This window comes from Uliginosibacterium silvisoli (genome assembly GCF_036017035.1).
Classification (GTDB): Bacteria; Pseudomonadota; Gammaproteobacteria; order Burkholderiales; family Rhodocyclaceae; genus Viridibacterium; species Viridibacterium silvisoli.
Genome location: NZ_JAYXHS010000002.1, coordinates 920838 through 978508, shown reverse-complemented (window position 1 = coordinate 978508; position 57671 = coordinate 920838). Strand labels below are relative to the sequence as shown.

Below are 57671 nucleotides of genomic sequence, written 5' to 3'. Positions count from 1 at the left end.
CAAGGCATGGCGCTGGAAAGCAGCTTCCTGCAAGCCCTGTCACGTGTTGCGAGCTGGCGTGTCACGGGCGAACAGATGGAGTTGCTCGACGCCAGCGGCGTGTCGCTGGCAAGGTTCGAGTCGCGATACATGCAGTAGCCGTCGAACACCAGGAGCCATACCGTCGCCACTTGGTTATTTGTCCACACTCTGGTATCTAGCTCAGCTTTCCGCGATTTCGATCCGGCACCCCGAAAGCCCAAGCAATGCACCCGATTCACGATTCAGACATCCAGCTCCTGCTGGCAACAACCGTCGCCGCCAAGCGCAAACCCGCGCGGATTGCCGAGATCATCTCCGCGCTCGACCTGCTGCACGGCTCCATTCCCTCGGCCGCAAAACTCTCCGAGGCATTTGCCCGCCTCGGCACGAATGGCCTGCTGCAAGCCATCGAGGACGGCTTCACCTTGACGGCCGAAGCGCAAAAGATGCTGGCCAGCCAGCCTCGACGCGCAGCACTGGCCGAACACACCTTCAGCCTCAAGGAACAGCTGGCGGCCTACAAGCCGACACCGGTTGCCGCCAATGCGATCGCCATCATTCCTGCCGAGATCGAAGCTGCCATCCGCGCGCATCGCGCGCCGGTACAGGGCGTTGGCAAGAATCTGCTGATGCCGATCCGCTCCAAGGAAACCGACAACAAGCGCGCTGGATCGGGCCGCAGGCCAGCATCACGCAAACGCTAGACGCCCGTCGGGTACGCCGATTGCTGTAGCTCCCATAAGCGCATCAGTTGATGCGTTGAAGACCGTGGCCCGCTTTGTGGCCGCCTCGCGGCCTATGCCATACGGTTTTAACTATCTCTATATCCTTTTGGGAGACAGCAAAATGCAATCGAATATTCTGAAATCAGTACTTCTCGCCGGCCTGCTCGGCACCTCATTCATTGCCTCTGCCGCAACCGATACTTCGAAGACCACCGTCTCCGAGGATGTCAGCTCGGCAGCGCACAAGGCCGGCACCAAGATCAACAACGCTGCAGGCGTGACCAAGGACGTCGCCGTTGATACGGGCGAAGCCGTCAAGGATGGCGCCGTGGCTGCTGGCCACAAGGCCAAGAACGCAGCCGAGACGGTTGGCCACGAAACCAAGAAAGGTGCCGCTGCGGTCGGTCACAAGACCAAGGAAGTAACAGTCGACACCAAGAAGAAAGTCGAAAAGGCGGTGAAGAACAACACCGCGACAGAGGGTGAAGCACACGGCAGCCCTTCCAACTAAGTCGTCGTGGCGAGCCTCTATAGGCTTGCCCGCCACGGAGATCTGGAATATTTGCCATGGCGTCGGCTCAGGAGCGGATAATCGCGCATGACCGACGCCAGCCCCTTCTCCGCAATACCTGAAACGAACGCCGCCGCTGGCGCTTCGTTCAACACCCTGCCACTCGCCCCTGCCATGCAGGCCAACCTGCAGCAGCTCGGCTATCTGCAGATGACGCCCATCCAGGCCGCCAGCCTGCCCATCACCCTGGCAGGCCATGACCTGATTGCACAGGCCAAGACGGGTAGCGGCAAGACCGCTGCCTTTGCGCTGACCCTGCTGACCAATCTCAACCCGCGCCGCTTTGCCGTACAAGCACTCGTGCTGTGTCCCACGCGCGAACTGGCCGAACAGGTCACGCAGGAAATCCGCCGTCTCGCGCGCGGTGAAGACAACATCAAGATCCTGTCCCTGTGCGGCGGCTCCACCATGCGCCCGCAGATCAACAGCCTCGAACATGGTGCGCATATTGTCGTCGGCACGCCCGGCCGCATCATGGATCACCTTGAGCGTGGCAGCTTGCAGCTCGACGCGCTGAACACCTTGGTGCTCGACGAGGCCGACCGCATGCTTGACATGGGTTTCTTCGACGACATTTCCTACGTCGCCAAGCAGTGTCCGCCACGCAGGCAGACACTGCTGTTCTCTGCCACCTACCCTGATGGCATTGGCCGGCTGGCGCAGCGCTTCCTGAGCAATCCACAAGAGGTGAAACTGCTGGAGCAACATGAAGACAGCAAGATCCGTCAGCGTTTCTACGAGGTAAAGCATGAGGAACGCCTGCAGGCCGTGGCGCTCCTGCTCAAGCACTACCGGCCAGTGAGCACACTGGCGTTCTGCAACACCAAACAACAATGCCGCGATCTGGTTGATGTGCTGCATGCCGCGGGCTTCCACGCCTTGACCCTGAATGGCGACATGGAGCAACGCGATCGCGACCAGGTCCTGATCCAGTTCGCCAATCGCAGCTGCTCGGTGCTGGTGGCGACCGACGTCGCCGCGCGCGGCCTGGACATCGATCAGCTCGAAGCGGTGATCAATGTCGATGTCACGCCGGACCCGGAAGTGCACGTCCACCGCATTGGCCGCACCGGCCGTGCCGATCAGGATGGTTGGGCGTTGAGTCTGTGCAGCCCTGCCGACAAGCGTCGCGTTGCGATCATTGAGCAAGCCACCGGCATCGTCCCCGAATGGCATGGCCTTGCCGGCCTGCAGGTGGACGACGAGACACCACTGCAGCCGCCCATGGTCACGCTGCAGATTCTCGGTGGCCGCAAGGAGAAGATCCGCGCCGGCGACGTGCTGGGCGCGCTGACCGGCGACGCCGGCTTCACGCGCGAACAGGTCGGCAAGATCAACGTGACAGAGCAATCCACCTACGTCGCCGTCGCGCGCGGCATCGCCAGAGAGGCGTTACGCAAGCTGTCGACCGGCAAGGTGAAAGGCAAGAGCGTCAAGGTCAGAGCCTTGCAGGACTGAAACCGTCCATCGGGACGTCGGCGGGCACATGCCTTGCGAAACTCGGATGCTCCCCGGTCGGCGAAGAGAAGGAGGCAGATGCATGATCGAAGTCCACCACCTGAACAACTCGCGCTCGCACCGTGTGCTGTGGTTGCTTGAAGAGCTTCTCGTACCTTACGAGGTGATCCGCTACCAGCGCGATCCGCAGACCATGCTGGCGCCGCCTGAGCTCAAGAAGATCCACCCGCTCGGCAAGTCGCCCGTCATCCGCGACGGTGAAGTGGTACTGGCAGAATCCGGAGCCATTCTCGAATACCTGCTGCATACCTATAGCGGCCACAAGCTGGTACCGCCGCAGGACACGCAAGCGCATCTGCGCTACACGTACTGGTTCCATTTCGCTGAAGGCAGCGCCATGCCCCCGCTTCTGCTCAAGCTTTACCTGGCGCGACTCGGCGAGTCGGCAATGCCGATGCTGACGCGTATCGACGCGCAACTTGCCGGCCTGCTGGACTTCATTGAGTCGCAGCTAAGCGGTCCCTATTTCGCAGGCGAGGATTTCTCTGCTGCCGACATCCAGATGAGCTTTCCGCTGGAAGCCGCGGTCGCCCGCGCGGGCCTCAGCGAATCGCGCCCGAAGCTGTGGCACCTGCTAGGTCGCTTGCGTCAGCGCGACGCCTGGCAACGGGCCGAAGCGCGCGGCGGGGCACTGAAGCTTGGCGCTTGATGCCCATACCCTCCCGAAATGCCGATAGCATTTCCCGGGATGTCGCAACGACACGGACAGGACGCTCACGAAAGTCATCATCTGAGGACTTGCGGCTGCTTGTATGATTCGCCGCAGCCCAACCAGCATCCCCTATGCCCCAATGAAGCCAGACAGCGAATTCATCATTGCCGAAACGCGTGCCTGGATTGACCGCGCGGTCATCGGTCTCAACCTATGCCCCTTCGCCAAGGCGGTGCAGGTCAAGGGACTGGTGCGCTACGTTGTCAGCACGGCAACGGAGAGTGAAGCGCTGCTGGAAGACCTGCGCGAAGAGTTGCAACTCCTGGCTGCCACAGCCCCCGCGAAGCTCGACACGACGGTGCTGATCCATCCGCAGGTGCTGACTGACTTTGTCGACTACAGCCTCTTCCTGCCAACCGCCGACAAGGCCTTGAAGTCACTGGGACTGCGTGGCGAAATCCAGATCGCCAGCTTCCACCCTGACTACACATTCGGTGACAGCGAGCCCGACGACATCAGTAACGCGACGAACCGGTCACCGTACCCGGTCCTCCACCTGTTGCGCGAGCGCAGTATCGATCGCGCAGTCGCAGCCTTTCCGGACCCCGAAGCAATCTATGCGAACAATATGCGCACCCTGGCGACCCTGGGCCAGGAAGGCTGGGAGAGCCTGCGCAAGCAATGCCGGCATGACGCCGAGCGGAGTACCGGCAAGAAGAGCGTCGGTTAGCGACTGGCGTAGCGGAACGGTTGAAGACACCAGCCCGCGCTGATCGTCAGGGCTCGGGGCCGAACGCCCCGCCTCAGCCAAGCATGCAAACGAGGCGATGCAGGCTCTGCCCGGAATCGCGGTATTTCTTCTCGAACGGCGTAAGGGGCTCCTCCGCTTCGAAGCGCTCGACACCCGGCGTAGTGCCTGTCAGCAAGCCGATGGCCTGGGCCAGTTCTTCGACGTAGATAGCCCAGTTGCTGCGACATTCGAGGCGACCACCAAGCGCCAGCAGCGCCGGAAACGCCGGGCTGCCGTGCCAGCGCCGTGACAGATGGCCGATTTTCGGCCAGGGATTCGGATACAACAGGTAGTGCCGATCGAGACGGATATCCGCTTGTAGCAACAGGCGCCAGAAGTCGACCAGATCAGCGCGCGCAAAGAAGGCGTTGGCGGGCGTGACGCCGGGCTTGCCGCGCGACAGGCGATCTTCGGACTGGTCCACGCCAAGCACGAAATGCGCGGGATGCGCCTCCGCCAGCTTGAGCGTGCTCCAACCGACGCCGCAACCGGCATCCAGCAGGATGGGGGCTCGCCCGTCCCACTCGCGCATCACGCTGTCGAACGACGCCTGGCTGGCGGGTGAAATCGGTTTGCGGAAAAGCGCATCACGATGCCGCAGCACCAGCTCGGCAAGCTTGTCGTGCGGCCCGCTCTGCGCACTGTCAATGCTGCGTGAGTTCGCGTACATCGGCGGGCCCCAGTGTGGAGTCGAGAATGATCTGGATGTCATGCGGCTCACGCAGCGGCCTCACCGCCTGATAGAGCAACTCGGCCTGCGGGTAATTACGTCGCAAGAGATTGAGCCACTGCTTGAGGCGGCCCGGCGCATGACGCGCCTCGACCTTGCGTTGTACGCGCAACCAGAAATCGTGAATGAAGGGGCGCAGCGCCAGCCAGTCATCGTCCATGCTGCGCACCTCTGCGCCCTGCAGATGTTTGCGGATACGCCCGGCAAGGAACGGATCCGCAACACCACTGCGCCCCAGCATCACATCGTGCAAACCGCTTTCTGAACGGCAGCGCAGGTAGTCATCGACCGTCCAGATTTCGCCATTGGCGATCACCGGAATCTTCACCGCTTCCGCGATGCGCGCAATCCACGGCCAGTGCGCTGGCGGTCGATAGCCCTCTTCCTTGGTGCGAGCATGCACCACCAGCATCTCTACACCGCCTTCGGCGAGCGCCTGTGCCGCCTCAACGGCGCGGGACTTGTCATAAACGCCAAGACGCATCTTCGCCGTAAACGGTACGCGACCGCGAATCGCCCGGCTGACCTGGCCCGCGATATCGCACAGCAACTCCGGTTCGTCGAGCAGCACCGCGCCACCCCGATGGCGATTCACCGTCGGCGCGGGGCAACCGAAATTCAGATCGATGCCTGCGGGCGCAAGCTCGGCGAGGCGGTCTGCGTTCTCGGCCATGCAGGCAGGCTCCGAGCCCAGCAACTGGACGCGCACCAAAGTACCCGCTGCAGTGCGCGAAGATTCACGCAACTCCGGCGCGATGCGCGTGAAGAAACGCGCGGGCAGCAAGCTGCCCGAAACACGCGCAAATTCGGTGACACACCAGTCGTAAGTCGTGGCGCGCGTCAGCACGTCGCGCATGATTTCGTCGACCATGCCTTCCATGGGTGCGAGCAGCAGGCGCGGAGATTCTGGAGATGAGGGTGCGAGCGACACAACAGCGGGGTCAGGAACAGTGGCAGGTCGGGACAGCATAGGCGCGCCATGTTATCTTTGCGCCCCTTCAATAGCAAAGTCGTCGGGACAAGGCTTGCACGTCAGGACACACTGCGTGACAAGACAAACCCTGCCAGAAATATCCGGGAAAAATCGTGATTGTTGTCGACCTGATCTGTGAGCACGAGCACCGTTTCGAAGGCTGGTTCGCCTGCAGCGAGGATATTGAATCGCAACAGCAGCGTGGCCTGCTGACCTGCGCAATCTGCGGTTCGCACAATATGCGTCGCTTGCCCTCGGCACCTCACGTGCAAGGCAGCAGCGACAAGGCAGAAGTGACGCAGCACGAAGCGGCAACGGAAACCACGACGACGAGCGTGGCCGCCCAGCAACCCGAAGCACAGCAGTTACTGCAAGTTCTGGTGAAGAAGCTGCAGGAAAGCGCGGCGCAATCAGAAGACGTCGGCGAAGACTTCCCGCAGGAAGCACGCCGCATTCACTTCGGCGATGCCGAAGAACGCGCCATTCGCGGCAAGGCGACGAACAGCGAAGTGGCTTCACTTCTCGACGAAGGCATCAGCGTGCTGCCAATGCCCATCGCCAAGGAAGACCTGCACTGAGCAGGTCTTTTGCCGAGACTCAGGCCGACGTACGTCGCGCGCTGGACGACTCAGGCACGAAACACATCGGAAAGAAGTTGTCGAAAGACGCTGCAGCGCGTTTTGCACGCTTGCGCGCCAGGCTGGCACGCCAGTTCCATTTGTTCCAGCTTGCAGGCTTGAATTTCATCGCTCTCTCCTCTTGCGAGTTTGAAGGAGACTAGCGAGCCGAGGTGACAGGCCGCTGACAGCTACGTGTCAGTCCTGTTACAAACGCGCTGGCGACAGGATCAGCGGCACATGCATCTCCGCCGCACTCAGACCACCATGCACGCCCAGCATGGCGTGGCTTTTTTCGCCATCGACGCGGTCGAGCACGGTCCAGTCATCGCGCGGAATCAGCAACCAGTCACCACCGCGCAGCAAGGCCTCCGAGCCGAAGCCAGGGCCGAACAAACCAGCATCGAATGCCAGTGCAGCAGGCATGGCATGCACACGGTCGCCAAAACGTTCAGCGACGCGCAAACCGAATACGGTCTGGTACTCCGCCTTCACATGGCAATACGCGGCACGGCGCTCACCGGTAAGCGGCGCACGCAACATCGCATAGAGATCCGCGTGGTCAGACAGCACGATCTGGTTCTCTGGCGGATTGTCGGTAAAGCCATGATCGGATGACACGACGAACTGGGCATCCGGCAAGAGGCTGCGCATCTGCGCATACACTTCGTCCAGCCGCGCGAGCACGTCACGCGCTTGCCGCGACTCCATGCCGAAGTCATGACCTGCCGCATCCAGCAACGGCGTGTAGGCGTATATGAATTTCTGCTGGCTGGTGGCCGTGCGCATTTCGCGCTCGGCGCGGAAAACGCTCCACGCCAGGCTGTCCAGTGTTGCGTACTCATGCACCGAGGCATCACGGCGATGGTGACGACTGTAAGGACCTTCGGCGAGATCGGCCAGCGTCACAACGCGCGACATGCGCTTGGCCGTTTCAAGCATCGGAGCGGTATGCAGCAAGCGCGCCAACAAGGCCACATCGTCAATGGCAGCACCGCTGCGATGGCGCATTGGCAAAGGTGCGACGATGGAGTCGGTTTCTTCATCACGCACATACCAGCCGATCAGACCATGCACGGCCGCAGGCTGTGCGGTCATCAGGGTGGTGATCGCGGTGGCGGTTGTCGATGGAAAAACGGAGGTGAGCGACTGCACGCGCTCGCGCCACAGATTTGGCGCGATATCGCGATTGCGCGACAGGAAATTGTCGCCAAGACCATCAATGAGAAAGAACACCAAGGTATCGCTGCCAGCCCAACGTGACGAAGCAGCCACGTCACCGCCCAGCATCAGATCACGATAGTCGGCAGGCACATCAGCACCACATGCGCGAGCCAGCGAGACGGCCAGATTGAACAAGCCGCCACCTGCGTAGTCAGGCCACACAAGTCCGTCTGCATACCAGTCTGTGGGCAGACCAGTGCGTTGGGCCAACTCTGAAGTCTTTGCTGTACTCAACATGCTGCTACCGGGCTAGGAACCTGCGCGCCTCATCAATGTTTACCGACCGTCACGTACGCATGCGAAAGCACATTGCGCGATGACCCACCGACCCTAACCGCAAGGCGCGCGCAACTCAAGCCGCCGTGCACAAGAAACACGACATTGCTGGAAGCGCACTGCAAACCGGAAATAAAAAAGGAAGGTCAAGTCATGAACTTGAACCTTCCTTTTTTTGAATCTGGAGCGGGAAAAGAGTCTCGAACTCTCGACCTCAACCTTGGCAAGGTTGCGCTCTACCAACTGAGCTATTCCCGCAAATTTCTACTTCTGCCGTGCTTCAAACAAGCTGTTCGTCAGAAGAAGAGCCGCAATTCTACACGCCCCGAAAAATTTCACAAGTAGTTTTTCACTCTGCTGCGTGCGCACGCATCACGCGGTCCATTTGTCGCTCACCAGAATACGAGCGCGATGACCGCACGACACGCATATGACATATCCGGACCAGCGCATCGGCGCTGGCGGTCAGCGCCCGAAGCAGCTGGCGTAATCGGGCAAGGGCGAAGTAACCGGCATGCGCAACTGGCGGTGCGCTGCCCGCTGTGTCAGTTCCTGCAGCAGAAAATCCTTCCAGGGCATATCGCAGCGATTACGCGCAGAGAGGGTCGTGAAGAAATCGTGCAGGAGATCCTGCAGCACAGCCGCCGAGGCGAGGTTCATGTCACGCCACAACGCCTCCTCGCCGAGACAGCTCGTGGCGACGGCATGCGCCAACCAGGTGCCGTCCTCGTCCACAACCGTGCGATTCTGGTCGAGCAGATCGACCAGATCACTCAAGGCGAAGGCTTCTTCGAAAATGCGTGGCAACAGCAAGTCGCCCCATGCCACACCCATCATCCTGCCGATGCCCGGGAAATGACTGGACAGGAGACGATAGGTTGTTTCGGCATCGAGCCCGAACAGGGGTAGATAACGCACGCCGCGTGTGTGCCAGCTATGCGAGATGGTGCCCGCCAGCGCCAGTGTCACGCCATACGCGGGGCGCGCTGCAAGCGCCATCAAGCCCTTGTAAACACTGCCTTCCGGCGTCTTGATCAAACCGCCGGATGGGGCGATCGGCTGTGCCGGGCGCGAGCGGAGCGCGTGGCGGGATGAAGGCTGCCCGGTAGTCTGCGATGGATTCTGACCGATGGATGGCATTGCGACCCCTCCTTCCAAAGCGCGATATCATTGGGCGACTGCAGTCAAGCGCCCTGCAAGCACACTCGCTGCAGACACTCTGGAACGAGCAAGCATCATTCCAGTTCAATGAACGCCGGCACACACCGTGCACGCAGGATTCACGAGCGGACGCCCGAGCAGCCGGATCAGCCCCACCCAATCGCCACAACCATCAGACGGCGCACGCAAAAGGTTTTCTGCCGTGACACCTCCAGCTCCCTCCGAATCCATCATCGCCAGCGAGGCATGGGTACCGCAGCTGAACTTCGACAACAGCTTCGGACGCTTGCCCGCGAGCTTTTACACCCGGCTTGCGCCCACGCCCCTTCCCGCGCCCTACCTCGTTTGTGCCAGCCCGGAGACCGCTGCGCTATTGGGCATCGACATCGAAGCGCTGGCAGACACTGAAACAGCGCGAAGTTTTGCCGAGTATTTTGCCGGCAATCGCCCCCTGCCCGGCAGCGACTCGCTCGCAGCGGTTTATTCGGGCCACCAGTTCGGCGTGTGGGCGGGCCAACTGGGCGACGGGCGCGCACATCTGCTGGGTGGCGTGCGCATGCCGGACGGCATCTTCGAGCTGCAGCTCAAAGGTGCAGGTGAAACGCCCTACTCGCGGCGCGCAGATGGCCGTGCGGTATTGCGCTCGTCGATTCGTGAATTCCTGTGCTCCGAAGCCATGGCTGCGCTGGGCATACCGACCACGCGTGCGCTATGCGTCGTCGGCTCCAATTACCCGGTGCGCCGCGAGACAATGGAGACTGCAGCGGTCGTGACACGGGTCGCCCCCAGCTTCGTGCGCTTCGGTTCGTTCGAACACTGGAACTCCCTGGACCGCGATGCGGAAGTCAAACAGCTCGCCGACTATGTGATCGACAATTTCCGCCCCGCATTACGCGACTCGGACAAGCCGTATGAGGCGCTGCTGACCGACGTGGCACAGCGCACCGGCATCATGATTGCGCACTGGCAGGCCGTCGGTTTCATGCATGGCGTGATGAACACCGACAATATGTCCATCCTCGGCCTGACGCTGGACTACGGCCCCTTCGGCTTCATGGAAGCCTTCGACGCAGCGCACATCTGCAATCACTCGGATGATCGCGGTCGCTACGCCTTTCACCAGCAGCCGCGCATCGGCCACTGGAATCTGCTGGCACTCACCCACGCCATGCGCTCGCTCGTGGGCCCGCTCGAAGAAGCGCGCGACATCATCGACAAGGCCTACGTCGGCGCTTTCGAATCGCATTTCATGCAACTGATACGCGCCAAGCTGGGATTCAACACGGAGCAACCCGGGGACGAAGAGTTCTTCAGCGAGACCTTCAATCTGCTGCAAGCCCAACATCTCGACTACACGAGTTTTTTCCGCGCGCTGAGCCATCTCTCAGGCAATGCCCGCGATGCGAGGCTTGATGCGGGTCTGCGTGATCAGTTCCTCGATCGCGAGAGCGGCGACGCCTGGCTGCAGCAATGGCGCGAACGCCTCGCACTGGAAGCCAGCGACGATGGGGCGCGGCAAGCGCGCATGCTTGCGACCAACCCCAAGTACATCCTGCGCAACTGGCTTGCCGAAGTAGCCATACGTGAAGCGCGCGGAGGCGATTTCAGCGAGGTCGCGCGCTTGCTCGACTGCCTGCGCAAGCCTTTCGATGAACAGCCTCACTACCAGTCTTATGCCGCCCTGCCACCCGATTGGGCTGCAGGTCTGGAAGTCAGCTGCTCCAGTTAGTTATTCCTCTCCCCCAAACCGCAAAGCGAGATCGCCATGGCCAGCATCGAAATCACCGAAGACAATTTCAACGACACTGTCGAACAGAATTCCATCGTCATTCTCGACTTCTGGGCCGAATGGTGCGGGCCTTGCAAGAGCTTCGCACCGACCTTCGAGGCCGCCTCAGAGCGCCACCAGGACATCGTGTTCGGCAAGATCGACACCGAAGCACAGGGCGGTCTGGGCGGCGCTTTCAACATCCGCTCCATCCCGACGCTGATGATCCTGCGCGACCAGATCATGGTCTTCCGTGAATCAGGCGCCCTGCCCGCCAGCGCGCTGGAGCAACTCATCGACCAGGTCCGCAAGCTCGACATGGACACCGTGCGTGCCAGTCTCGAGGCCGAGAACGACGAAGCCAAAGAGTAATGGTGCGAGATGAGCACGCCTGAGCCGGATGACAGCCCTGACCCCAGCCTGACCTGCGACACCTGTCGGGCCTGTTGCTGCCAGCTGGAAGTCATCCTCATGGGGGACGACGACGTGCCGCGCCACCTCACACGCCAGGACAGATGGGGGGGTGAGGTCATGCGCCGTCTCGACGATGGCTGGTGCGTCGCCCTGGATCGCGACACGCAGCTGTGCACGATCTACGAGCGCCGCCCCGGTGTCTGCCGCGACTTTCTCATGGGCGGTGTCGAATGTGCCGAGGAGCGCGCCCATCTCGACGCCAGCGGGCGCGTCATCCACCTCCTGCGTGGTCCGCTGTGAGCAGCGGGCCGGACACGCACGGCCTCATTCCTTAAGCATTCCCACGGACACCACTTCCCGGCCACAATAGCTGCATGTCCTTGTCGCTAGACACGCCGACCATCATCGAAGTAACGCACGTGCTGATCGTCATCACGATCGCGCTGCGCGTCATCATGCGTCGCCCGGCGCGCGGCATTGCCATGGCGTGGCTGCTGCTCGTCGCCCTCTTCCCCTTCGCCGGCGCCATCATGTATCTGCTCATCGGCGAACGGCGCATTACGCGGCGACGCGCGCGCCGCCTGGACAAGCTGCGCCTCGAATACCGGAACATCGCCAGCGCCGCGCTGCAAGGTGGCATCACCCATGTGGATTGGTCGCGCCACGCGCCGGCAGTGCGCGCCATGGACCGGCTCGGGCGCAAGCTGCTCGGCAGCCCGACGGTGCGCGGCAGCCGCCTGCAACTCTTTCACGATACCCACGCCATCCTGCTGGCCATTGCCCGTGACATCGATGCGGCGCAAAGCAGCGTATTGATGGTGTTCTATATCTGGGCTCCCGGCGGCGCCGCCGACGACGTGCTCGAAGCCGTTATTCGCGCTGCGCAACGCGGCCTGCACTGCCGCGTCCTCATTGATGATCTTGGTGCCCGCCAGTGGTGGAACAGCGATCAGCCCCGCCGCTTGCGTGCAGCCGGCGTCGAACTCCGCGCCGCCCTGCCTGCAGGGATATTCCATACGGTTATCGGCCGCACTGACCTGCGCATGCATCGCAAGGTTGCCATCATCGATGCAAAGCTGGCGTGGACCGGCAGCATGAATCTCGTTGACCCGCGCTACTTCAAACTTGAAGCCGGTGTCGGTGAATGGATTGACGCCATGGTTCGCGTCGAGGGCGCGGCTGTCGTGCCACTCAGCGCGACACTGATCGGCGACTGGTTACTCGAGAGCGGCGCGTCGACACAGGAGCTCGTCGATAGCATCAAGGAGCCCCGTGAGCCGCCCGAGGGGCCCGCCGACATCCAGGTCATTCCATCCGGCCCCGGCCTGTCTGAAGACGGCCTGCTGCAGATGCTGATCGCCTTGATCAATGCCGCGCAGGACGAACTCATCCTCACCACGCCCTACCTCGTCCCCGACGATGCCATGATCCTCGCCCTGCGCGGTGCAGCGGCTCGTGGCGTCAAGGTCATCATCATCGTGCCGGAGAAGGTCGACTCACTCCTCACCCGCTACGCCAGCCGCTCCTACTACGACGACCTGCTCGACATCGGCGTGGAGATCCACCTGTTCTACGGCGGGCTGCTGCACACCAAGAGCATCTTCGTCGACGGCAGCTTGTCGATGTTCGGCACCGTCAATCTCGACATGCGCAGCTTGTGGCTGAACTACGAAATCGCGTTGTTCATCTACGACCCGGAGTTTGCACAGACGTTACGCGCGCTGCTGCAAAGCTACCTCGAACAATCACGGCGCCTCGACGCGACCACCTGGGCGGCGCGCTCGTTCCGGGGACGTTTGCTCGAGAATGCCTTGCGCATGGCCAGCCCCCTGCTGTAGTCGCAACCAGGCGCGCGATGACCATCGGTCTGCTGCCCGCATGCAAGATTGTCGCTGCCACGAAAAGTAGCTACTCTGTCACGACCCCCACCCCGGAGACATACCCATGCTGCGTTTCGCTGTTATTGCCACGACATTGCTGTTTGCTGCCGGGGCTACCCAGGCGCAGGCCCTGGACGGCCGCCTGAAGAAGATCGCGGCAGACAAGGTCATCACCATCGCTTACCGCACGGACGCAGTGCCATTTGCATTCTCGGCCCCGGACAAGTCACCCGACGGTTATTCGGTCGACATCTGCAAGCGCGTGGTGGGCTCGATCCAGCAGCAACTGAAACTCTCGGCACTCAACATCAAGTGGGTGCCCGTGACGACAGACAACCGCTTCGACACAGTGGCCAATGGTGGTGCTGACATGGAGTGCGGTGCCAGCAGCGTCACGCAGTCGCGGCTGAAGGTCGTCGACTTCTCCAACTACATCTTCGTCGAGACGACCGGGCTGCTGATCAAGCGCACGACCAATCTGAAGAACCTGTCGGACCTCGCCGGCAAGAAGGTCGTGGTGATTGCCGGCACATCCAACGAACGTGCCGTCAATGAATTGATGAAGCGCCGCCAGATCGCTGCAACAGTCCTCCCCGTCAAGACGCGTGATGAAGCCTTCGCCTTGTTCGATGCTGACAAGGCTGATGCCTTCGCCAGCGACAAGCTGCTGCTGCTCGGTGCCGCCAACAAGGCCAAGGACCCGGGCTCACTGGTCCTGCTGGGCGATGAACTCTCGCTCGAACCCTATGCCATCGTACTCCCGCGCGGCGACACTTCGCTGCGACTGGCCGTCAACACCGGTCTGGCCCAGCTCTATCGCAGCGAAGAAATCATCTCGCTGTACAAGAACTGGTTTGCCACCATCGGCCCGATGGATCCCTTGAACCAAGTGAGCTACGTACTCGGCGCAATCCCCGAGTAAGTCGCACGCCGCCCGGCCAAGATGCCAGGGCAAGAAACAAAACGCCCATCACCCCGGCGCCGGGATGATGGGCGTTTTTGTATCGCCAGGCATGGCCAACCAAGGCTTACGGCGTTACCAGCCCCACCGGTTTGACCTTCGGTGCGAGCGTGCCGCCCTTGCGCGCACGTTTGCCGCGACAGGCTTCAAGCGCAACCCCCTTCACGACCAACTCGATTTCCTTGCCACCACGGCCAGCACCGATCACCTTCACGGCATCGGTCGGTGGGCAGCAGACGGCAACAAGCTCCTCCTTCTCGTCGAGCCCCATCACCACCATGCCGCGCCCACGTGCCATGACCTTCATTTCGGCGCGCGGGAAGTACAGCAAGCGCCCGTTGCCGGAGACGGCAGCAAGCCATTCGCCGAAGACGCGCGTTGGAACCAGCACGGTTTCCTTGTCCTCCAGCGTCATGAAGGCCTTGCCGGCACGTTGGCGGCTGACGAGTTCTTCAAGCTTGGTGATGAAGCCGTAGCTGCCCGAGTTGGCGAAGAAGTATTCGGCAATCGGATCGTCGGTGAGCGCTTGCGCGATACGCGCGCCTGACTGCAATTCGATCAGCGAAGTGATCGGCACACCGTCGCCACGCCCGCCCGGCAGGTCAGCGATACGCACGGAATAGGCACGCCCCATCGAGTCCAGCAACAGCAATGGCCAGGTCGTACGCGCCTCGGCGACGAGGAAGGCACTGTCACCGCTCTTGTATGTGAGCGTTTGCGGATCGATACCGTGGCCCTGGCGCGTCCGCACCCAACCGTTCTTCGACAGGATGACGGTGACAGGCTCGTCGAGCACCGGCGCTTCGATGTTGGAGACTGAAGCCGCGGCCTCGATCAACGTACGGCGGTCGTCACCGTATTTTTTCGCGTCCTCGGTGATTTCCTTGAGGATCAGCTTCGTCATCGCATTTCGGTTCTCGAGCAGCTCGATCAGGCCCGTGCGCTCTTCACGCAGATTGGTCAGTTCCTTCTCGATGGCGATGTATTCGAGCTTGGCCAACTGACGCAGGCGGATTTCGAGAATGTCCTCAGCCTGCAGCTCGGACAGGCCGAACTTCGCAATCAGCTCGGCCTTGGGCTCATCCGAACCACGGATGACCTTGATGATCTCATCGATGTGCAGCCAGGCAATCTGGCGGCCTTCGAGGATGTGGATGCGACGTTCAACCTGACCAAGACGATGACGCGTGCGGCGCTCGACGGTGGCAAAGCGGAAACCGATCCATTCGCACAGCAGCGCCTTGATGCCCTTCTGCCCCGGCCGGCCATCGAGGCCAATCGCCGTGAAATTCATCGGCACCGAAGCTTCGAGCGAGGTGTGTGCAAGCAGCACGCGCATCAGCTCGTCCGGCTCCTGCGTGCGCGTCTTGGGCTCGAGGACGAGGCGCACAGCGGCTTTGTCCGAGCTTTCGTCACGCGCCGCGTCGAGCACGCCGAGCAACAAGGCCTTATTGTTCTTCTCGTCCTGACTGATCTCCTTCTTGCCCGCCTTCGGCTGCGGATTGGTCACCGCCTCGATCTCGGACAATACCTTGGCCGTCGACACGCCATGCGGCAGCTCGTCGACGATGATGCGCCAGGCACCACGTGCCAGTTGTTCGACACGCCAGCGCGCACGCATGCGGATCGAGCCGCGGCCACTTTCGTAGGCGTCGCGAATGGTGCTATCCGGCGAGATGATCTGACCACCGCCAGGGAAGTCCGGGCCGGGCATGACACTGCGGATTTCATCGATCGTCGCAGCCGGCTTCTTGATCAGCATCTGCGCAGCCGCCGCGACTTCACGCAGGTTGTGTGGCTGGCACTCCGTTGCCATCCCTACCGCAATACCTGACGAGCCATTCAGCAGCAGCATCGGCAGGCGCGCCGGCAGCAGCCTGGGCTCCTCGTCACCGCCGTCGTAGTTCGGCACGAAATCTACCGTGCCCATTTCGATCTCGGAGAGCAGCAGCTCGGCGATGGGCGTCAGGCGCATTTCCGTGTAGCGCATGGCCGCAGCGCCGTCACCGTCGCGCGAACCGAAGTTGCCCTGGCCGTCGATCAGCGGGTAGCGCAGCGAGAAGTCCTGCGCGAGCCGCACGGAGGCGTCGTAGATCGACGAGTCGCCATGCGGGTGCAGCTTGCCCATCACGTCACCGACCACGCGCGCCGACTTGACCGGCTTGGCCAACGGGGCCAGGCGCATGCGGTGCATGGTGTAGAGGATGCGGCGCTGAACCGGCTTCATGCCGTCTTCAACCTGCGGCAAGGCGCGGCCGCGCACCACACTCATGGCGTAAGCCAGGTAGGCACGCTCGGCAAAGGCGGCGATCGGCAGATGATCATCGGGCAGCTCTGCCAGGCCTGGAGGCAATTCGGGTGGCGGTGGCGGCGCAACGGGCGCAGTCACTTGCGGAGGCGCTGCGACGTCTTCGTCGCCAAACAGATCGGGTTCTTGCTCGTTGTGCATGTGCGGCGGATATCAGGCGGAATCAGATTGAAATCAAAGTAGAATTTGGGCTTCGTGGAACAGGGCAAGCACTGCGGCAGGTTTCAGATCCTGTAGCAGATGGTCGATAGTGCTGGAGGAAACATTGCAGCACGCAGGGGCGCATGGGTCGTAGCAAAACCGGCCGCAATTATGGCAGCTCCCTTGCCGGGTGTGGCGCTCGGGGAGGCATCAGCAAGACACCTTGCCATATGCTCCCGCTACAGCACCCGCTGTCCGCAAAGCGCTTGACCTTGCTTCAGTGCAAAAGTTACCGTCAGAACGTTGTACGCCGGAGCTGACGTACCGAATACAAGCTCGGACTTGCCTGTTCTACTTAGTGCCATGACCGCTTACAGGAGTCGTCGCAGTTTGAATACCTCACCATTTTCGTTCAGCTCCGCATCGTCCCTGCGCTCGCGGGCCTTCCTCGTCAGCGCCCTCCTCGCCTTGAGCGCGACGTGCTTGCTGCTCCTCAATACAGCGCATGCTGCGGCGCTGGAAAGCGGGCGCTTTGTCGAAGTCGATGGCTGGAAAGCACGCATCACGATCGACTGCCTGCTCAAGGACAAATTGTGCGGAAGCTTCCGTTATGAGACGCAGGGCTGCGAAGGCGATCTCATATATTCAGGTGAGTCAGCCGGCGGTTTTGAATTCCGTGCCGAACTGAAAGCCGGACGCTGCCTGCCAGGCTGCACGGTGCAGGTGTCGAGCGACTTCAAGCGCTATGCGGAGATCTGCAAGAACAGCCGGCATGAAGGCACATTGATCCCGGCAGACGGCAACGCCACCCAGACAGCACCAGCATCAGGCGGCGTCAGCGCACCTGCGACAGTTGTCATTGCGCCGCCGGCCATTGCCAGCGCCCGCAACGAAGAGCCCCCCGCCGCGACCGCCCCGCCACCTGCCGGACAAGCGCCGGCCGGCACTGCCGCAACCGCGGAATCGGGCAGCAAGGGCTATGCCGCAAGCGGTGAAGTGCACATCAAATGGGACGATGGCAACTCCTACGATGGCAACATGGCAAACGGCAAGCGCAACGGCAAGGGCTTGTTCAAGTGGGCCAACGGCCAGTCCTACAACGGCGACTGGCGCGACGATTCACCGGAAGGCGAAGGCAGCATGGTCTTCGCCAACGGCGATCGCTACCAGGGGCAAGTGAAGAGCGGCGTGCCGGATGGCCGTGGCAAGAAGCAATTCTCCAACGGCGACAGCTACGAAGGACAGATCAGCAAGGGTCTCCCCGACGGCGAAGGCACCTACACGGAGAAAAGCGGCAACAGCTACAGCGGTCAGTGGAAGGCTGGCATCAAGACCGGACAAGGCAAGTACGCCTGGGTCGGCGGCCAGAGCTACGCCGGAGACTGGGTAGCGGACAAACCAGAGGGCCGCGGCAGTATCCGCTTTGCCAACGGCGATCAATATGACGGACAGATCAGCAATGGCCTGCCGCAGGGTAAAGGCGTGAAGACCTATGCCTCCTCCCAGGATCGCTACGAGGGCGAGTTCGTCAAAGGCGAAGCACAAGGCGAAGGCCTGTATCGCTGGAAAAACGGCGATCTGTATGCAGGCAGCTGGAAAAGCGGCAAGAAATCCGGTCAGGGCCGTTACACTTGGACCAACGGTGACTATTGGGAAGGCGATTTCGCTGACGACAAGCAAACCGACTCGGGGCGCCTGTTCTTCACGCCCACCATTGCAGCCTCAAGCGCCGAGGTGGAGAAGGTCGCAAAGCAGACCACTGCGGTAGCGGAAGCCAACGCCGGCAAGGTACAAGCAGGTCGGGCCGGCGACAAATCGATAGATCACGCCAAACTGCTGGCGATCCCGATGGTGGCCAAGGAGCTGCGTGATTGCACGCGCAAGGAAGGCACCGACTGCGCGACAACGGTGGTCAACGGCGTCCTCAACGACACCTTGTTCCCCCACAAATGGCAGACCATGGCGACGGAGAAAGACGCCAAGGGCAAGGGATCGGTTTTCGAGGTCGATGCAAACTCCCAGCTGGAAGCAGGCAATGTGTATTCCTGGCTACGCTCGGGCGACGGTGCGCTGGCGAGGAATATCGGCGTGAAGTACGGCTGTCGCGCCCAGACCCTGGAAATACAACTGGTCTACAACTGCCAGCAACAGGGTTGCGCGCTTGACGTAAATATCGACAAGTACGCAGGCAAGGTCATCCCGGCAACGGACATCAAGAACTGGTTCAAGGGCGCTTGCGAGCGCTGACGCCGCAGCGACAGACCTGGCCAGCACACCTTCCGGCCAGCCTGTCGGCGCCGGCCTGTGCCCTGTTGCACGCTTGATGAAAAGCCTCCCGAGCGTCTACAGTCCGGTATGACAGGATATGGGCTCTGCACAATAACAATGACCTCCAGAATGGAACCACACGGTGGCTGAAGAACGCGACGCCAATAGCACCGTAATTCTCGGCGCTGCCACTCCCCAGCCAGCACAGTCAGCGATTCATCAGAACGCGCTGCCGATCGGCGCCAAGCTGGGCGAATTCGAAATCATCGACCTGGTCGGCGAAGGCGGTTTCGGCATCGTCTATCTTGCGCAGGATCACTCCCTGCACCGCAAGGTGGCACTCAAGGAATACATGCCGGCCTCGCTGGCCTCGCGTGGTCACGACGCATCGGTTTCAGTGCGCTCGGAACGCCATCGGGAAACTTTCGGCATCGGCCTGCGCAGCTTCGTCAATGAGGCGCGCATCCTCGCCCAGTTCGATCACGCTGCGCTGGTCAAGGTCTACCGCTTCTGGGAAGCCAACGGCACGGCCTACATGGTCATGCCCTTCTACAGCGGTCAGACGTTGCAGGACGCACTGCGGGCGCGCGACGACGCGCCCGAGGAAGCCTGGATCCGCAAGATCCTGTCGCCGGTCATGGATGCACTGGCGATCATTCACGAAGAACAGATCTATCACCGCGACATCGCACCGGACAACATCATGTTGCTCGCGGGTGACCGTCCTGTGCTGCTCGACTTCGGCGCAGCACGGCGCGTCATCAGCGACATGACACAGGCATTGACGGTGATTTTGAAGCCGGGTTACGCGCCGATCGAACAGTACGCGGAAATGCCGGGCATGAAGCAAGGCCCATGGACCGACGTCTACGCGCTGGCTGCCGTGGTCTACTTCATGATCCTCAACCGCAAGCCGCCACCTGCGGTCGGCCGCATGATGCAGGACAGCTATGAGCCGCTGATGCTCAGCGAAATGGCGGGCCGCTATAGCGACCAATTCCTGCAAGGCATCGACCGCTGCCTTAACGTCAAGGCAGAAGATCGCCCGCAAAGTATCGCCGCCATGCGGGAAGCCATCGGCTTCACCACGACATCAGCAGCCCCCGCTCATCACGCACCGGCCAGGCCAGTAGCCCCGCCACCAGTCGCAGCGCCTAGCGCCGCCCCCAGTGCTGCGCCCAAACCGGCACCAAAGCCGGCGCCGAAGGCGGTCGCCAAACCGGTCCCCGCCACTGCAACCGATCACGCGGACGAACCCAAAGCCAGCAAGCTGCCTCTGATCATTGGCGCTGCGGTCGTTGTGGCTGCCGTAGCGGGTGGTGCGGCCTACTACGCCACACAGAAAAAAGCGGCGTCACCCAGCCCGGCAACGATCGCTGCGCCACAAGTCACGCCAGCGGTAAAGGCGCCGCCGCCTCCGGTCGCGACCCCGGCGCCCGTGCCGCGCTTCACGAGTCTGACGGCGGCCATCGACGGCGCACTTGCCGCGGCTGATCCGCGCTTCACGACGACACTGGACACCCCTGCCACGATCACCGTGGGTAGCGACCTGAAGCTGACGGCTTACAGCAAGGCCGATAGCCTGCTCTACCTGTTCCTGTGGGATCAGGCGACGGACAAGATCTATCGTCTGACGCCCAGCGAAAAGGATGCCGACAACGCGATCAAGGCCAATGGCAGCTTCGCGATCCCGCGCAAGGACAGCGCGAAATTCGCAGCGCGCGAGCCTTTGGGTACCTGGCGCGTCATAGCGATGACGTCCGAAAAGCCACGCGACTTTTCGAAAACGCCTTTTGCACGTGACGGCGACTTCCTGCAAGTCGAACGCGGCGTGCTCGAGGCCAAGCTCGCCACGGATGGCCTGGCAAGCCTGTTCGGCACGCCACAATGCGCCGCCGCCAGCTGTGCTGATCACTTCGCCTTGAGCGTGGCAAACATCACCAAGGAAGCGGCGCCAGCGCCCGTCGTCAAACCGACGGTGCCTGCCCCAAAGCCAGCTACGCCGCAAGCCACGCCAAGCCCAAGCAAGAAAGCGCCGGACTCCGAGCGCGAATACATGAAACGTCTCAACAAGGATCTCGACAACTTGCTCGGCAAGTAGGCTGGTCCCGCCGCAGACGGAACCAAGAGGCATCTGCGGCCACTTCAGCCACTCGCACGACAACCATCGCGACTACTTCGACTACGGAGAACACGAGTGTTGCTGCGCATTACCGTCCTTCAATACAAAGGCGCACCGCCCCCGGCGGCGCTCGCCTACATGTTTGATGAAAACGGTGGCAGCATCGGCCGCGAAAGCTGCAACCTGACCTTGCCCGATGACACGCGCGTGCTGTCACGTGTGCAGGCGCAGATCATATTTGCTGACGGTGAATTCAGCCTCGTGGATCAGGGCGGAAACCCCTCTGTCGTCAATAGCCTGCGTGTCGGCAAGGGTTTGTCGCGCGTCCTGTACGACGGCGACATCATCGAACTCTGCGACTACAAGCTACGCGTCAAAGCCATCGGTACTGCGGCGAAGAATGGCGGCGACACCTTGCCCATGCGCGCCGTTGACCCCATGCCGTCTCAGGACCTCGTGCCGCCGATCCTGCTGGACCCGGACGAACTCACCGGTGCATCGCTCGGCGAAATACTTGCGGCGGCCAAAATTGCACCCGCAGATGCCGAACCGGACACGAGCTTCGACATGGACGTCGACTTCGACAATCTCGACGATCCGGAAGAGCAGACCGCAACACCACACGATCCGGCAGCGACTGCCGGGCTCTACGAGCCGCTCCACACCCCGCAGCCGGAGGTCGACACGGCTGAAGCTGCAACGCCGGCCATACTCCTTGATGCACGTGAGCTGACGCCGGAGAAGCCCACGGAGAACTACGCCGCGCTGCTGTCGGCGCTGTGTCTGGGCATGGGTATTCCTGCGCCGGAAACCACGGGCGCCATGCGGCCGCATCACATGGGCATTATCATGCGCCGCGCGATGCAGCGGGCGCTCGCCTCCGTGCTGGCCGGCCTGACACCACAAGATATTGAAAAGCGCCTGACAGATCATGCCTTGCCTGAAATGACTTCCGCGCTGGAGCGCAAGAGCAAGCTCTGGGAGCTCTTCGAACAGGGCCATGCCGACATTTCACGCGAAGCTGAAGACCTTTTTCATGCCCGATTCGGCGAGGAACTCCTCAACGCCTGCAAGGCGCAAGTTCGCAATCTGCAACAGCACAACTGAGACGTTACGAGACGCACATGCTGGCACTTCAAACCACCTACACATCGCAAACAGGTCAACGCAAGCGCAACGAAGACACATGCGGTTACTGGACCTCTGACACTGCGTGTTGCTGGGTCGTATCAGACGGCGCGGGCGGTCATGGCAGCGGAGATGTCGCTTCGCAACTGGTCGTCAATACCACCTTGACGCAGTTCGAAGCAAAGCCCGAAGTCAGCGAACAAGTGGTCACCGATCTGACCACAGGTGCACATTCCGCCGTCATGGAGCACAAACACCGCAATCCGGAAGGTGACGACATGCACGCGACGGTTGCCGTGTTGCTGATCGACGCCGGTACCCGCCAGGCTGTCTGGGCGCATGTTGGCGACACGCGTATCTACCTGTTCCGTCGCCGCAAGATTGCCTTGCAAACGCGAGACCACAGCCTCGTGCAACAACTCATCGATGCAGGCTACGGCAACGAGGAAATCATCCGCACCCACCCGCAGCGCAATATGCTGACCTCAGCCATTGGCAGCAACGACGAGATGACGATCAGTGTCTCCGGCACTCCCATCCTCGTCGAAGAAGGCGATCTGTTCCTGATGTGCACCGATGGCTGGTGGGAGTACCTCGAAGAGCACGTCATGGAAGAAATGCTCGAAGACGCGACGTCCGCCAAAGAATGGCTGGAAGTCATGGCCCAGCGCGTCGAATCGAGCGCCAAGGAAAACGCGGACAACTATACGGCGGTAGCCATACAGGTCGGGGAACTGGAAGAGGTCACAACTGTTATCCGCTGAAGCTCATGACCGCGCAGAGGTGCGGTCTATTTCCGGGCCAGCGAAGCGCACGCATTGTGTGCGATCCGGCTTCAGCGATTGTACCAGTCAGGCACGATGACCCTGACGCCATCTGCGGGTACATAGCGGCCATATTCGGCACCAAGCCGGTTGGGCTTCCCCGCGACGACATCCTGCGCCCATGCGTTCGACAAGGTCACGTAAATGCCGTCCTGATCACAGGCCGCGATGAACACCTTGAAGTCTTCTATTGTTTCGAGGCCGAAATGCGTGCCCGCGGGGTTGAACGCAATCACAGGCAGGTCCACATCGGTCAGATACGGTCTGGCGGCTTCGTCGCTATGCCATAGCACCGTACTCCCCACAATGGAGTTAACCGACTGGCATAGCGTGTAGATACGATTGGTGATGTTGCCCAGCTTCGTACCCTGACCACCGCGTGTGAAATTGCGCTCCAGGTAGTCCACGTTCCTCCCCTCTGCACCGGGGCGCCCTTTCACGGTTCCCAGGGGACGATGATCCGCTGCGCCGACGCGGGCATCGTAGTCCTCGACATAAGGCCATACCGCAAACAGATCGTAGTCGCCCGTAATCGCTCGCAGGTGCGGCATCACTTCCAGCACCACAGAGGAGATACCGCTATGCCCCGGCGGATTGGTCATTGCGAGCATTGGCTCCAGAGGTTGGTACTTGCCCGCAGGAAGACCCGTCTCCTGAACCCACTTTGGCCCGCCTTGCGTGTGATCGAAGCACACACCATAGAGACCACCGGGCTTTCGCACCAAGGCGTAGTCGAAGGTCACGCCAGCGCGACTTGCGCGACCGCGATAGCCATATCCCATCACACGCAGATTGGGCACGTGACCGTTCTTACGTAGCCAGTCGATACGCTGCTCGGAGATGATCAGCGGCGTGGTCGCTGCCTTCCAGCCCTGCCCTTCATGGTCATCGTAGAGCGCTTCCTTGTGCTTTTCGCGGTTGAACTCAGCCTTGCCAAGACCGTACTTGTTCAGACGCGGATCGCGCATCACAAAGCCGGCCATCGGCCCCCAATCGCAAGACTTTCCGTGAATGCGGTAACCCTTGGTGTCGTAGCCTTCAGCCAGCAGACCATGACAGGTAGGTCCGGTCGCGCGTACCAAGATCACGCATTTCTGCGAACGCGCCACGTTCAGGAAAGCGTTCATGTGCGTAATCGGCATGCCGATCGTGTGTTCCAGAAAACCAGCGTCGTTGTAGCGCATCGTCAGAACCTTACGAATTTTCTGTGTAGAACAGTCATTGATCTGCAGTGACGAGCTAGCGAGCGGCCCGTTTGGGCTACCTCGGAGCTACTCGGCCACACTGAGAACACTACCAAGGTGTCACCAAACCATCCGCGACGGGAGCTCGACGTCAAAAAAACAAACACGGTCCGGGTGACCGACATAACCTACATCCGCCCCCACCAAGACTGGTTGTTTCTGGCAGTCGTTCTGGATTTATTTTTGCGACAGATTGTTGTGATCAATGAATGCCCAGATGACTCATGCAGCGCTGGGCTGTCTAGAGATCCGAGCACGACTCAGCAACGTTGTTACCTGAAAGCTCCGACAGGACAGTAGCCGAGGCCGCTTGCGAATTTCAATAATCCGCAGAGAGGATCAAGCTCCGTTCTGACTTTTTTGTCCGCACTCAGAGAAAGAACTTTCGGCGAGTGTGTTTGGCTCCAAGCTCTTCCATGAACAAGCGCGCGAATTTCTGGCAGTTGTTGTGCAGGAGCTTGTAGTCGGGACCACACTTGCGCCGGGTAGCGAGGAAAGCCTCCAGAAATTTCTGCGGGGTTACGGTTACCGGATTTGGCGCGTAGGTTGTGCTGTCTTTGTAGTACTTAACTTGTATGTCTTGCTCGAACATGATTTTCGAAGTGTCATCAGTCCACAAGCCAAAGTTAAACAATACGTCACCACCAGTGTTCTCAACGAAAATCTGACTGTGGTGAACGTCTGTCAGCCCCGGCCTGGCTGTGAAGTGTCGATACTTGTGACGAATTTTGACGGACGCACCAGCCTTAAGAAGTTTGCTGATCTCAGCGACGATCTCACTATCGATATTTCCCGTCGCCCTCCCCTCCCCGCTATAGCCCTTTACAGTATTGGAGTTGGATTGCTGGATACTTTCGTTGGGTGTGTTGCTTCGTGACCCGATCAGGGCAGAAAAGAAATTCGGCATGGCAATAGCACTCGCTTGTTGTGGAATGAAAAAATACTCTCCCATCACGCGAAAACAGGATCGGAGAATCAGTCCCGGATTCCGCTGCCACCTGATCCGGCCTACTTGCTCAGGCGTGCAGCGGGAAGAAGGCCGGCCATGGCACAGCGGCCAGCTCATGCCCGTAGCGCCCACCGCCAATCTCGACCGTGTAAACCGGGTGATCGACCAGCAAGCCCTTGGCCATCAATGACGCACGGATTCCGTTGCGGTTCGCCATGGCACGGAACAATACGGGATCAACATTTTTCAGAGGCGCCTCGCCGCTGCCGGTACTCTCGAAAATGGTCTGATAGGCGCCCGGGAATGCAGCCGCAAAACAGGCGCGATGGTGTTCATTTACCCAATAGCTTTCCTTGCCGCCGCGCGTATAGGTGTCCATCTTCGAATGCTTGGCAAAGTCACGACGGCGCAAGCCCATGCCGATGATGCGGTTCTTGAGCCCTGAAGTCTGGTACTTCGCATGTTCGGACAAGGACAAGACCAGTCGCCCGTAAGCCTCGCACATGTCTTGCGGTGTGCTCAGGTGGTTGTAAGGCGTACCCGTCAGTGGCGTTCCCCAGGCACGCAAGCAGCCGGCCGCCAGATTGCGGGTGATATGCGCAGCATCGACCGGCGTACCTGCAATGACCTGTGCAGCATGCACGCCGGGCATCGGCAACAACACAGCCGTCGTGACCTCAGGATCCATCGCCATGCGGCTCCAGTCCTGCGGCTTGAAGGTCTTGCGCATCTCATGCATGGCCAGCACGGCGACATAGCGGCGAACGTTGGGCTGCAATATGCGAGTGTCCTCCATGGTCAAACCGGCATCCTTGCCGGCAACCGGATCAACACCAAAGATATTGCATTCGATGGACGTGCCAAAAACCTCGTGCATCAAGTGCGCGATGCGAATGCAGGTCACTGCACCCCGGCTCCAGCCGACCAGGTTCACACGGTCGATGTCCTGGCCTTTCTCGAATTTCAGGTCCTGGATGATGTTGACCGTGCGCAGCACATTCTCGTCCCAACCCTGACCATCGACATTACCCTTCATGTTCGCCATGAACTTCGTCTTGCCCCCAGTGTTGCCACGGGCATGATCAGCAAATGAAGGGGAAGAGAATGGATTCGCGCGCTGGCCTAGCGTGCGCGACGTCTTCTCGTTGCCCGTCATGGGGTTGATCTGCTGTGGCAGAGCGATGCCGCCCTTGCCACCGTGACCCGGCCCTTCGTTGATCATGTAGCTGCCGGCTTTCACCAGCGAGCCAGAGAAGCTCACACAGTTACCCGCCGTGTGGTCGTGGAACCAGGCAACGAGTTCATCTTTCTCGCGCCCTTTGACGCTGTTGAAGCCGGTGCCATGGCAGTAAACGGTAAAAGTGGTCATTGAAAAGTCCGTCGATATTTCACCTCCCCCTGTTGAGAGGTTTTTCGGGAGAGAAGCTCGCTCACGTAGTGAGTAGTAACCGCGCCGTACCCGTCAGACCGATCGTTCGGAAACTCCACGGAAAGTCATGACAGAGGTATCTGTGTGATAGCCGCAAATAGTCATGCGGCAAACCAGGCCCGATTAGTCGTCATCGAATCCCAGAGCACGTCGCCGGCCATGGGCGGCCGCTACCATCAGTTGCCTGACCTCCTCCACATCGGTTGGGCCAGTTCTGCGCAAAATCTTGATTTCGGTTGGCGCCTTCATGATCTGTCTGCAATGACGCGCAACAAAGCTGAAGTGGCGATCATGGATCCGTCCTGAGGATCCCGGATTGTTCATGATGCTGTTGGTCGTGTAGCCAGCCTGGCTGTACATCGCAGCATCATGGATGACTTGACCGAACCCTTGCAGCGACACCGTGTTGTATTCATCCGGGCAACCGATCATGTGGCCGAACTCATGGATACAGGCTTCGCGATTGCCGAACGTCCAGTCACGCATATTGTCGCGGTCGTGCAGCTTATGCACATCGACGATGTACTTCGGTTGCGGCGATCCGGGATCCACCCATTCCAGGTCAAACATCAGATCGTAGTAACGCGTGCGATTGGGTGCTTCCTCGACGATCACGGTCGCGACGTTCCAGGCCGTGAGGATGTGCGTGCGGAAGGCCGATTTTTCTTCCTCGGGGAAATACGTCCCGTCGCTCATGCTCCCCCCAATGCTGACTTTCACTTCGACGACGGTGCCTCGCTTGATGATCTTGAATACGACAGGCCACTCGAATTCCACGCCGGCAAAATCAGGATCGTTGTTGCCGAACTTCTGTTTCACGACCTGATTGACCTGAACACCCGCGTTGTTCTGTCTCGCCTGTGCCAGGCGGGCAGCCAGAGCCGCTTGGTTGAAAGTCGCGGCGTTACCGTTGATGAGCTTGTCCAACTCTTCGACGGCACCATCATGGTTGCGGCTGCTGTTGCGCCACATTGGCCCTTGCGACTTCTTCCAGTTGTCGAGAGCCTTGCGCAAGGCCGTCAACTCCGAGATGTCCTTGATCGTCTGAATCTTCTTGAATTCGGCATCGACTGCTTGCAGCTCGTGGCTGCGAGGCTTGAATATTCCGCGGTTGGTGCGGTCCTTCCACTCCTGATAGTTCATCCTTTATCCCCTCAGGCTATTTGACGCTGGCGACCAAGCTCGATCATCAAGCAAAGGTGTAGGAGAACTCGGCGTTGTTGACGCCTACCGTCACACCACCTATTTCCTTGCCTTCCATCATGCGATTGAGGAACTCGCGTGAGATGTCCGGCAGCATCGTGTTGGTGAGGATCGCATCGATCATGCGGCCGCCCGACTCGCCCTCCGTGCAACGCGATACGACGAGTTTGACCACGTCTTCGCCATACTGGAATGGAATCTTGTAACGCGTCTCGACACGCTTCTTGATGCGGTTCAGCTGCAGCTTGACGATCTCGCCCAGCATTGCATCCGACAGCGGATAGTAGGGAATCGCCACGAGGCGACCGAGCAACGCAGGCGGGAAGATTTTCAGCAGCGGCTCGCGCAACGCCTTGGCCATGCCTTCCGGATCAGGCATCAGGTCAGGATCCTTGCACATGCCCGCGATCAGATCGGTACCCGCATTGGTTGTCAGCAGGATCAGGGTGTTCTTGAAGTCGATGAAGCGGCCTTCGCCATCTTCCATGAAGCCCTTGTCGAACACCTGGAAGAACATCTCGTGCACATCCGGGTGCGCCTTCTCCACTTCGTCGAGCAGCACCACGGAATAAGGCTTGCGGCGCACGGCCTCGGTCAGCACACCACCTTCGCCATAACCGACATATCCGGGAGGCGCACCCTTGAGCGTCGAAACAGTATGTGCTTCCTGGTACTCGCTCATGTTGATGGTGATGACGTTCTGCTCGCCGCCGTAAAGCGCTTCTGCCAAGGCCAATGCCGTCTCTGTCTTGCCCACACCGGAAGTGCCGGCCAGCATGAACACGCCGATCGGCTTGCTTGGATTGTCTAGGCCAGCACGCGAGGTCTGGATGCGCTTGGCGATCATCTCCATCGCATGGTCCTGACCGATCACGCGCTTGCCCAGATGCTCGGCAACCTTGAGGATGGTCTCGATTTCGTTGCGTGCCATGCGGCCGACCGGAATGCCGGTCCAGTCACCCACAACGGCGGCCACGGCTTGATAGTCGACGGTCGGCAGGATCAGCGGAGACTCGCCCTGCAGCGCATGCAGCTTGTCCTGCACAGCGCGCAGCTGGGTCTGCAGCTCGGTGCGCTCGGCATCGCTCATGGCAGGTGCGGCGGGCGCAACTGCAGGCGCGGCTTCCGCTGCGGCCGCTTCGAGATTGCTACCCGTACCTTCGACAGGCTGGATGCCGGCACGCAGTTTTTCGCGCAAGGCCAGCAATTCGTCGACCAGGCCCTTCTCTTCAGCCCAGCGCGCATCCAGCGCAGCGAGTCGTTCCTTCTCTGCTGCCAGCAGCGAAGTGGTGTCCACTTCGCGGTTGCCGATATCGACGCCAATGGCTTTCTCACGGCCGATGATGCCCAGCTCCGTTTCGAGCGCTTCGATGCGCTTGCGGCTGTCGTCGACTTCGGCCGGCGTGGCGTGCAGGCTCACAGCAACGCGCGCGCAGGCGGTATCGAGCAGGCTCACGGATTTGTCTGGCAGCTGGCGTGCGGGAATATAGCGGTGCGACAGCTTGACGGCGGCTTCGAGCGCTTCATCGAGGATCTGCACCTTGTGGTGCTTCTCCATCGTCGACGCGACCCCGCGCATCATCAAGATCGCCTTCGGCTCATCAGGCTCGTCGACCTGCACGGTCTGGAAGCGACGGGTCAGTGCCGGATCCTTCTCGATATGCTTCTTGTATTCGGCAAAAGTCGTCGCGCCGATGGTGCGCAGCTGCCCGCGCGCCAGCGCAGGCTTGAGCAGGTTGGCTGCATCACCGGTACCGGCAGCACCGCCAGCGCCGACGAGGGTGTGCGTTTCGTCGATGAACAGGATGATGGGCTTGGTACTGGCCTGCACTTCATCGATGACAGAGCGCAGGCGCTGCTCGAATTCGCCCTTCATGGAAGCCCCGGCCTGCAGCAGGCCGACGTCGAGCACCAGCAGCGACACCTCCTTCAGCGAAGGCGGCACGTCGCCACGCGCGATGCGTTGGGCAAAGCCTTCGACCACAGCCGTCTTGCCGACGCCCGCCTCGCCGACGAGGATGGGGTTGTTCTGGCGACGACGCATGAGGATGTCGACGACCTGGCGGATTTCGTCGTCGCGACCCACGATGGGGTCCATCTTGCCGCTGCGCGCTTGCTCGGTGAGGTCGGTGGTGAACTTCTTCAGCGCTTCCTGCTTGCCCATCTGCGCTGGCGCCATGGCGTCGCTGACCTCACCCGGCGAGCCCATCGAAGAGCCATCGCGTGCAGTGAGTTGTTCTTCCGGCGAAGCACTGACGATCTTCGCAAAGTCTTCGGTCAGCGTGTCGGGGCGGATCCGTTCGAACTGCTTCGAAATGGCCACCAGTGCGTTGCGCAGGCTCGGCGTCTTGAGCATGCCGACGATGAGGTGGCCCGTGCGTACCTGCGATTCCTTGAACATCAGCGAGCCGTACACCCAACCACGCTCAACAGCATTTTCAAGGTGTGTAGACAGATCGGAAATCGAAGTCGCGCCGCGCGGCAAGCGATCAAGCGCAGCCGTCATGTCGGCAGCCAGCTTGGCTGCATCCAGCTCGAAGTGACGCACGATGTGGTGCAGATCCGAGTCCTGGTTCTGCATGATCTGCTGTATCCAGTGCTCAAGCTCAACATAGGGATTACCGCGCAATTTACAGAAGACAGTGGCACCCTCTATGGCCTTGTAAGCAAGGCTGTTGAGTTTGCCGAACAAGGCCACACGGCTGATTTCGCTCATCTGCTGGTTCTCCCGAGAAACGCTGCCCGCAAGGCCGCGCTATTTCTTGTAAAGGCCTGACAGGACTGCCCAGACCGGATTTCAAAACGGCCACATCAAGTGCGGACTCGATGCAAGCCAGATAGCTTACGTGGGTGGATTCAGGCTGCGGCCTGATTGCCACCCTTGCTCATCAGTCGTTCCACGTCGAGTATCAAATCATCGACGTCTGCCACTTTTTTCGGTCTGCCCAGCCAGCCTGTCCAACCCAGACGACCTGCAGCCCCCAACTTGCTATCCGGCAATTCGTCGTGCTTGAGAATCAGCCGGGCGTCCCAGAAAAGTTCGCCATTGGTATATAGGCGCACCCAGTCACGCAACGCTGGCAGAGCCTTGCCCGTCGGCAGGAAGTCTTCGAACTGCTTGCGGGTAAGTGGTCCGACATGCAGCCGGATCTTGCCCTGCCGATCCCAGACGCGTTTGCCGACAACGGCAGTCCGGCCGAGCTGGCAATTGCGCAGCTGCGATTGCTCGCTCGCGGGCAATGACATCCAGTGACCAACGTATTGCTCGACACGAATCGGCAACTTGAAAAATTCGGAGAGGATCGAAGCCAACCCGTCTGCATTGCGCACCTGACGTCCGAGTGCCCCTGCATTGAACAGCTTCGCGTTATCCGGGATCGCGTCGCGCTGACGCAGCGACGGCATGCCGTGCCCGACGAGCGCACCGACATAGGTTGCAAAGCGGTCATCCGCCCGACGATCCAGATTGACCGTCGGCTGCGCCTGCGCCCAACTACGGTAGAACAGCGCCAGGAAGCGGTGATGGATGACATCCAGAAAGCGTGCAAAGGTTTCGTCCCCCGCATGGATCAGGCGATGCCGGGCGTACTCCGTGAGGTGCAACGGAAGGGGGCCATTCGGGCCGAGCAAGCCAAAGAAGCGCACCTCCAACCGGGGAACCGCGCCATCCTTGCTAACGAACGCAGAGAGGCTCGCCGGCGCAAACGACATCGACGGCTCCTGCCCCAGGCGGATGGGCTCATCGGCTGGGCGCAGCGCCGTGCCCCAGCGCGGCTTGTCCGGAAACTGACATTCGATGCGCCGCATCGCCTGGAAGAAATCATGGGCGAAGGGCTGCTTCGCCAGATCTTCGAAGAAGGCTAGATGATCGGTCTTTGTCCGCATCGAGGCCCCCATCGCATGATCTGCCCGCGGCTGAGCGAGCGCAATTCAGTTTGTGTAAAGCTGTTGAGCGAAGCGTGGCGTGCGAAGAAGTGCTCCATCACACATCCAAACAGGAAGGCCCCACCGCCTTCGAACGCAAGCTCGTCCACCTCAAGCGTCACTTGCAGGCCGCGCCCGAAACAGACCGGCCCTGGAAATGGCAGGCGCGCCACAACCGGCGCAACGCTGACCGACTTCATCCCGTCTACCTGGCGCTTCAGACCGGAGTCTCCGGTTGTGGCATAGAGCGCGAGCATCTCGCGCAAGGCGCTGGCACCTTCGTCGCGATTGCTGTCGAGCAGCGACAGGTAGTTGAGCGACAGGTGACTGATCAAACGCCACGCGACCGAGCCTTCTGCCAACATCGAATACGGCCGTGACGGGCCCCGCACGCAGCGAATCGATTCGACAGGCGCGGCGATGTCCAGCGAGAAATCCGACTTGCCCGCGCCCAGTGGCATGATGATGGGCAGATCGCGGTTGGTGCACAGCGCCTGGATCGAGAGCTGCCGCAGCTCCGCACGGTACGGCGCTTCACGCGGATCTACCAGCGACAGAAACACCTCGCTGCCGATGTAACCGGTGCGCGGTCCGACGCGCTTCTGCTTCTCGGAGTACAGACGCGGCTCGCGGCGCGCCGTGTAATAGGCGTTGTCGTTCCCCAGATCGGAGTGATAGTCGGCGTAAAACGGCAGGAATCGCTGCTCGTCGCGCGAGCCCGCCGAATGCCCCGACACCTCCGTGATCTCGTAGATCTCGTAATCGAGCGGCTGGGTACGGTCCGGTACGACGTGAAACTCGTGCGAACTGTCGCTGATGTGGATGCGATCTGCGCGTTTGGCGAAAAGATTGATTGCAGGTGTGCAATGCAGGAGCAGGTTGCTCGCATCCACCACGCTCTCCAGCATCGCATCGCCCTGTGCAAACAGGATGATGATTTCCAGCTCGGAAACAGGATGTGCCAGGGCGGGTGCCAGCCCGGACATCTCGAAAAACATGAAGCGATCCGGGAAGGAAAAGTACTCCTGCAGCAAGCGATAGCCGCCAAAACCGCGCGACTTCGTTGGCAGCAAGGCCTGCTCGTCGTCGTAGCCGGTGAGCTGGACTTTTTCCGGTGGAATGAAATGTTGCCAGGCAGGTGCAGCCCCCGTCGGCTGTACGACGATGCCCAGCGTCGAAGCGCCGATCAACTCGCAGAGCTTATAGGCAATGTCATGCGCACCGCCCAGATGCAGCGGCAGACGATCGAGGCTCAACTGGTTGAATGTCAGCCCACCGGTCGTACGCAGGTTGAAACGGATGCCGCCCTTGACGCGCCCGCGCAAGGGCAGCTTTGCCAGTTGCAGATCCGCGGCAAAACTGAAATAGCGCGCTTGCGTAAGCTCCAGCGGCCACAACTGTATTTCATGCGCAGTGCGGAATTCGCAAGCCACGCCTTCGCCCTGCCCCGAGCTGCCAAAGCTGCTCCGGAACGGCGCGCCGCGCGGCAAGGTGACGCCCTTGGCCAGGTTGGTTTCGCCGGGAATCGGATTGAACTGCGCGATCAGCATCGACGGCGTGGGCGCCAGATAGTGCGGATGCAGCATCTCCAGCAGGCGCTGGGTGAAGCGCGGAAACTCTGCATCCAGCCTCAGCTGCACGCGAGCAGCAAGGAAGCCCGCGCCCTCCAGCAGACGCTCGACATAGGGGTCGGCAACCTCGATGCCATCCATGCCAAGACGCGCGGCCACTTTCGGAAACTGGCGCGCAAACTCCGCACCCATTTCACGCAAGTGCTGAAGCTCGAGGTTGTAGTAACGAAGTAAGCGGGGATCCATCGACTGCCGTCTCAGTAACTGCCAGCGTCGCTGACTTCAATCAAACCGCTTTCCAGATCAAGCTGGGTACGCAGCATCAGTTGCAGGGGAACAGGCTGCGCCCAGACCATCGCCTCGATACTCACGCTGACGATGTTGTGCCAGTCCATGATGTTGTCGGACTGGTTTGCAATCACGCGCAAGGTGCCGGGAATGATGCGTGGCTCAAACTGGATCAATGCCTCACGGATCGCTTTTTCGACATCGCTGACATCGAGCGATGAAGCCGTCTCACCGGAAAACGACGGCATGCCGTAGTTCAACACCGAGCGCTCGACCTCAGGCCAGTCGGCCAATCCGTCACGTGCCGTAGGGCGCGAGGCATTGAGCAGCCAGGTCAGGTCACGCAGCACGGCATCCCGCAGCTGCGCTTTCGTGAGGACGCGCTTGTCGGGTGACTCCACTTTCTTGTCCGGCTCATTGTCTTCCAGCCGGTCAAGCAAGGCCGGCTGCAAACGATCCTGGGGCAACAGATCAGCCATGGGCCTGATCGCCCTCGCTCTCGCCTTCCACGTCGTCCGCTTCACCCTGCGGTTCGTCAACCGGATCGAACTGCAGGCTGCGCACATCCAGCAAGGCGAATTCGCCGACATCCGTCACCAGCAGGCGTTGCCCGAAGCCCTGATATTCACCCTCGTGTGTTTCAACCCACTCGGTCTTGCGGGCAAGCTGGATCAACCCGTCCGTCGAACTCTCCGACCCCGGATAGCGCGTCGGAATGACGCCCACAGCTTCGCCGCCATTCGTGAACAGGAAATGCGCTGGCGCCCACACGCAATCACGCAGATCCTCGGGCTCCTCGATATCGAGTCGCTCAAGGCGAGAGTACGGAATCCAGTAGTACTTGCCATTGATCACGGCTTCGCACACCGGGCCCAGGCGCGTGTCGGCGTCTGCGATCCAGTTGAATGGCTGGCCGTCCAGCTTGCCGGTGGACGAAGGAGCCAGATCGAAAGCCTGCTCACGCAAGGACTTCGCTGCGACCCGATCGCCTCGTGCGGCAACGAGGTTCGATTCGATCAGCAGCGCCAGCCACTGTTCGGGCTGACCAAACAACAGAGGAGACTTGCTACCAGCGAACACTTGGGCGCGCAGCACTTCGCAGCGCAGGGCTTCGCGATACATCTGCGCCATCGCCAACGTGGAGGCATCCATGTCGGCAGCCACGTTCAACTGCGTCAGTGCGCGGTCCCATTGCCCGAGCACGGACAGCAACTGAAACAGGAATACGCGGAGTTTCGAGTCCGCGGGCTTGGAGCGGATTTCAGCCTGCAATCGGGCCAACGCCCCCGTTGGATCACCTTCTTTGAGAAGCTGTGCGGCTTCATCGGCTGCAGACATCGTTACGTCCTCTCTGGATGATTCATTCCTTGTCCTCCGTGCCTGCGCCTGTGGCGTCAGACCGAGGGACTGATATCGGTTTCGAAGCTATTGGCACCACGCTTGCCGCCGGTTGCATCCTGCGGCATGTATTCGACGGAAATTTTCTGGAAGCCGATCGACACCTGTTCCACCACCTGATGCACTTCCGTCTCACTGGCGCGCAGATCCACGGAACAGATGCGCGCTTTCTCCAGCGTGATCTTGAAATATTCGACAGGGGAAGTGCCACCGGCTTTGCGCACGGTGAGCACGGCCTTCTTGATGACTTCGTTCGAACGCAAGGCGGACATCAGCCCGGTCGTGGCGCTGTCTACAGCCTTGGTAAATACGAGTTCGTTGACACTGATCTGGTTGGAGCCCGCTTTGCCAGCAGCTGCAATGGTCGAGCTTGCATTGCCACGCATGCCCCAGGTCCACGACTTGATCTGGATTTCATCAGGATGGGTGAGGTCGGCTGATTCGCCCTTGATCGGGCCCATGCGCCCGCCTTCAATCTTGATGAACATGTCGCCAGTAGCCACGACAGACCTCCCAGAACGGCCAACAATCGAATGGCGCAACATCATGCGCCAGAATAAAAGCCGACTGCCCACAAGAAAATGCTGTGCCAGCGAAACACCGGCACAGCGTATCCAGCGATGGCAGTCGTCGGACTTTGACGTCCGGGTGCACTAAGCAACGTGCACCGGGCGATCTGCATCAGCCGATCGGCTTGTTGGCAGGGATGTCCCATGCCGCGGTGCTGGTCGTACCCTTGCCGCCCGTTTCGGACTGGGTCGTGTACTCGACCTTGAACTTGGCGAAGTTCAAGCTGACGTTCTCGGTCAGGCGATCTTCGCCACCGCTGCCGCCGGTCGACAGCGACGTCACCAGCACGCTGTCCAGCGTGATCTTGATGTATTCCAGCGGCGTATCGCCAGCCTTGCGCACGGTCAGCACGGCTTGCTTGATGTGCGTGCCCTTGGCCGCTGCGAGAATGAGTGCCGTCGAGCTGGAGTCAACATACTTGGTCAGGGAGATATCCTGAACATTGACCTTGCCTGCACCACCACCTGCACCGCCGTGGAACGTACCGCTCTGGCTGACACCCCAGCTCCAAGCCAGAACATCGATGGATTCCTTGTGGGTGGAATCCTTCGACTCGCCCTTGATGTCGCCAATCTTGATGAACATATCGACTGCCATGATTACTCCCTTCGTGAGTTTACAAAATGCAAATGAGGCAATTTGAGAGGCACTGCACTGCCCGGCAGTCCCTCCCGAAACCGATCAATGAATCCCGGACCGGCGAATCAAGCACCCTTCGCGGATGGCAGTTTTGACACCAGACGCAAGGACACGGTCAGACCTTCAAGCTGGTAATGCGGGCGCAAGAAGAACTTGGACGTGTAATAACCTGGATTGCCCTCGACTTCCTCGACGATCACTTCAGCCGCAGAAAGCGGACGGCGCGCCTTGGTGTCTTCGGAGGAGTGCGCAGGATCACCATCCACGTAATTCATGATCCAGTCCTGCAGCCAGCGCTGCATGTCGTCACGCTCCTTGAACGAACCGACCTTGTCGCGAACGATGCACTTCAGGTAGTGCGCGAAGCGGTTGCAAGCAAAGAGGTATGGCAGGCGCGCTGCCAGATTTGCATTTGCGGTCGCATCCGGATCGTCGTACTCGGCCGGCTTGTGCAGGGATTGCGCACCGATGAAGGCGGCGAAATCCGAGTTCTTCTTGTGGATCAGCGGCATGAACCCGTTGCCGGCCAGCTCGGCTTCACGACGGTCTGAAATCGCGATTTCGGTCGGGCACTTCATGTCGACACCGCCATCGTCCGTCGGGAACGAGTGCACCGGCAGGCCTTCCACCGCGCCGCCCGATTCAATACCGCGGATGCGCGAGCACCAGCCATATTGCTTGAAGGAGCGGTTGATATTCACGGCCATTGCGTAAGCCGCATTCGCCCAGGTGTACTTGCTGTGATCGGCTGCGCCAGTGTCTTCTTCGAAGTTGAACTCTTCGACGGGGTTGGTCTTGGCACCATAAGGCACGCGCCCCAGGAAGCGTGGCATGGCCAAGCCGAGATAACGCGCGTCGTCGGAAGCGCGCAGCGAGCGCCAGCCCGCGTATTCAGGCGTGGAGAAAATCTTGGTCAGGTCGCGCGGATTGGCCAGCTCCTGCCAGGTGTCCATCTGCATCACGGTTGGCGATGCCCCAGTAATGAACGGGCAATGACCTGCGGCGGAAACCTTGGCCATTTCGCCGAGCAGCTCGACATCGGGCGGGCTTTGATCGAAGTGGTAGTCGCCAACCAGACAGCCGTAGGGCTCGCCGCCAAACTGACCGTACTCTTCTTCATAGATGCGCTTGAAGATCGGGCTTTGATCCCAGGCAGTACCCTTGTAACGCTTGAGCGTCTTGCCAAGATCATTCTTGGAAATGTTCATGACGCGGATTTTCAGCTGCTCGTCCGTCTCGGTGTTGTTGACGAGGTAGTGCAAACCGCGCCATGCACCTTCCAGCTTCTGGAAGTCCGCGTGATGCATGATCTGGTTGATCTGCTCGGAGAGCTTTTGATCCAGCTCAGCGATGATCGCCTCGATGGATTTGACCACGTCGTTACCGATCAACTGCGTTTGCGACAAAGCCTGGGCGGCCAAGGTACGGACCGCGGAAGACACCGCATCTCGCGCTTCATCTGTCTTCGGCTTGAACTCACGTTGCAGCAGCGAGTCGAGTTCGCCACCTTCCAGTACTGCCCCCGAAGAGGCTTCGTTTTGTGTCTGCGATTCAGCCATGCTGAACTCCTCTGATTCTCTAAGTAGCTACGGATATCGAATGTCTGTGAACGTCGGATCAGGCCGCGTCTTCAGGCTTGGGGGCGCTGGCGAGGCTTTGCAGCAAAGCTGGATCGTTCAGGACTTTGGAGATCAGCTCTTCGGCGCCGCTCTTGCCGTCCATATAAGTAATCAGGTTGGAAAGTTGCTGACGCGCTGTGAGCAACTTGTTCAGCGAATCCACCTTGCGGGCGATGGCTGCTGGCGAGAAATCATCCATGCTGTCGAAGGTCAGCTCGACGTTCAGCTGCCCCTCGCCAGTCAGGGTATTGGGCACCTGGAATGCAGCACGCGGCTTCATGGACTTCATGCGACTGTCGAAATTGTCGACGTCGATCTCGAGGAACTTGCGATCAGCAACCGGCGCAAGAGGCTCCGCAGGCTTGCCGGAAAGGTCAGAGAGAACGCCCATCACGAAAGGCAGTTGTACTTTTTTTTCTGCGCCGTACAACTCGACGTCGTACTCGATCTGGACGCGCGGCGCACGATTGCGTGCGATGAACTTCTGACTGCTGGCCATGATGACCCTCCCAAGGAAAAAACTGATTGAACCCGGGGCGGTACTACGAAGCACTACGCCCCGACACACGAATCTGCCACTAAACCATCAGGCCGAAGAAGCCTCTTTCAGCACCACACTGACGCAGCCTGACGACTGGTTCGACATCCTGTCACAAAATTGATCGTTCTCAATACTCGGATTTGTTCAATTGATCACCAAGTATCAATTCCGCTTGCTGCAAAGCATCCGGCGCGATCTCGTTAAGCGCTTCCAGGAAGCTCATGTTCACGACGCGCTTGGCGCGCTTGAGAAGTATCTGGGCAGGGTTACTCGGCTCAGCCCGTTCGAGATACTCAATCAATTTGTCGATTCCGGTGACGACATCCTGACGCGACCGGATTTCACCGGAGCGTGACGAACCACCGCCACCGCTGCTTCCTCCTGTCGACGCGCCATCTTCCTCGCCCCAGGCTCCGGCTTCTTCGCCACCTTCAACCGGCGCAACCAACATATAGGCCTGGCGCACGCTGTGCAGTACCGTCTGCAGGGGTTTGAAATCCAGCGCTCTGGATACACCCACCTGCGCTTGCAAGAATCCGGAAATCTTCGAAACCAGTTCGATGGTTTCCTCGATGGTTGCGCCCAAGTCCGCATCCAGCTCCAGTGCTTCGGAGAGCATGCCCGAGACCTGTGACTCGGAATAGACCTGTTCACCCTCACGCGATGGCAGCTTGCCCTGCGCCACCTCCACATTACGCACCGTCAGCACACCGGACTGACGCGACCGCAGCAGCCAGCTGGCGCGCAGGTCGTCAATGAACGCTTCAGAGGCAACCAGCGGCGCCAGCGCATTGACGCGCATCGTCGGATCGTTGTCGTCGTCGGGATCCAGTTCGGGATGAACGCCCGACCAGAAACGCTCAAGCAATCCATCAATCAGCTTCAGGCCTAGCCTGGCACCAACAAAACCTTCGGTCCTGACCAAGGCGCGCGCAAAGTACGTGGCAACGCGTACGTCACGCGTCCGCTGCATCAAACCGTCTGCCAGCTTAAACACCTGGCCCCAGTCAGCGTCCTGCCCTTCGATGGTTACGCGGGTGCCGGTATCCGAATTGGCAAACTCCTGTCCCGGCTGACCACGTGCAGCCTCCTCCAGCTGCATGAACTCCGGGTCGTACTCCAGATTCGGACCACAGCCCGCATCACCATCCAGCGGCGCCCACAGCGCTTCAACATCAATGTCTTCCAGCATGCCTCGGCCTTTCCCCAATTATTTTTTCTGCAGATCTCGTCATCATCAGTCATCGATCGAACCGCTGACAACCCGGCTACGGAGTCAGGCAACAAGCCATCTGGCGCAGTCACGGCAAGTTCGAATATTGGCGAAGTCTCGGGAAAAGCGATAGCAGAGTTTATAGCGCAGCCACACAGGCGACGATTTGTTTATGCCCGGTTGTACGTCACCCGCACGGGCAGGCCCATCAAGGTTCTCCGGGTGGAGCCTGCACAATGCATCCAGTTCGCGACGGGCCGTGCAACCGACCCGTTTGGCAGCAAGCAGTTTTATGAGAGGCGTTGTGTGAAGTGCCGTGTTGCTCAAGCATAATGACCGGCGCGAATGTGCGACGACCTTCGTTCAGCCCATACCTCTGATGGCTATGCGCGACGACCCGTTCGGCACCACTTGATCAAATCTGCCGGGAAGGAAGCCCTGTTGTGAACAGCCTGATAACTTCACTGCGTTCATTGTGCGTCGCACTCCTCTGCGGCCTGCTACTGACAAGCTGCAGCAAGTCGCCACCGCCACCGACGCTGGCGGCAATCACGTTCGTCGCAGACGAGAAAGTGAACGTCGACACGCGCGGCCGTTCGACACCTGTCGTCGTGCGCTACTACCTGCTGAAGAATGATTCGGCTTTCAATACGGCAGACTTCTTTTCCCTGCTCGAAAAGGACCAAGCAACCCTCGGCGATGCCATCGTGCTGCGCGAGGAGTTCACGCTCAAACCCGGCGAGACCAAGAAGCTCGACACGAAGGATGCGGGCCCTGCGCAGACCCTGGCGGTCTTTGTGCAGTACCGCAACATCGACCGCGCTACCTGGCGCAGCACTACGCCGCTGACGCCACACAAGGCGAACGACGTCTCCGTCAGCCTCAAGAATGACCAGATCACGCTTGCCGGCAAAAGCCGCTAGACTTCGGGCTCAGCGCTGAAAAGCACCGCTGGGAACACTGTTCAACCACACTCTTACTTACGCGCACGCCATGTCCTGGTACAGCAAAGTGGTTTGGTCAGAAGGCCTCTTCCTTCGACCGCAACATTTCCAACAGCAGGACCGGCACGTGGAGTGGCTGGTCGAAGGGCGCGCAAAAAGTGCGAGCCCGTTCTTCTGGGGCTTCGTGCAACTCGACATTGACGAAGCCGCCCTCAACATCGGCAAGATCGCCATCAAGTCAGCCGCCGGCATCCTGCCCGACGGTTCGCCTTTCGAATTCCCCGCCGCCCACATGGGCCCGATTGCGCTGGACTTCCCTTCCGATGTGAAGGATGCCGTCGTCTGTCTGGCACTGCCCATGCGCCGGCCGCTCATGCCCGAATCCACCGACCCGTCGGTTAGCGAAGCGTCGGCAGATCCACTGGCGCGCTACGATGTGGAAGACGCCACCCTGCCGGACTCGGCGACGGCCAGCGCAGCAGCAGAGGTCGTGCAGATCGGCCGTCCGCGTCTGGTTCTGGAAGCCGAGTCACGCCTCTCCGACGCCTTCGTGAAAATCGGCGTCATCCGCGTCGTCGAACGCAAACCCGACAACAGCCTTCTGATCGATCGTGGCTATATCCCGCCGATGCTGGCTTGCACCGCCGCGCCGCCGCTTGGCGCGATGCTGCGCGAAGTACAGGGACTGCTGAACCAGCGCGGCGATGCACTGGCAGGTCGCCTGACGCAGGCAGGTGCTGGCGGCGTCTCCGAAATCGCAGACTTTCTTTTCCTGATGACGGTGAACCGCCATCAAGCCGTCTTCGATCATCTGACGCAGATCGCCAGACTGCATCCGGAGCGCCTCTATGCACAACTGCTGGAACTGATGGGCGAGCTGGCCACACTCACTGCCAGCAATCGTCGCCCGCCCAGCATGCCCACCTACAAGCACGATGCGCTACAGGCAACGTTCGATCCAGTCATCCGCGAAGTGCGGCGCGGCCTGTCAGCCATTCTGGAGCAGAATGCCATCCAGATAGAGTTGCAAGATCACAAGCAGGGTCGCTACGTCGGCATGATTCCGGACAAGGGCCTGCTGCGCCAAGCTGGCTTTGTGCTCGCCGTCAATGCACAGATCCCGGGCGAAACCGTGCGCGCGCGTTTCCCGACGCAAGCGAAGCTCGGCCCGGTAGAGAAGATCCGCGAACTGGTCAACCTGCAGTTGCCCGGCATCGCTCTGCGCCCCTTGTCGGTGGCGCCGCGCCAGATTCCATTCCACGCCGGTTTCACTTATTTCGAGCTCGATAACACGGGCGACCTGTGGAAGCAGCTCGACAGCTCCGGCGGGCTCGGCATGTACGTTTCGGGCGATTTTCCGGGACTCGAAGTTTCGCTGTGGGCCATCCGGAGTTAAGCGCCGGCGCACGCAACACCAGACAAGAAACTTGCCGGCGGCGACTTGCCATCGGCACTACCCAGACAAGCGGGGGACATCCATAACATGACGAGCGACGATCCCTTCGGGCAGCTGCCAGCCGACCGGACATTGGTCATTCCCAATCCCGGCGCGCGGCCACAGCGCCCTGCTGCCTCCGCCGGAGCAGCCCCCTCCTCTTCCTCACGTTTCAACTTCGAGCGCGTCGAGCTCTCGGCTCTCGACTGGTACTCGGGTCTCAACCCATTGGTCGCAGCCGCTAACCCCTTGCTCAATCTCGTGCCGCAACTGCGTCAGGCGCATCACCCCGACCCGGCCGGCCTGCGCGACACACTGGCACGCGCCATCCAGACCTTCGAAACCAAGGCACGCGAACTCGGCCTGCTCAACGAGCATGTCGTCGGCGCACGCTATGCGCTGTGCTGCTTCCTCGACGAAACGGCCGCCAACACGCCCTGGGGTGAAAAGATCTGGGCGCAGCGCAGCTTGCTGGTGCAGTTCCACAACGAAGCCTGGGGCGGCGAGAAGTTCTTCCAGCTGCTCGGCAAGGTCGCAGAGCAACCAGGCACGCATCGCAACCTGCTCGAGCTGTTCTACATCATCCTGTCGCTCGGCTTCGAGGGCCGCTACCGCGTCTTGCAGAACGGCAAGGAGCAACTGGCAACGGTGCGCGAACGCCTGGGTCAGATGATTGCCAAGGAGCGTGGCGAGCCCACACGCGAGCTGTCTCCGGAATGGGCAACGAACGCGACGCCGGATCGTCCGCTGCGCGACTCGATCCCGATCTGGGTCATCGCGGCCATCGCAGCGCTGATGCTGATGATGATTTTCTTCAGCGCCTACTACGCGCTGAATCGCAATTCCGACCCGACCTTCTCGGCGATTCTCGGCCTCAAGGTGCCACCGCCCACACCGGTCGTGAAGCCCGCCGAGCCAGTCGCCGTGAAAGCGCCCGACCGTCTGCAGCAGTTCCTCCCCGAAGAGATCCGCACCGGCAAATTGACCGTGCGTGACTTGTCAGATCGCAGCATCGTGCTCGCGCAGGGTGACACCTTGTTCGAGCCGGGCAGCGCGACTTTGTCGGCATCCTTCGCGGACCTGCTGACCAAGGTCGGTGCAGCCGTCGCCAAGGTAGATGGTCGCGTACTGGTGCGCGGCCACTCCGACAATCAACCGATCCGCTCGGCACGCTTCCCCTCCAACTGGCATCTCTCGCAGGCACGTGCCGACGCGGTGGCTGCGGCCCTCGCCTCGCAGTTGCCGGGCAAGAAGATCCAGACCGAAGGGCGCGCCGACAGCGAACCGCTGGTGACCAATGCCACACCTGAAGGGCGTGCGCAGAACCGGCGTGTCGAGATCATCGTATTCCCGGCAGCGGGCACCAACTGAGCTCCCCACGCGATACGCGCTACGGGGTCACCAATGTGTCCGACAACTAAAGACTTCCGCCAACGGGGCCTCGCATGAAAGCTTTCTTCAAAATAATCCTGCACCCGGTGTTGCTGACCATCCTCGGCCTGATCGCCCTGGCACTGGTCATCTGGTTCATCGGCCCGCTGATCTCGATTGCCGGCTTTGCACCACTCGGCTCGACCCTGGTGCGCCTGATCCTTATTGGCGCCATCGTGCTGTTCTTCATCCTGAAGGCCATCTGGCGCAAGATCAAGGCTCGCAAGAACAACGCGCAACTGCTTGACGGCCTCGTCAAGAGCAGCGAAGCGCCCGGGCAACCCGCTCAATCAGAAGAAGTACTGGCACTGCGCAAACGCTTCGAGGAAGCCGTACGTGTCCTCAAGGAAACACGCAGCGCGCAGAACGCCAAGAAAGGCGGACTGGCGCGCCTGCTGTCCGTAGGTTCAGCTCGCTTCCTGTATGAACTGCCTTGGTACGTCTTCATCGGTGCACCGGGCTCGGGCAAGACGACTGCGCTGATCAATTCCGGCCTGCGCTTCCCGCTCGCGGAAAAACTCGGCGCGCACCAGCTCAAGGGCATCGGCGGCACGCGCAATTGCGACTGGTGGTTCACCGACGAAGCCGTGCTGGTCGACACCGCCGGCCGCTACACCACGCAGGACTCCGACCAGGCCAGCGACCGCGACGCCTGGCAGGGTTTCATGTCGCTGCTGAAGAAGCATCGCCCACGCCAGCCACTCAACGGCGTACTCCTGACTGTGAGCCTCGGTGATCTGCTCAGCCAGTCGGAAGCCGAAGCCGAGCGTCACGCAACGGCGCTACGTACCCGCATCCAGGAGCTGTACACCGCGCTGAATGTGCGGCTGCCGATTTACGTGCTGGTTACGAAGGCTGACTTGATTGCGGGCTTCAACGAGTTCTTCAGCGACTTCGGCAAGGAGGCGCGCGACCAGGTGTGGGGCATCACCTTCCCGCCGACCAGCTCGGGCGACGCCAATGCTGCGCAAGTCAAAGAGCTTCCGGTCAAGCTCGACGCATTGCGCCAACGCGTGCTCGATCTGTTGCCAACGCGCCTTCGCGAAGAGCCCGACCTCGGCCGTCGCGGCGCCATCGCTGCGTTCGACCAGCAACTGGCCGCAGCCAATCGCGTACTCGCAACGTTCCTCGACAAGGTCTTCGCACCCTCCGGTTTCGATCAGGCGTTGATGGTACGCGGCGCGTACTTCACGAGCGGCACCCAGGAAGGCAGCCCGATTGATCGCGTCATGGCCAGCCTCGGCGGTGCATTCGGTCTCGAGCGTCGCGTCTCGCCACCGCAGGCCGGTGCCGGCAAGAGCTTCTTCATCACGCGTCTGTTGCGCGAAGTGGTCTTCGCCGAGCAACGCATCGGCGGCACGAATCTGAAGTGGGAGCGTCGTCGCAGCGCAATGCGCCTGGCAGCCATCGCAGCAACAGTGCTGATCACCATTGGCCTGATGGTCGCATGGGCCTTGAGCTTCAACAACAATCGCGCTTACGTGAACGAGGTCAATGCCAAGGTAAAGGTTACGCAAGAGGTCGTGGACAAGGCACGCATTGCCGCTCCGGACGATGTCGTTGGCATCCTGCCGGTGATCGATGCCGTTCGCAATGTGTCACTGACAGCTCACCGTGTCGAAGGCGGCGCACCGCTGTCCATGCAGTTCGGCCTGTACCAGGGCGACAAGCTCGATGCCGCGTCCGGCCAGGCCTACCGCACGCTACTGCGTGACGTACTCTTGCCGCGCATTGCCAATCGCGTAGAAAACCAGCTGCGCCGACTCGACCCGAACAATCTCGAGTTTGCCTACGAGGCGCTGAAGAGCTACCTGATGCTGCATGACGGCAGCCACTTCGATGGCGACGCACTCAAGGCCTGGATCAGCCTCGACTGGGAGCAGAATCTGCCACGCGAGACGACGGCTGAGCAACGTGCGGCACTGACCGAATATCTCAACGTGCTGTTTGCCGATGGCCCCGCGGCATCGCCCGTGCCGGCTGATGCTGCGCTGATCGCCTCGGTGCGCAACCAGCTGCTGCGCTTCTCACTGCCCGACCGCATCTACAGCCGCCTGAAGCGCCAGGGCGTGGGTAGCGAGTTTCCGGAGTTCACCATCGAGAAAACCGTCGGGCCGGCAGGCGCCATCGTCTTCGTGCGCAAGAGTGGCGCGCCACTCAGCCGCGGCGTCCCCGGCTTGTTCACTTTCGATGGCTATCACAAAGGCTTTGCCAAGGTGGTCGAGCGTGTTTCGGCGCAACTCACCGAGGAAGAGCCATGGGTGCTCGCCACGGCAACCGGCAAGCGCAGCCTGGAAGACGAGAAGAAGATCGCCAACGAAGTACGGCGCATCTACCTGAACGACTATGTGCGCGTCTGGGACAGCTTCATCAATGACATCGGCGTCACCAAGGCCAACAGCCTGACGCAGAACATCCAGATCGCCCGCGTGTTGTCGGCTATCGATTCACCACTGCCCAAGCTGATGAAGGCCATGTCGCGCGAAACGACGCTGAGCCTCAAGGCCAGCGACAAATCCACAGTCGAGAAGGTGCAGGACAAGCTGTCGGAAACGCAGTCGGATCTGAGCAAACTGTTCAGCAAGGACACCACGACACAGACACAGGTGCCTGCCGGCGGTATCGAGATGATTGTCGACGACCACTTCAATCAGCTGCGCACGCTCGTCACGGGTGATGACAAGAGCGCGCCGATCGCGGCCGTCGTCGCCTTGCTCAACGATGTCTACATCGCCATGTCCGCCACGGAAACAGCGCTGCGCGACAAGGTTGCGCCACCACCGTCGGACGCAGCCGCCAAGGTGAAGGCTGAGAGCGCGCGCATGCCGGAACCCGTACGCACGATGATGCAGGACGTGTCCGCTGCAGGCACCGGTCAGGCGTTGTCGACCTTGCGCGAGACCTTGAGCAGCCAGGTCGGTGCGCAGATTGGCCAGTTCTGCAACCAGGCCATCGAAGGGCGTTACCCCTTCGTGCGCAACAGCACGCGCGACGTGACACGTGACGACTTCGCAGCGCTGTTCGGCCCCGGCGGCAAGCTCGATGCCTTCTTCACGCAGAACCTCGCACAGTACGTCGACACCTCGACCAACCCCTGGACCTTCAAGAAGGTGCAGGAGCAGTCGCTCGGCAGCTCCGGCAACCTGCAGCAGTTCCAGCGTGCGGCCGTGATCCGCGACGTGTTCTTCCGCAACGGCGGCATCCTGCGTCTCGATTTCAAGCCGGTCGACATGGACCCGGCCATCACCAACTTCGTATTCGATGTAGATGGCCAGCTGGTCAAGTACGCTCACGGCCCGCAGGTGCCACAGTCGGTACAGTGGCCCGGCCCCAAAGGCGGCCTGCAAGTGCGCGTGCAGATCACGCCACCTGGCGTCAGCGGCACCTCGGGCACGGCACTGGATGGCCCGTGGTCGCTGTTCCGCATGCTCGACAAGGCGAACATCCAGCCTGCCGGCGCGCCGGAGAAATTCCGCGTGACCTTTGCTGTCGATGGTCGCAACGCCAGCTTTGACGTGACCTCGAGCAGCGTGCAGAACCCCTTCCGGTTGCGCGAACTCGCCGAGTTTCGCTGCCCCTCCGGTCTGTAACGCGAGGGGGATCGGCCATGGAAATGACGCCCGGATGGTTCGGAAAATTGCCTGCATTGGGCGATTTTGCCCATCGACGTCTGCCACAGGCCTTCGTCGCCGATTGGGACGCCTGGCTGCAACGCGGTCTCGCCCACAGTCAGCAGAACCTCGGCAACGAATGGCTGAACACCTACCTGACCTCGCACGTGTGGCGCTTCGTGATCGCGCCCGGCACGCTGGATACTTCGACCTGGGCGGGCATCGTCATGCCGTCGGTCGATCGCGTGGGCCGCTACTTTCCACTGACCCTTTGCGCCGAGCTGCAGAATTTCAGCTTTGAGCCCAGCACCGTGGGGGCGGTGGAGGAGTGGGTGCAGGATCTGGAAGCTGCTGCACGTGCAGGTCTGGAAGCCGACGCGACGATAGACAGTTTTGAAGCCGCGCTGGCCAGTTGCCGTGTGCCTTCCTGCTCACCCTCCTCACCCTCCCTGCTACGCGCCGAAGGCGCCGGCACCGCGCTGGCTCACGCCCTGCGTGAACGCACTGCTTTCGAACGCATTGAAACCGGCCCCAATGTCGGCCTCGAAACCATGGCCCGCGTGGCCGCTGGCCGCCTGATGGGTCAGCTATTCGGCGGCTACAGCCTGTGGTGGTGTCAGAATGAAGCGAGCGCCCTCGGTGGCTTTGTCTGCCAAGGCATGCCCAGCCCGGGTGTCTTTGCGCGCATGCTGCAATACACGCCGGAACAATCCTGAACGAGCACGATAGCCGGGCATTCAACCAACAGGACACCAGCCAGTGCCTGACGCGGGAAACGACAACGACAAAACGATGGCACTGAGCGAGGACGCCCTGCCGTCTGCCCAGCCTTTTGTCGCCACACCTGTCGCTACACCTGTCGCCGCGCCGCTGCCGCTCGAAGCGCAGCAGAACACCTTGCAGATCGGCACCCGCCTCGGTGAGTTCGAGATCCTCGACATCATCGGCGAAGGCGGTTTCGGCATCGTCTATCTGGCGCAAGACCACTCCCTGCAACGCCGCGTGGCGCTCAAGGAGTACATGCCCACATCGCTCGCTTCACGCAGCGCCAATGCGTCGGTCTTCGTCAGTGCTGAACGTTACGTCGAGACCTTCGAAATCGGCCGGCGCAGTTTCGTCAATGAAGCCCGTCTCCTGGCGCAATTCGATCATCCCGCGCTGGTCAAGGTGTACCGATTCTGGGAAGCCAATGGCACGGCCTACATGTCGATGCCCTTCTATGAAGGTCGGACCCTGCGCGATGCCCTGCGCGAGCGCGGTGCCGTACCGGACGAAGCCTGGATCAGGAAGATCCTCTCGCCCGTCGTCGATGCGCTTGAACTGATCCATCAGGAAAATTGCTACCACCGCGACATCGCGCCAGACAACATCATGTTGCTGCGTGGCGACCGGCCGGTACTGCTGGATTTCGGCGCGGCCCGTCGCGTCATCAGCGACATGACGCAAGCATTGACGGTGATTCTCAAGCCGGGCTACGCACCGGTTGAGCAATACGCCGAAATGCCGGGCATGAAACAAGGCCCATGGACCGACATCTACGCCCTCGCCGCCGTCGTGTACTTCATGATTACCGGCAGGACACCACCACCCTCGGTCGGGCGCGCCGTACAAGACAGCTATCGCCCGCTGGCCACCGAGGCCGCAGGGCGCTACGACGCGAGCTTTCTGCGCGGGATAGACCACTCGCTGAGCGTGAATGCCATCGATCGGCCACAGTCGATGGCCGAGATGCGGGACCTGCTGGGTCTGGTCCCGCAATCGCGCGTGCTGGCACCGCGCGCCGCGAAGGCCGCCGTCGCAACCCAGGCAGCGCACTCCGGCAATGCGCCCTTCGTTGAGCGCCGCGTGAAATCGCCTGTCGTCCCGCCACGCGCCGACCGCCGCCGCCCCGTCGCTCCAGCTCCGGCAAGTGGGCCTACACCCGTACCAGCCCCCCAAGCCGCCTCATCCACCGCAGGCATCACACCCGCCAAGCGCTTTGCCATCGGGCTCGTCATCGTCGCAGCTATTGGTACGACCGCGCTGGCAGTCAGGAAGTTTGCTTTTCCGAAGGCTGACGACACCACATCCAGCGCAGCCGAGGCTCCTGCCACCCAGGATACACAGGCAAGCACCTTGCCATCGGCAACGGCGGCTCAAAGCAGCCAGCCTGTCACCGCCCCGGAAGCAGCACCGATCCCAGCACAGGCTACGTCCGACACACCAGCCAGCAGCGCAGCATCGTCCTCCTCCGAATCGAGTCAGCCTGTAGCACAGTCATCCAGCATAAGCAGCGTCACCGCCAGACCACCCGTCAAACCAGCACCTGCCGTGAGAGCGCCTGCGGTCGCGAAACCAGCACGCAAAGAAGTAGAACCCCCTCCCGCCAAACCCCAGCGCCGCAAGAACACCCCGGAGGAAGAGGCGGAATACATGCGCAAACTCAACAGGGATCTGGATAGCCTCACGAAATGACATCCGCCTGTACCGTCAAACAAAGACAGCGTTTTTTCGCAATCCCGCGTTGGGAGAAAAATTTTGACACCTCCTTTTCGGCCAAAGCCGCCGGTCAATAGGCGATTCGCAAACGGCTGCTTACGACTAAAAAGCGGATACTTGCGCAACGTCAGACCGTTGCCAGCGCAGAGATCCCTTTCCAGATTGCGAATGTGGCGGCAGTAGAATGCGGCTTTCCCCACGGTAGGAGTCCCGATTGAAGACCCCTTACATCCGCCACACGTTTGGCGAGGAGGTTGCCAAAAAGCTCCGCAGTCGCAGGGGCTGGCTCACTGCGGGCGTTGCATCTTCTATCTCGTGGCCATCGTTCGATGTGTGCATTGAGTACGCAGGTGATGAGTATTTCCTGCGCGGATCAGAGCTCGATGGAAAAGCGTCACCTCCCTGCATCACCATCGCATGCGGGGGGGACAAAGACGTAGATGTGGCAATTGGCAAGGTCTATCGGTTCACGTCAATCCTAAGCTGGTTTGCAGGCGGTTACGTCGACGTGTCCGGCTACCTATGGGGCAGTCATCCGATGTTGTACGGGAGCCGCACAGTCTACTCGTCCATGGGTATCGCTGGCCCTAAGTCGTTCAACTGCAACCACATGCCGGTCATTGAGGACGAGAACGTTCGCAAAGCTCTCGCGTTTTGGCGCGAAGGAAGACGACTTGACGAAGTCCATGACAGTTACGCATTTCTCAGCTTCTACAAAGTCATCGAATCGCAGTTTCGTGATGGGCGCAGACGTGGCAAATGGATCACGGATCACATTGACCAACTCACTGACAGAGCTGGAGAGCGTGTTGCAGAGCTGCGTTCTGCAGGTATCGACGTAAGCGAGCATCTCTTTGAGAGCGGCCGCTGCGCGGTTGCGCATGCCTCGCTTGATGGCGAGATTGTGGATCCAGATATTCCTGCAGACCGGAAGCGCCTCTCCGCTGATCTGGTAATCATCGAAGAGCTAGCGCGCATCTACATCCGAGATGAATTGAAGGTTCCAGACTCGCGGTCGCAGTATCGCACTAGGGATCGACTGGTGCCGTGGGACGAGATTCTCAACGCGGACATCCGAACCGTGCTTAGGAGCGGAGGAACGCCAGAGGATGTTTCGGCGCTCAATGGACTCACGGTGGCGATCGGAATCTGGCCAGACGGTCCGATTGTCGGCTTAGATCGAATGACCATGCATGTAGATGCCGTGGAAAACGGTGTGATTCGCATACTGTTAGTAAACGAACGGCAGACTGTGTTGCTAGTGTTCTGGCTGGACTATCGGAGCGGCCGGGTTCATACGAGCCTCGAAGAGGGTGGACTGCTATATGGGGAAGACAAGCCTGATGAAAATGATGTACGGGCCTACGCAACGTTCTTCTTCAAGGTGTTTGGTAATGGTATTGCTGAACTGACTTGTGGCGACTTCGAGCCCATAGATTGCGAGGTAGTCATTCCCGTTAATATGATGATGACAATGTCAGTAGAAGAAGCAATTGAGGCCCGGGTCGAACAGTTTCGCAAGGAACAAGTCCCAATGGGGTCCGCTGAATCAACCGTTCTGGAACCACCGAAGTCAGACAACTAGGCGTCCGCTATTGACCGACAGCGGACGCTGGAACGAGTTGGTTGCAACTTCCGCTTTGGCCGACAACCTGCCATCGCACCGCGCACATTGGCACGGGGGAGTTGGCTCCTTGCCCTACTGAATTAGCCTAGAAATCACGAACGTCCCGGCGCTCGTATCAAACGTCTACGCGACTCGGGTTTTTGGCTTCGATCGTGTAACGCTGCACGCTACCGCTGACACGTGGATCAGCCACCAGCGTACGCCGCACCTTGCCCTTGCCTGCGGGCTCGATGGTTTCTTTCAGCGCGACCTTGGTCGAACCACCGTGCTCGGGCGCCGATGAAATCGTCATGTCGATCGTTTCGCCCCGCTCATCCGCCGTCTTGCGCGCATATTCGTTGAGCTTGCGGACCGCATCCTTGCCCTCGGGCGTATTCAGCTGGCTAACCGGAATCTCGACGGACACCGCCTTGAAAGCGGCGACTGTCTCGGTCTTGTTGGTGGCTTTGTCGACGACCTGAACCTGCTGCGTCTCGACCGGTGTCACCTTGGCACCCTCTACCTTGGCAGCGCTGTCGGCCACCTGCCTGGCCTCTTGCACCTCGGCATTCCGCGCGTACAGGTAGCCAGCCGCGCCACCGGCAACGGCACCGACGGCGCAGGCCGTACCCATGTCATTCTTGGTCAGCTTGGCGAACACGGCTCCCGTCGCACAGCCAATGCCGGCGCCGATTGCAGCTCCCGTCGTCTTGCTGTCCATGCTGGAACAGCCCGACACCACCAGACCCAGACCTAGTACCACGACAAGGGATTTTTTCAGGACCAGATTGCTTTGCACACTGCCTCCACCGTATTCGCCAAATTGCGCTGATTTACTTCACCAGAATGACCGTCGTGACCGGCTCGAGATCTCCTGCCTGGATTCCCATCGCCGTGTAATTGTCGCTCTTGTCGTTCTCGCTTTCCTTGACCTTGACTGCCATCAACTGCAACCACTCTTCGGCCGTCTCAGCATTTTGCAACAAGCCTTCCATGGTCTTCTCGTCAACGTACTCCCACCATCCATCCGTACACATCAAGAAGGCATCGCCCTCCTGAATGACGACAGGGCTACCCGACACGCTGAGTGCCAGCTCACCAGAGTTGCCGATGGCCGAGGTCAGCAAGCTGCGCTGCGGGTGCGTGCGGATCATTTCGCTGTCGCCATAGCCCGCATCGATCATGCCCTGTACGAGGCTGTGATCCCGGGTCTGGTGCGCCAGGACGCGCTGACGGAACAGATACACGCGCGAATCTCCAACGTGGCCCCACACAGCTGACTGCGTCTGCGGATCGATCAGCACGATAGCCACCGTGGCATGCATGTCATCGCCTTGCGGGTTGGCACGCTTCTCGTCCATGACGGCCGTGTGGGCAGCTTCCAGCAGGCTGATCACCATGTCTTCGTTGACCACGGGTGCCGCAGAAAACTTCCCGAGCACCGCACTGACCACCAGCTTCGATGCCTTGTCGCCGCTGCCATGGCCACCTGCACCGTCGGACACGACCCAGCACGAGCCTTGCTCCGAACTCCAGTAGCCACAAGCATCTTCATTGCGCTGACGGCGCCCCGTCTCGGTAATGTATGAAGTCTGCAATTCAATCATCGGATTGCCCTTGCCCTGCCCTGGAAGCTGCTATTCATGCAGTCCTTGTCCCTTGACGCCGCACATGGCGGCGATGCCTCAACGATCATCATGCAGTCGATCAAGTTGCTCTTCATAAGCCTTGAGAAACTCGCGGCCAAAGAAGGTATGAAAATTGTCCTCCGCCTCGCGGGAGATATCCGCGAAACGCTGTTCGTACAGGTCCCACAACTTCGCCTTGCGCCCGCCCGGCAGCACCGAGTCGAGGAAGCTCTTGTCGCTCAAGCGGGCCTCCAGATCCTCAGGCTTGAAGCGCCCGAGAACGCCCGTCAGCGCCCCACGCATACCAGCCATGAATGCGATCTGGTGAGCTCTCAAATCATCATAGGCGTCCCGCATCGCTTCTACCGGCGGCATGAAGCCCGCGCCCGTCGGAGCGATCAATTGCATCAGGGCGAAATTCACATCCGGCGAGAATTTGAGCGGGTTGTTGTTCTTGCTGACGATCATCGTCATCTCTGCACGCACTTCGCGCTTGGTCACCGCACGTGCCAGCAGCAGCTCTATCGTGCCATGTGCCGCCTCACGCACGATCTTGCCGACATGCTCCATAAATTCGGGCGTCAACCCGCCCGGCGGCTTGAGGCCGGTAACCCCCAGACCGCGTGCCAATGCTTCGAGCAACGCCGCGGCATTGGCGTCGCCTTGCGGTGCGCCCGGCGCCCCGGAGGCTGCCACCGCGGCCGACGAGGTATTGTCCAGCCCTTCAACAACAACCTTGGGACGCGGCACGGGTTGGCTGGCAACCGGCTCCACCACGGGCCGGGCCGCCGGTGGCGGCGGTGGCGGCGCGGCCGGAGCGCTTGGTGCAGGCGCCTGCGGCGCGCGTGCGGATCCACTGGCAGGTTCGCCTGGGTCTTCGTTGTCCCACGACACCATGCCACCGAGCGGCTTGACCGGCTGCGCTGCCGGCACCACTGCTGGCTCCGGAGCGGGCTCGTCGTCTGCCAGGTCCAGCGACAGGAAATCGTCCTCGACAACCTTGGGCGGCGTAAATGCCTCGTGCATCAAAGGCGCATCGTTGCGCTCGGTAGGCGGCGCTACGGGCGCACTGCCAGACAGCAAGGCGAGAGGATCTTCGGTGCCTGAAATCGAGGCAGGACCGCCGAAAAGCGGATCTGCCAGGGCCGAACCCGCGAACGGGTCTTGCGAACGGCTCTTGCTATCCAGGCTGAACAGATCGTCGAGCGAACCGCCCTCCTGCTGAAGTCCGACACCCAGGGGATCACCCGGCAGATCGATACCCAGAGGCGATGCTGCAGCTGCCGGCTTGGGCGCGGCACCGAAAGCAGCAAAGGGGTCGTCCATGGGCGCGGGCGCAGAACTGCGCACCGGGGGGGCCGATGGCGCAGGCAACGGTGCGCCGAACACAGCAAACGGGTCGTCGGAAGCGGCTGATGCTGGCTGCGCGGGTGGCGCTTTTGGCACAGGCTTCGCGACCTGACCGGGCATCGACAAGGCCGCAAACGGATCATCCATTGAAAGCGGGGCCGGGGCCACTGCGCGTGGCGCGCTGGCAGGCGCCGATGCCGACGCAAACAAGCCAAGCGCATCGCCACTTGCGGCAGGAGGCGGGCTCGGCGGTTGCGCACGGCTGACGGGGGCGGGGCTCGACACGAACGAAGGTGCGGCGCGCGGAATCTCCACGCGCAAGGTGTAGAAAGCGATACCGATCTCGTCGCCATCATTCAGGGGCGCAGCGTTGCCCTTGCCAAGCGGCATGCCGTTCACGGTGGTCGGATTGCTGCCGTGGTCGACGAGTTGATAGCCGCCATTGACGAACTGCACCTCGGCCTGCACACGTGACATGTGGCGCTCCTGATCGGGCAGTGCCAGCTGATTGCTGAAGTCACGCCCTATCGTGCCGCCCTGCTCCCGGAACTCACATGCCAGTGGGGATTCAGGCGCTTCGCCTTGAAATTGATAAACCGAAATGCGCAACAAGCGAACTTCTCCTGTTCAAGTGTTTGATTGCATGCTGGATAGCGCGCCGAATGTGGCCCTGCGGCGCTGGTGACACATGCCTGCAATCAGGAATAGCAAACGCTTCTTCTTTTGTGGGTCTGCTACGGCAAAAAGATTACCCCAATCACCGTGCGCCTGCGTCGGCCTTTGATCGGCCGGAATCTCATCATTCTCAATGCAGGACAGCGACGCTGCTGTGATCTACCGGATCATATTTCACATCGATACTGGCGCCCGCCTGGAAACGCGGCAGATCCACGGTAGAAATAATGGCCCGGGTTGTCGCGCTGAACGCAGCCCCACTTGCCGGCTGTACCTCCAGCTGGAATTCGACCACCGGATTGCTGTTCAAGCGCCCACCCGTGTCGCGCATCGTCAGCACACGCGCCTTGGCGGGCGTCCCTGTCTCGAGGGTACGTTGGGTGTGGCTGAAGTCGAAGCCGCCAGCGTCGGATTTCTGCGTCACGACAAAATAGACGATCCCGGCAGCAATCACGAGACCCGCAACAATCAGGAGGGGAATGAGCATTTTTTTCATGGCAAGCGCGTAGTTGTTCAAGGCCCCATCAACAGCACCTTGACCTGGCTCGGCACGATACGACAGCCGGGGCAGTTGGTGCTGTTCTGCAGGGACATGCTGGTCAGGCGCGTTGCGGGCATGCCCATCAGCAGCGTCATGAACGCACCGGTGAGATGACGTGACGGCCCCATCACCGTTCCGGAGGCCACGCCCATCATGACGCCAGCGTTATCGCCATTGGTCATCGGAATGGTCGTCGCCAGATTGTGCGCGGGCGCGCCCATGAACAGGATCGTCGGACAATTCGGGATGGCTGTCGGCCCCATCGCCATGTTCGGGTAGGGAATCGGAATCGGCGGCGCGGGCGGCGCGGGAGTCAGGCAGACATCCGGCATTCCCATGTCCATGCCCATCATCTGCGTATTGGCGAACATATCTCTCTCCCTTAGCCGATGTGGATCTGGCCGCCATCGACCTTGACCAGGGTCTTCGCCGTGGCAATGACTTCCGAAGCCTGCAGGTTCAGCGACTGCTCGGCGCGATAGTCAATGCTGGCACTACGCAACTGGTCGATACCTTCGACCGTGCGCACGCTATTGCCCGCGAACTGGCTGGTGCGCTCGAAGAAGGATTCGAAGAAATTGCCGACCAGCTTGATCTTGCCGATCGAGGCGCTCAACTCACGGCCGAAACTCGCAAGCTGATCAACCAGCGTCGTGGCATGACGTGCGCGTACCAGCAACTCGTCGCTCGCCACCGTCAGTTTGCCGCGCGTGGAGATCTCGGCATCCTGCCCCAGTGCAAGGCGAGCCGGCCGTGTCGCGCTGCGCTCCAGCACGGCAATGATGTACAGCGCGCTCGCATCCGGCCCGCACACCAGCACGCTGTCGCCCTCTTCCGGCGCAAGCAGGCAACTGGCCGCGCGTTTGACAACGCACTCCGCACCCTCCAGCTGCACGCGGATGGCGCTCTCGTCTGCACACGCAATCACGTGGCCGATGGCATTCACCGGCATGGCGACGATTTGCGTGATCAGTTCATTGGCAGGTGTTCCCATGATGTCTCCTTCCTGTCCGGCCGCGTCAGGCCGGGTCAACACGACGCGGCTGCCATTGCTCGGCAGCCAACAATTCCCGGTCGCTTTCCAGCGCCCGCTTGCGATCCGTAAAAACAGCGCCCTGGTCCTGCACGCCATGCAATTTCGTACGCCCTAAAGATGCGCCACGCAGATCGGCGGAACTAAGGTCGGCATGAGAACAATCAGCTTCATCCAGATTGGCCCCTGCAAAACTCGCCTGTACGCAAACCGCCCGCTGCAACACACACTGGCGCATATCGGCATCGTTGAAGCGCACCTGTGTAGCCTGTGTCGCAACGAAGATGGCCTGCGTCAGCACAGCACCCGAGAAGTCGGCGCCACTTACGTCGCACTCCATGAAGATCGCATTGCGTGCGTCGGCCTTGCTGAACCTGGCACCGATCGCTTTGCCTCCCTGAAAGTTCACCTGCCGCAGATTGGCGCCAGTGAAGTCGCAAGCGCTCACGTCTGCGCCGATCAATTGGCTGAGCACGAGATCGGCACTTGAAAAATTCTGGCCGGCCAATACACATTTCAGGAAGACCACGTTCTTCAGAACCGCGCCATCGAACTTCGCGGTACGCAGATCGGCACTCAGGATCACCACACGATCAAGCAGCGTCTGGCTGAAGTCCGGAGCCAGCACTTCACACTCCAGCATATTGGCGCGGTCCGTGCGCGCGCCGCTGAAGCGCACGCGTTCGAGCTTGCTCTTGGCAAACACGACGAGTGAAAGATCAGCCTTGCTCAGGTCCACATCGCTGAACTGTCCCTCTGCGAAATTCGTATTGCGCAGCGCGATGCCCTTCATGTCGCTACGCACGAAACTGCATCGCACGATGGAGCAGTCTTCGGCTTTCGTTTCCGCAAACTTCGCCTCGTCGAAGCGGCAATCGATGAAATTCGTCTGCCGCAAATCCGCACCAGACAAGTCTGCGCCGCTCAGGTCGCAGCCCTTGAACACGCCACCACTCAATACAGCGGTACGCAGATCGAGGCCACGCAAGTCCAGGGCATTGGCCTCGTAACCGGAATGGATCAGCGCGGCAAGCTCATCGCGTGTCATGACGCTCACGTTGCATCTACCTCAGGATCACGACGCCGGGGATAGGTGCGCACCTTGGTCGTCAATGCCTTGTCGAAACGCGTGGCCGTGTCCGCCACAACACGCGCCAGATCGGCTGCATACAGGTTCGTCTCGCGCAAATCCGCACCTTCGAGGCGGGCACTGGCAAAGCTGCTGTTCATGAGCTTCGCGCCCGCCATGCGCGCCTTGCGCAAATCGGTCTTCGTGAAG

51 protein-coding genes, 1 tRNA gene and 1 pseudogene (2 of these 53 cut by a window edge) are annotated in these 57671 nt (G+C 60.7%); 24 read left to right on the top strand and 29 right to left on the bottom strand.

Annotated features, from left to right (window positions below; translation table 11 throughout):
• The 6 genes from VVD49_RS14075 to VVD49_RS14050 all read left to right on the top strand — a co-directional run.
• Nucleotides 1–138 carry the final stretch of a YbaY family lipoprotein gene (locus VVD49_RS14075; RefSeq protein ID WP_327599814.1) on the top strand. The gene continues 672 nt to the left of window position 1, outside the view, so 138 of the gene's 810 nt are visible here — the last part of the coding sequence; its start codon lies beyond the left edge, outside the window; the stop codon is at nt 136–138.
• 107 nt (nt 139–245) lie between these two features.
• On the top strand, nt 246–725 hold the full coding sequence (locus VVD49_RS14070; protein WP_327599813.1) for a hypothetical protein: 480 nt from the start codon (nt 246–248) through the stop codon (nt 723–725).
• Nucleotides 726–867: 142 nt separating this feature from the next.
• A complete protein-coding gene (locus VVD49_RS14065; protein WP_327599812.1) occupies nt 868–1257 on the top strand; it encodes a hypothetical protein in 390 nt (129 codons plus the stop codon).
• A gap of 87 nt (nt 1258–1344) precedes the next feature.
• Nucleotides 1345–2775 carry an ATP-dependent RNA helicase DbpA gene (dbpA, locus tag VVD49_RS14060; RefSeq protein ID WP_327599811.1) on the top strand — a complete coding sequence of 477 codons (1431 nt, stop codon included), beginning with the start codon at nt 1345–1347 and terminating at the stop codon, nt 2773–2775.
• A gap of 82 nt (nt 2776–2857) precedes the next feature.
• On the top strand, nt 2858–3484 hold the full coding sequence (locus tag VVD49_RS14055) for a glutathione S-transferase family protein (RefSeq protein ID WP_327599810.1): 627 nt from the start codon (nt 2858–2860) through the stop codon (nt 3482–3484).
• 142 nt (nt 3485–3626) lie between these two features.
• A complete protein-coding gene (locus VVD49_RS14050) occupies nt 3627–4217 on the top strand; it encodes a DUF1415 domain-containing protein (protein ID WP_327599809.1) in 591 nt (196 codons plus the stop codon).
• Between the two features lie 73 nt (nt 4218–4290).
• On the opposite strand, the gene trmB is transcribed toward VVD49_RS14050, so the two are convergent.
• Entirely contained in the window at nt 4291–4947 is a 657-nt protein-coding gene (trmB, locus tag VVD49_RS14045) for a tRNA (guanine(46)-N(7))-methyltransferase TrmB (RefSeq protein ID WP_327599808.1), read from the bottom strand.
• Nucleotides 4922–5887 (bottom strand): tRNA dihydrouridine synthase, encoded by a 966-nt coding sequence (locus VVD49_RS14040; RefSeq protein WP_327599979.1) that lies wholly within the window; start codon nt 5885–5887, stop codon nt 4922–4924. Before VVD49_RS14040 ends, trmB begins: the two co-directional genes overlap by 26 nt.
• A 206-nt stretch (nt 5888–6093) precedes the next feature.
• Here VVD49_RS14040 and VVD49_RS14035 point away from each other — a divergent pair, with 206 nt between their 5' ends.
• Nucleotides 6094–6558, top strand: a complete 465-nt coding sequence (locus VVD49_RS14035; RefSeq protein ID WP_327599807.1) for a DUF1178 family protein — start codon at nt 6094–6096, stop codon at nt 6556–6558.
• Nucleotides 6559–6577: 19 nt separating this feature from the next.
• On the opposite strand, the gene VVD49_RS14030 is transcribed toward VVD49_RS14035, so the two are convergent.
• The 4 genes from VVD49_RS14030 to VVD49_RS14015 all read right to left on the bottom strand — a co-directional run bounded on the left by VVD49_RS14030 (nt 6578) and on the right by VVD49_RS14015 (nt 9237).
• Nucleotides 6578–6727 (bottom strand): hypothetical protein, encoded by a 150-nt coding sequence (locus tag VVD49_RS14030; protein ID WP_327599806.1) that lies wholly within the window; start codon nt 6725–6727, stop codon nt 6578–6580.
• Between the two features lie 77 nt (nt 6728–6804).
• Nucleotides 6805–8058 carry an alkaline phosphatase family protein gene (locus tag VVD49_RS14025; RefSeq protein WP_327599805.1) on the bottom strand — a complete coding sequence of 418 codons (1254 nt, stop codon included), beginning with the start codon at nt 8056–8058 and terminating at the stop codon, nt 6805–6807.
• Between the two features lie 221 nt (nt 8059–8279).
• Nucleotides 8280–8355, bottom strand: a tRNA-Gly gene (locus VVD49_RS14020).
• A gap of 207 nt (nt 8356–8562) precedes the next feature.
• Nucleotides 8563–9237, bottom strand: a complete 675-nt coding sequence (locus VVD49_RS14015; protein WP_327599804.1) for a nitrogen fixation protein NifQ — start codon at nt 9235–9237, stop codon at nt 8563–8565.
• 223 nt (nt 9238–9460) lie between these two features.
• On the opposite strand from VVD49_RS14015, the gene VVD49_RS14010 reads away from it, so the two are divergent.
• From VVD49_RS14010 to VVD49_RS13990, 5 genes are all read left to right on the top strand, one after another.
• Nucleotides 9461–10987, top strand: a complete 1527-nt coding sequence (locus VVD49_RS14010; protein ID WP_327599803.1) for a protein adenylyltransferase SelO — start codon at nt 9461–9463, stop codon at nt 10985–10987.
• A 36-nt stretch (nt 10988–11023) separates the two neighbouring features.
• Entirely contained in the window at nt 11024–11398 is a 375-nt protein-coding gene (gene trxA, locus VVD49_RS14005) for a thioredoxin (protein WP_327599802.1), read from the top strand.
• A gap of 9 nt (nt 11399–11407) precedes the next feature.
• Nucleotides 11408–11740 (top strand): YkgJ family cysteine cluster protein, encoded by a 333-nt coding sequence (locus tag VVD49_RS14000; RefSeq protein WP_327599801.1) that lies wholly within the window; start codon nt 11408–11410, stop codon nt 11738–11740.
• A gap of 74 nt (nt 11741–11814) precedes the next feature.
• Nucleotides 11815–13278, top strand: a complete 1464-nt coding sequence (gene cls, locus VVD49_RS13995) for a cardiolipin synthase (protein ID WP_327599800.1) — start codon at nt 11815–11817, stop codon at nt 13276–13278.
• A 106-nt stretch (nt 13279–13384) separates the two neighbouring features.
• Nucleotides 13385–14242 carry an amino acid ABC transporter substrate-binding protein gene (locus VVD49_RS13990; RefSeq protein ID WP_327599799.1) on the top strand — a complete coding sequence of 286 codons (858 nt, stop codon included), beginning with the start codon at nt 13385–13387 and terminating at the stop codon, nt 14240–14242.
• Nucleotides 14243–14348: 106 nt separating this feature from the next.
• Here VVD49_RS13990 and parC read toward each other — a convergent pair whose 3' ends face one another.
• Entirely contained in the window at nt 14349–16730 is a 2382-nt protein-coding gene (gene parC / locus VVD49_RS13985) for a DNA topoisomerase IV subunit A (RefSeq protein ID WP_327599798.1), read from the bottom strand.
• Nucleotides 16731–17120: 390 nt separating this feature from the next.
• Between parC and VVD49_RS13980 the strand changes: the two genes are divergently transcribed.
• From VVD49_RS13980 to VVD49_RS13965, 4 genes are all read left to right on the top strand, one after another.
• Nucleotides 17121–18977 carry an MORN repeat-containing protein gene (locus VVD49_RS13980; protein ID WP_327599797.1) on the top strand — a complete coding sequence of 619 codons (1857 nt, stop codon included), beginning with the start codon at nt 17121–17123 and terminating at the stop codon, nt 18975–18977.
• 163 nt (nt 18978–19140) lie between these two features.
• Nucleotides 19141–21099 (top strand): serine/threonine protein kinase, encoded by a 1959-nt coding sequence (locus VVD49_RS13975; protein ID WP_327599796.1) that lies wholly within the window; start codon nt 19141–19143, stop codon nt 21097–21099.
• A gap of 96 nt (nt 21100–21195) precedes the next feature.
• Complete coding sequence (locus tag VVD49_RS13970) at nt 21196–22227, top strand: type VI secretion system-associated FHA domain protein (protein WP_327599795.1); 1032 nt, start codon at nt 21196–21198, stop codon at nt 22225–22227.
• Nucleotides 22228–22244: 17 nt separating this feature from the next.
• Nucleotides 22245–23012 carry a PP2C family protein-serine/threonine phosphatase gene (locus tag VVD49_RS13965; protein ID WP_327599794.1) on the top strand — a complete coding sequence of 256 codons (768 nt, stop codon included), beginning with the start codon at nt 22245–22247 and terminating at the stop codon, nt 23010–23012.
• 71 nt (nt 23013–23083) lie between these two features.
• Here VVD49_RS13965 and VVD49_RS13960 read toward each other — a convergent pair whose 3' ends face one another.
• Entirely contained in the window at nt 23084–24256 is a 1173-nt protein-coding gene (locus VVD49_RS13960) for an anthrax toxin-like adenylyl cyclase domain-containing protein (protein ID WP_327599793.1), read from the bottom strand.
• Between the two features lie 120 nt (nt 24257–24376).
• Between VVD49_RS13960 and VVD49_RS13955 the strand changes: the two are divergent.
• Nucleotides 24377–24514 (top strand): annotated as a pseudogene (locus VVD49_RS13955) (IS3 family transposase); the annotation flags it as partial.
• Nucleotides 24515–24686: 172 nt separating this feature from the next.
• On the opposite strand, the gene VVD49_RS13950 reads toward VVD49_RS13955, so the two are convergent.
• The 13 genes from VVD49_RS13950 to tssA form a co-directional block, all read right to left on the bottom strand.
• A complete protein-coding gene (locus tag VVD49_RS13950) occupies nt 24687–25223 on the bottom strand; it encodes a hypothetical protein (protein ID WP_327599792.1) in 537 nt (178 codons plus the stop codon).
• 109 nt (nt 25224–25332) lie between these two features.
• Nucleotides 25333–26634, bottom strand: a complete 1302-nt coding sequence (locus VVD49_RS13945; protein WP_327599791.1) for a hypothetical protein — start codon at nt 26632–26634, stop codon at nt 25333–25335.
• Between the two features lie 183 nt (nt 26635–26817).
• Nucleotides 26818–27666, bottom strand: coding sequence for a hypothetical protein (locus VVD49_RS13940; RefSeq protein WP_327599790.1), 849 nt, complete (start codon nt 27664–27666; stop codon nt 26818–26820).
• A gap of 217 nt (nt 27667–27883) precedes the next feature.
• Nucleotides 27884–30613 carry a type VI secretion system ATPase TssH gene (gene tssH / locus VVD49_RS13935; protein ID WP_327599789.1) on the bottom strand — a complete coding sequence of 910 codons (2730 nt, stop codon included), beginning with the start codon at nt 30611–30613 and terminating at the stop codon, nt 27884–27886.
• A gap of 140 nt (nt 30614–30753) precedes the next feature.
• Nucleotides 30754–31782 (bottom strand): type VI secretion system baseplate subunit TssG, encoded by a 1029-nt coding sequence (tssG, locus tag VVD49_RS13930; RefSeq protein WP_327599788.1) that lies wholly within the window; start codon nt 31780–31782, stop codon nt 30754–30756.
• Nucleotides 31758–33638, bottom strand: a complete 1881-nt coding sequence (gene tssF, locus VVD49_RS13925; protein WP_327599787.1) for a type VI secretion system baseplate subunit TssF — start codon at nt 33636–33638, stop codon at nt 31758–31760. Before tssF ends, tssG begins: the two co-directional genes overlap by 25 nt.
• Before the next feature lie 11 nt (nt 33639–33649).
• Complete coding sequence (tssE, locus tag VVD49_RS13920) at nt 33650–34159, bottom strand: type VI secretion system baseplate subunit TssE (protein WP_327599786.1); 510 nt, start codon at nt 34157–34159, stop codon at nt 33650–33652.
• Entirely contained in the window at nt 34152–35018 is an 867-nt protein-coding gene (locus tag VVD49_RS13915) for a type VI secretion system accessory protein TagJ (protein WP_327599785.1), read from the bottom strand. Before VVD49_RS13915 ends, tssE begins: the two co-directional genes overlap by 8 nt.
• A 56-nt stretch (nt 35019–35074) precedes the next feature.
• A complete protein-coding gene (locus VVD49_RS13910) occupies nt 35075–35581 on the bottom strand; it encodes an Hcp family type VI secretion system effector (protein WP_327599784.1) in 507 nt (168 codons plus the stop codon).
• 178 nt (nt 35582–35759) lie between these two features.
• A complete protein-coding gene (locus VVD49_RS13905; protein ID WP_327599783.1) occupies nt 35760–36245 on the bottom strand; it encodes an Hcp family type VI secretion system effector in 486 nt (161 codons plus the stop codon).
• Between the two features lie 107 nt (nt 36246–36352).
• A complete protein-coding gene (tssC, locus tag VVD49_RS13900) occupies nt 36353–37846 on the bottom strand; it encodes a type VI secretion system contractile sheath large subunit (RefSeq protein ID WP_327599782.1) in 1494 nt (497 codons plus the stop codon).
• Between the two features lie 58 nt (nt 37847–37904).
• Nucleotides 37905–38405, bottom strand: coding sequence for a type VI secretion system contractile sheath small subunit (gene tssB / locus VVD49_RS13895; protein WP_327599781.1), 501 nt, complete (start codon nt 38403–38405; stop codon nt 37905–37907).
• A gap of 169 nt (nt 38406–38574) precedes the next feature.
• Nucleotides 38575–39639: a type VI secretion system protein TssA gene (tssA, locus tag VVD49_RS13890; RefSeq protein WP_327599780.1), complete on the bottom strand. Its 1065-nt coding sequence runs from the start codon at nt 39637–39639 to the stop codon at nt 38575–38577.
• A 464-nt stretch (nt 39640–40103) separates the two neighbouring features.
• Between tssA and tssJ the strand changes: the two genes are divergently transcribed.
• From tssJ to mauJ, 7 genes are all read left to right on the top strand, one after another.
• Nucleotides 40104–40583, top strand: a complete 480-nt coding sequence (gene tssJ / locus VVD49_RS13885) for a type VI secretion system lipoprotein TssJ (protein WP_327599779.1) — start codon at nt 40104–40106, stop codon at nt 40581–40583.
• A 70-nt stretch (nt 40584–40653) separates the two neighbouring features.
• Entirely contained in the window at nt 40654–42000 is a 1347-nt protein-coding gene (gene tssK / locus VVD49_RS13880) for a type VI secretion system baseplate subunit TssK (protein WP_327599778.1), read from the top strand.
• 87 nt (nt 42001–42087) lie between these two features.
• On the top strand, nt 42088–43410 hold the full coding sequence (locus tag VVD49_RS13875) for a DotU family type VI secretion system protein (RefSeq protein ID WP_327599777.1): 1323 nt from the start codon (nt 42088–42090) through the stop codon (nt 43408–43410).
• A gap of 74 nt (nt 43411–43484) precedes the next feature.
• Entirely contained in the window at nt 43485–47060 is a 3576-nt protein-coding gene (gene tssM / locus VVD49_RS13870) for a type VI secretion system membrane subunit TssM (protein ID WP_327599776.1), read from the top strand.
• A 17-nt stretch (nt 47061–47077) separates the two neighbouring features.
• Nucleotides 47078–47797, top strand: coding sequence for a type VI secretion system-associated protein TagF (tagF, locus tag VVD49_RS13865; RefSeq protein ID WP_327599775.1), 720 nt, complete (start codon nt 47078–47080; stop codon nt 47795–47797).
• A gap of 43 nt (nt 47798–47840) precedes the next feature.
• The gene (locus VVD49_RS13860) at nt 47841–49535 is read left to right on the top strand and encodes a serine/threonine protein kinase (RefSeq protein WP_327599774.1); all 1695 of its coding nucleotides are present in this window, start codon (nt 47841–47843) and stop codon (nt 49533–49535) included.
• Nucleotides 49536–49773: 238 nt separating this feature from the next.
• Nucleotides 49774–51144, top strand: coding sequence for a methylamine utilization protein MauJ (gene mauJ, locus VVD49_RS13855; RefSeq protein ID WP_327599773.1), 1371 nt, complete (start codon nt 49774–49776; stop codon nt 51142–51144).
• 157 nt (nt 51145–51301) lie between these two features.
• Here the strand turns inward: mauJ and VVD49_RS13850 are convergent, their stop codons facing one another.
• The 8 genes from VVD49_RS13850 to VVD49_RS13815 all read right to left on the bottom strand — a co-directional run.
• On the bottom strand, nt 51302–51964 hold the full coding sequence (locus VVD49_RS13850) for a glycine zipper domain-containing protein (protein ID WP_327599772.1): 663 nt from the start codon (nt 51962–51964) through the stop codon (nt 51302–51304).
• A gap of 34 nt (nt 51965–51998) precedes the next feature.
• Nucleotides 51999–52772: a PP2C family protein-serine/threonine phosphatase gene (locus tag VVD49_RS13845; RefSeq protein WP_327599771.1), complete on the bottom strand. Its 774-nt coding sequence runs from the start codon at nt 52770–52772 to the stop codon at nt 51999–52001.
• 78 nt (nt 52773–52850) lie between these two features.
• On the bottom strand, nt 52851–54755 hold the full coding sequence (tagH, locus tag VVD49_RS13840) for a type VI secretion system-associated FHA domain protein TagH (RefSeq protein ID WP_327599770.1): 1905 nt from the start codon (nt 54753–54755) through the stop codon (nt 52851–52853).
• Between the two features lie 193 nt (nt 54756–54948).
• Entirely contained in the window at nt 54949–55305 is a 357-nt protein-coding gene (locus VVD49_RS13835) for a DUF3592 domain-containing protein (RefSeq protein WP_327599769.1), read from the bottom strand.
• Nucleotides 55306–55331: 26 nt separating this feature from the next.
• A complete protein-coding gene (locus VVD49_RS13830; RefSeq protein ID WP_327599768.1) occupies nt 55332–55730 on the bottom strand; it encodes a DUF4150 domain-containing protein in 399 nt (132 codons plus the stop codon).
• Between the two features lie 11 nt (nt 55731–55741).
• Nucleotides 55742–56353: a DUF3540 domain-containing protein gene (locus VVD49_RS13825; protein WP_327599767.1), complete on the bottom strand. Its 612-nt coding sequence runs from the start codon at nt 56351–56353 to the stop codon at nt 55742–55744.
• Between the two features lie 25 nt (nt 56354–56378).
• The gene (locus VVD49_RS13820) at nt 56379–57440 is read right to left on the bottom strand and encodes a pentapeptide repeat-containing protein (protein ID WP_327599978.1); all 1062 of its coding nucleotides are present in this window, start codon (nt 57438–57440) and stop codon (nt 56379–56381) included.
• 5 nt (nt 57441–57445) lie between these two features.
• Nucleotides 57446–57671, bottom strand: partial view of a DUF2169 family type VI secretion system accessory protein gene (locus tag VVD49_RS13815; RefSeq protein WP_327599766.1) — the 3' portion only. Its footprint extends 2432 nt past the window's final position; the window shows 226 of its 2658 coding nt (coding positions 2433–2658); the start codon falls outside the window, past its right edge; the stop codon is at nt 57446–57448.

Bases quoted from the DNA above. Each gene is read 5' to 3' on its own strand.
- VVD49_RS14070 (WP_327599813.1), top strand. From the start codon at position 246: ATGCACCCGATTCACGATTCAGACATCCAGCTCCTGCTGGCAACAACC.
- VVD49_RS14065 (WP_327599812.1), top strand. From the start codon at position 868: ATGCAATCGAATATTCTGAAATCAGTACTTCTCGCCGGCCTGCTCGGC.
- dbpA (WP_327599811.1), top strand. From the start codon at position 1,345: ATGACCGACGCCAGCCCCTTCTCCGCAATACCTGAAACGAACGCCGCC.
- VVD49_RS14055 (WP_327599810.1), top strand. From the start codon at position 2,858: ATGATCGAAGTCCACCACCTGAACAACTCGCGCTCGCACCGTGTGCTG.
- VVD49_RS14050 (WP_327599809.1), top strand. From the start codon at position 3,627: ATGAAGCCAGACAGCGAATTCATCATTGCCGAAACGCGTGCCTGGATT.
- trmB (WP_327599808.1), bottom strand. From the start codon at position 4,947: ATGTACGCGAACTCACGCAGCATTGACAGTGCGCAGAGCGGGCCGCAC.
- VVD49_RS14040 (WP_327599979.1), bottom strand. From the start codon at position 5,887: ATGGAAGGCATGGTCGACGAAATCATGCGCGACGTGCTGACGCGCGCC.
- VVD49_RS14030 (WP_327599806.1), bottom strand. From the start codon at position 6,727: ATGAAATTCAAGCCTGCAAGCTGGAACAAATGGAACTGGCGTGCCAGC.
- VVD49_RS14025 (WP_327599805.1), bottom strand. From the start codon at position 8,058: ATGTTGAGTACAGCAAAGACTTCAGAGTTGGCCCAACGCACTGGTCTG.
- VVD49_RS14015 (WP_327599804.1), bottom strand. From the start codon at position 9,237: ATGCCATCCATCGGTCAGAATCCATCGCAGACTACCGGGCAGCCTTCA.
- trxA (WP_327599802.1), top strand. From the start codon at position 11,024: ATGGCCAGCATCGAAATCACCGAAGACAATTTCAACGACACTGTCGAA.
- VVD49_RS14000 (WP_327599801.1), top strand. From the start codon at position 11,408: ATGAGCACGCCTGAGCCGGATGACAGCCCTGACCCCAGCCTGACCTGC.
- cls (WP_327599800.1), top strand. From the start codon at position 11,815: ATGTCCTTGTCGCTAGACACGCCGACCATCATCGAAGTAACGCACGTG.
- VVD49_RS13990 (WP_327599799.1), top strand. From the start codon at position 13,385: ATGCTGCGTTTCGCTGTTATTGCCACGACATTGCTGTTTGCTGCCGGG.
- parC (WP_327599798.1), bottom strand. From the start codon at position 16,730: ATGCACAACGAGCAAGAACCCGATCTGTTTGGCGACGAAGACGTCGCA.
- VVD49_RS13965 (WP_327599794.1), top strand. From the start codon at position 22,245: ATGCTGGCACTTCAAACCACCTACACATCGCAAACAGGTCAACGCAAG.
- VVD49_RS13960 (WP_327599793.1), bottom strand. From the start codon at position 24,256: ATGCGCTACAACGACGCTGGTTTTCTGGAACACACGATCGGCATGCCG.
- VVD49_RS13950 (WP_327599792.1), bottom strand. From the start codon at position 25,223: ATGCCGAATTTCTTTTCTGCCCTGATCGGGTCACGAAGCAACACACCC.
- VVD49_RS13945 (WP_327599791.1), bottom strand. From the start codon at position 26,634: ATGACCACTTTTACCGTTTACTGCCATGGCACCGGCTTCAACAGCGTC.
- VVD49_RS13940 (WP_327599790.1), bottom strand. From the start codon at position 27,666: ATGTGGCGCAACAGCAGCCGCAACCATGATGGTGCCGTCGAAGAGTTG.
- tssH (WP_327599789.1), bottom strand. From the start codon at position 30,613: ATGAGCGAAATCAGCCGTGTGGCCTTGTTCGGCAAACTCAACAGCCTT.
- tssG (WP_327599788.1), bottom strand. From the start codon at position 31,782: ATGCGGACAAAGACCGATCATCTAGCCTTCTTCGAAGATCTGGCGAAG.
- tssF (WP_327599787.1), bottom strand. From the start codon at position 33,638: ATGGATCCCCGCTTACTTCGTTACTACAACCTCGAGCTTCAGCACTTG.
- tssE (WP_327599786.1), bottom strand. From the start codon at position 34,159: ATGGCTGATCTGTTGCCCCAGGATCGTTTGCAGCCGGCCTTGCTTGAC.
- VVD49_RS13915 (WP_327599785.1), bottom strand. From the start codon at position 35,018: ATGTCTGCAGCCGATGAAGCCGCACAGCTTCTCAAAGAAGGTGATCCA.
- VVD49_RS13905 (WP_327599783.1), bottom strand. From the start codon at position 36,245: ATGGCAGTCGATATGTTCATCAAGATTGGCGACATCAAGGGCGAGTCG.
- tssC (WP_327599782.1), bottom strand. From the start codon at position 37,846: ATGGCTGAATCGCAGACACAAAACGAAGCCTCTTCGGGGGCAGTACTG.
- tssB (WP_327599781.1), bottom strand. From the start codon at position 38,405: ATGGCCAGCAGTCAGAAGTTCATCGCACGCAATCGTGCGCCGCGCGTC.
- tssA (WP_327599780.1), bottom strand. From the start codon at position 39,639: ATGCTGGAAGACATTGATGTTGAAGCGCTGTGGGCGCCGCTGGATGGT.
- tssK (WP_327599778.1), top strand. From the start codon at position 40,654: ATGTCCTGGTACAGCAAAGTGGTTTGGTCAGAAGGCCTCTTCCTTCGA.
- VVD49_RS13875 (WP_327599777.1), top strand. From the start codon at position 42,088: ATGACGAGCGACGATCCCTTCGGGCAGCTGCCAGCCGACCGGACATTG.
- tssM (WP_327599776.1), top strand. From the start codon at position 43,485: ATGAAAGCTTTCTTCAAAATAATCCTGCACCCGGTGTTGCTGACCATC.
- tagF (WP_327599775.1), top strand. From the start codon at position 47,078: ATGGAAATGACGCCCGGATGGTTCGGAAAATTGCCTGCATTGGGCGAT.
- VVD49_RS13845 (WP_327599771.1), bottom strand. From the start codon at position 52,772: ATGATTGAATTGCAGACTTCATACATTACCGAGACGGGGCGCCGTCAG.
- VVD49_RS13835 (WP_327599769.1), bottom strand. From the start codon at position 55,305: ATGCTCATTCCCCTCCTGATTGTTGCGGGTCTCGTGATTGCTGCCGGG.
- VVD49_RS13830 (WP_327599768.1), bottom strand. From the start codon at position 55,730: ATGTTCGCCAATACGCAGATGATGGGCATGGACATGGGAATGCCGGAT.
- VVD49_RS13825 (WP_327599767.1), bottom strand. From the start codon at position 56,353: ATGGGAACACCTGCCAATGAACTGATCACGCAAATCGTCGCCATGCCG.
- VVD49_RS13820 (WP_327599978.1), bottom strand. From the start codon at position 57,440: ATGACACGCGATGAGCTTGCCGCGCTGATCCATTCCGGTTACGAGGCC.